At 50.5% G+C, this 57,532-nt stretch carries 56 protein-coding genes, 1 tRNA gene and 1 pseudogene (1 of these 58 cut by a window edge); 41 read left to right on the plus strand and 17 right to left on the minus strand.

The window, feature by feature from the left end; genetic code table 11:
• The 3 genes from Q3A88_RS07295 to Q3A88_RS07305 all read left to right on the plus strand — a co-directional run.
• The coding region (locus Q3A88_RS07295; RefSeq protein ID WP_317177712.1) for an IS1 family transposase at positions 1–109 on the plus strand (109 nt) is incomplete at its 5' end.
• Positions 110–390: 281 nt separating this feature from the next.
• Positions 391–1,158 carry a transcriptional regulator gene (locus tag Q3A88_RS07300; protein ID WP_317177661.1) on the plus strand — a complete coding sequence of 256 codons (768 nt, stop codon included), beginning with the start codon at positions 391–393 and terminating at the stop codon, positions 1,156–1,158.
• Positions 1,145–1,615 carry a FidL gene (locus Q3A88_RS07305; protein ID WP_110163519.1) on the plus strand — a complete coding sequence of 157 codons (471 nt, stop codon included), beginning with the start codon at positions 1,145–1,147 and terminating at the stop codon, positions 1,613–1,615. The genes Q3A88_RS07300 and Q3A88_RS07305 overlap by 14 nt, the downstream gene beginning before the upstream one ends.
• 122 nt (positions 1,616–1,737) lie before the next feature.
• Here the strand turns inward: Q3A88_RS07305 and cueP are convergent, their stop codons facing one another.
• The 3 genes from cueP to Q3A88_RS07320 form a co-directional block, all read right to left on the minus strand.
• Positions 1,738–2,289, minus strand: a complete 552-nt coding sequence (gene cueP, locus Q3A88_RS07310) for a copper-binding periplasmic metallochaperone CueP (RefSeq protein ID WP_317177713.1) — start codon at positions 2,287–2,289, stop codon at positions 1,738–1,740.
• 214 nt (positions 2,290–2,503) lie between these two features.
• Entirely contained in the window at positions 2,504–2,905 is a 402-nt protein-coding gene (locus tag Q3A88_RS07315; protein WP_317177662.1) for a VOC family protein, read from the minus strand.
• Positions 2,906–3,094: 189 nt separating this feature from the next.
• The gene (locus Q3A88_RS07320) at positions 3,095–3,661 is read right to left on the minus strand and encodes a TetR/AcrR family transcriptional regulator (RefSeq protein ID WP_080163952.1); all 567 of its coding nucleotides are present in this window, start codon (positions 3,659–3,661) and stop codon (positions 3,095–3,097) included.
• 132 nt (positions 3,662–3,793) lie between these two features.
• On the opposite strand from Q3A88_RS07320, the gene Q3A88_RS07325 reads away from it, so the two are divergent.
• Both Q3A88_RS07325 and Q3A88_RS07330 read left to right on the plus strand, forming a co-directional pair.
• Positions 3,794–4,327, plus strand: a complete 534-nt coding sequence (locus tag Q3A88_RS07325; protein ID WP_039283836.1) for an HPP family protein — start codon at positions 3,794–3,796, stop codon at positions 4,325–4,327.
• 144 nt (positions 4,328–4,471) lie between these two features.
• Positions 4,472–5,461 carry a Gfo/Idh/MocA family oxidoreductase gene (locus tag Q3A88_RS07330; protein ID WP_317177663.1) on the plus strand — a complete coding sequence of 330 codons (990 nt, stop codon included), beginning with the start codon at positions 4,472–4,474 and terminating at the stop codon, positions 5,459–5,461.
• A gap of 138 nt (positions 5,462–5,599) precedes the next feature.
• On the opposite strand, the gene Q3A88_RS07335 is transcribed toward Q3A88_RS07330, so the two are convergent.
• The gene (locus Q3A88_RS07335) at positions 5,600–6,172 is read right to left on the minus strand and encodes a hypothetical protein (protein ID WP_317177664.1); all 573 of its coding nucleotides are present in this window, start codon (positions 6,170–6,172) and stop codon (positions 5,600–5,602) included.
• A 336-nt stretch (positions 6,173–6,508) separates the two neighbouring features.
• Between Q3A88_RS07335 and Q3A88_RS07340 the strand changes: the two genes are divergently transcribed.
• Positions 6,509–7,546, plus strand: coding sequence for a methyltransferase (locus Q3A88_RS07340; RefSeq protein WP_110163607.1), 1,038 nt, complete (start codon positions 6,509–6,511; stop codon positions 7,544–7,546).
• 698 nt (positions 7,547–8,244) lie between these two features.
• Here the strand turns inward: Q3A88_RS07340 and Q3A88_RS07345 are convergent.
• Positions 8,245–9,264: an alpha/beta hydrolase gene (locus tag Q3A88_RS07345; RefSeq protein WP_317177665.1), complete on the minus strand. Its 1,020-nt coding sequence runs from the start codon at positions 9,262–9,264 to the stop codon at positions 8,245–8,247.
• Positions 9,265–9,423: 159 nt separating this feature from the next.
• On the opposite strand from Q3A88_RS07345, the gene Q3A88_RS07350 reads away from it, so the two are divergent.
• Positions 9,424–9,846, plus strand: a complete 423-nt coding sequence (locus Q3A88_RS07350) for a MarR family winged helix-turn-helix transcriptional regulator (protein ID WP_039283843.1) — start codon at positions 9,424–9,426, stop codon at positions 9,844–9,846.
• Between the two features lie 126 nt (positions 9,847–9,972).
• Here Q3A88_RS07350 and Q3A88_RS07355 read toward each other — a convergent pair whose 3' ends face one another.
• A complete protein-coding gene (locus tag Q3A88_RS07355; RefSeq protein ID WP_317177666.1) occupies positions 9,973–11,160 on the minus strand; it encodes an MFS transporter in 1,188 nt (395 codons plus the stop codon).
• A gap of 115 nt (positions 11,161–11,275) precedes the next feature.
• Between Q3A88_RS07355 and Q3A88_RS07360 the strand changes: the two genes are divergently transcribed.
• On the plus strand, positions 11,276–12,232 hold the full coding sequence (locus tag Q3A88_RS07360; RefSeq protein ID WP_039283847.1) for an AraC family transcriptional regulator: 957 nt from the start codon (positions 11,276–11,278) through the stop codon (positions 12,230–12,232).
• A gap of 300 nt (positions 12,233–12,532) precedes the next feature.
• The gene (locus tag Q3A88_RS07365; protein WP_104213363.1) at positions 12,533–13,012 is read left to right on the plus strand and encodes a hypothetical protein; all 480 of its coding nucleotides are present in this window, start codon (positions 12,533–12,535) and stop codon (positions 13,010–13,012) included.
• A 304-nt stretch (positions 13,013–13,316) separates the two neighbouring features.
• On the opposite strand, the gene Q3A88_RS07370 is transcribed toward Q3A88_RS07365, so the two are convergent.
• Positions 13,317–14,060 (minus strand): hypothetical protein, encoded by a 744-nt coding sequence (locus tag Q3A88_RS07370; RefSeq protein ID WP_181393588.1) that lies wholly within the window; start codon positions 14,058–14,060, stop codon positions 13,317–13,319.
• 612 nt (positions 14,061–14,672) lie between these two features.
• Between Q3A88_RS07370 and Q3A88_RS07375 the strand changes: the two genes are divergently transcribed.
• Genes Q3A88_RS07375 through Q3A88_RS07430 form a run of 12 tightly spaced genes read left to right on the plus strand, consistent with a single transcriptional unit; the run spans position 14,673 to position 28,283 of the window.
• The gene (locus tag Q3A88_RS07375) at positions 14,673–16,022 is read left to right on the plus strand and encodes an undecaprenyl-phosphate glucose phosphotransferase (RefSeq protein ID WP_317177667.1); all 1,350 of its coding nucleotides are present in this window, start codon (positions 14,673–14,675) and stop codon (positions 16,020–16,022) included.
• Entirely contained in the window at positions 16,012–17,298 is a 1,287-nt protein-coding gene (locus Q3A88_RS07380; protein WP_110163526.1) for an outer membrane beta-barrel protein, read from the plus strand. The genes Q3A88_RS07375 and Q3A88_RS07380 overlap by 11 nt, the downstream gene beginning before the upstream one ends.
• A 1-nt stretch (position 17,299) precedes the next feature.
• Positions 17,300–17,857: a polysaccharide biosynthesis/export family protein gene (locus Q3A88_RS07385; protein WP_110163527.1), complete on the plus strand. Its 558-nt coding sequence runs from the start codon at positions 17,300–17,302 to the stop codon at positions 17,855–17,857.
• Positions 17,858–17,859: 2 nt separating this feature from the next.
• Entirely contained in the window at positions 17,860–19,992 is a 2,133-nt protein-coding gene (locus tag Q3A88_RS07390; RefSeq protein ID WP_110163528.1) for a GumC family protein, read from the plus strand.
• 13 nt (positions 19,993–20,005) lie between these two features.
• On the plus strand, positions 20,006–21,217 hold the full coding sequence (locus Q3A88_RS07395) for a capsular biosynthesis protein (RefSeq protein WP_317177668.1): 1,212 nt from the start codon (positions 20,006–20,008) through the stop codon (positions 21,215–21,217).
• Complete coding sequence (locus Q3A88_RS07400) at positions 21,214–22,596, plus strand: capsular biosynthesis protein (protein WP_110163530.1); 1,383 nt, start codon at positions 21,214–21,216, stop codon at positions 22,594–22,596. The genes Q3A88_RS07395 and Q3A88_RS07400 overlap by 4 nt, the downstream gene beginning before the upstream one ends.
• Positions 22,589–23,578 (plus strand): glycosyltransferase family 2 protein, encoded by a 990-nt coding sequence (locus Q3A88_RS07405; protein WP_110163531.1) that lies wholly within the window; start codon positions 22,589–22,591, stop codon positions 23,576–23,578. The genes Q3A88_RS07400 and Q3A88_RS07405 overlap by 8 nt, the downstream gene beginning before the upstream one ends.
• A gap of 9 nt (positions 23,579–23,587) precedes the next feature.
• Positions 23,588–24,799: a glycosyltransferase family 4 protein gene (locus tag Q3A88_RS07410; protein WP_317177714.1), complete on the plus strand. Its 1,212-nt coding sequence runs from the start codon at positions 23,588–23,590 to the stop codon at positions 24,797–24,799.
• Between the two features lies 1 nt (position 24,800).
• Positions 24,801–25,913 (plus strand): glycosyltransferase family 4 protein, encoded by a 1,113-nt coding sequence (locus Q3A88_RS07415; RefSeq protein ID WP_233989980.1) that lies wholly within the window; start codon positions 24,801–24,803, stop codon positions 25,911–25,913.
• Between the two features lie 2 nt (positions 25,914–25,915).
• On the plus strand, positions 25,916–26,323 hold the full coding sequence (locus tag Q3A88_RS07420) for a hypothetical protein (protein WP_039510884.1): 408 nt from the start codon (positions 25,916–25,918) through the stop codon (positions 26,321–26,323).
• A 38-nt stretch (positions 26,324–26,361) separates the two neighbouring features.
• Positions 26,362–27,756, plus strand: a complete 1,395-nt coding sequence (locus Q3A88_RS07425; protein WP_317177669.1) for a DUF4832 domain-containing protein — start codon at positions 26,362–26,364, stop codon at positions 27,754–27,756.
• Between the two features lie 26 nt (positions 27,757–27,782).
• On the plus strand, positions 27,783–28,283 hold the full coding sequence (locus Q3A88_RS07430) for a serine acetyltransferase (protein WP_014914371.1): 501 nt from the start codon (positions 27,783–27,785) through the stop codon (positions 28,281–28,283).
• Positions 28,284–28,576: 293 nt separating this feature from the next.
• On the opposite strand, the gene ccdA is transcribed toward Q3A88_RS07430, so the two are convergent.
• Both ccdA and Q3A88_RS07440 read right to left on the minus strand, forming a co-directional pair.
• Entirely contained in the window at positions 28,577–28,795 is a 219-nt protein-coding gene (gene ccdA / locus Q3A88_RS07435; RefSeq protein ID WP_317177670.1) for a type II toxin-antitoxin system antitoxin CcdA, read from the minus strand.
• Positions 28,796–28,809: 14 nt separating this feature from the next.
• On the minus strand, positions 28,810–29,058 hold the full coding sequence (locus Q3A88_RS07440) for a helix-turn-helix domain-containing protein (RefSeq protein WP_010299606.1): 249 nt from the start codon (positions 29,056–29,058) through the stop codon (positions 28,810–28,812).
• A 27-nt stretch (positions 29,059–29,085) separates the two neighbouring features.
• On the opposite strand from Q3A88_RS07440, the pseudogene Q3A88_RS07445 reads away from it, so the two are divergent.
• Positions 29,086–29,154 (plus strand): annotated as a pseudogene (locus Q3A88_RS07445) (transcriptional regulator); the annotation flags it as partial.
• Positions 29,155–29,293: 139 nt separating this feature from the next.
• Here Q3A88_RS07445 and Q3A88_RS07450 read toward each other — a convergent pair.
• Positions 29,294–29,369 (minus strand) — tRNA-Phe (locus Q3A88_RS07450).
• Between the two features lie 802 nt (positions 29,370–30,171).
• On the opposite strand from Q3A88_RS07450, the gene Q3A88_RS07455 reads away from it, so the two are divergent.
• Positions 30,172–32,325 carry an ornithine decarboxylase gene (locus Q3A88_RS07455; protein ID WP_094432193.1) on the plus strand — a complete coding sequence of 718 codons (2,154 nt, stop codon included), beginning with the start codon at positions 30,172–30,174 and terminating at the stop codon, positions 32,323–32,325.
• 60 nt (positions 32,326–32,385) lie between these two features.
• Here Q3A88_RS07455 and ansP read toward each other — a convergent pair whose 3' ends face one another.
• The 3 genes from ansP to Q3A88_RS07470 all read right to left on the minus strand — a co-directional run bounded on the left by ansP (position 32,386) and on the right by Q3A88_RS07470 (position 35,586).
• Entirely contained in the window at positions 32,386–33,837 is a 1,452-nt protein-coding gene (ansP, locus tag Q3A88_RS07460) for an L-asparagine permease (protein ID WP_110163538.1), read from the minus strand.
• Positions 33,838–34,136: 299 nt separating this feature from the next.
• Positions 34,137–34,877, minus strand: a complete 741-nt coding sequence (locus Q3A88_RS07465) for an SDR family oxidoreductase (protein WP_317177715.1) — start codon at positions 34,875–34,877, stop codon at positions 34,137–34,139.
• A 79-nt stretch (positions 34,878–34,956) separates the two neighbouring features.
• The gene (locus Q3A88_RS07470) at positions 34,957–35,586 is read right to left on the minus strand and encodes a TetR/AcrR family transcriptional regulator (RefSeq protein ID WP_317177671.1); all 630 of its coding nucleotides are present in this window, start codon (positions 35,584–35,586) and stop codon (positions 34,957–34,959) included.
• Positions 35,587–35,873: 287 nt separating this feature from the next.
• Between Q3A88_RS07470 and Q3A88_RS07475 the strand changes: the two genes are divergently transcribed.
• From Q3A88_RS07475 to Q3A88_RS07485, 3 genes are all read left to right on the plus strand, one after another.
• On the plus strand, positions 35,874–37,097 hold the full coding sequence (locus Q3A88_RS07475) for a Tm-1-like ATP-binding domain-containing protein (protein ID WP_317177672.1): 1,224 nt from the start codon (positions 35,874–35,876) through the stop codon (positions 37,095–37,097).
• Between the two features lie 13 nt (positions 37,098–37,110).
• Positions 37,111–37,944 carry a phosphoenolpyruvate hydrolase family protein gene (locus tag Q3A88_RS07480; protein WP_014914381.1) on the plus strand — a complete coding sequence of 278 codons (834 nt, stop codon included), beginning with the start codon at positions 37,111–37,113 and terminating at the stop codon, positions 37,942–37,944.
• Positions 37,945–38,167: 223 nt separating this feature from the next.
• On the plus strand, positions 38,168–39,211 hold the full coding sequence (locus tag Q3A88_RS07485; RefSeq protein WP_317177673.1) for an alpha/beta hydrolase family protein: 1,044 nt from the start codon (positions 38,168–38,170) through the stop codon (positions 39,209–39,211).
• On the opposite strand, the gene Q3A88_RS07490 is transcribed toward Q3A88_RS07485, so the two are convergent.
• From Q3A88_RS07490 to mutY, 4 genes are all read right to left on the minus strand, one after another.
• Entirely contained in the window at positions 39,174–40,265 is a 1,092-nt protein-coding gene (locus Q3A88_RS07490) for a helix-turn-helix domain-containing protein (RefSeq protein ID WP_317177674.1), read from the minus strand. The genes Q3A88_RS07485 and Q3A88_RS07490 overlap by 38 nt on opposite strands.
• Before the next feature lie 95 nt (positions 40,266–40,360).
• Positions 40,361–41,434, minus strand: a complete 1,074-nt coding sequence (gene mltC / locus Q3A88_RS07495; RefSeq protein WP_010282844.1) for a membrane-bound lytic murein transglycosylase MltC — start codon at positions 41,432–41,434, stop codon at positions 40,361–40,363.
• Between the two features lie 52 nt (positions 41,435–41,486).
• Positions 41,487–41,759, minus strand: coding sequence for an oxidative damage protection protein (locus Q3A88_RS07500; RefSeq protein ID WP_014700955.1), 273 nt, complete (start codon positions 41,757–41,759; stop codon positions 41,487–41,489).
• The gene (gene mutY / locus Q3A88_RS07505; RefSeq protein ID WP_317177675.1) at positions 41,756–42,862 is read right to left on the minus strand and encodes an A/G-specific adenine glycosylase; all 1,107 of its coding nucleotides are present in this window, start codon (positions 42,860–42,862) and stop codon (positions 41,756–41,758) included. Before mutY ends, Q3A88_RS07500 begins: the two co-directional genes overlap by 4 nt.
• 165 nt (positions 42,863–43,027) lie before the next feature.
• On the opposite strand from mutY, the gene trmB reads away from it, so the two are divergent.
• The 15 genes from trmB to phnE form a co-directional block, all read left to right on the plus strand.
• The gene (gene trmB, locus Q3A88_RS07510; RefSeq protein WP_014914388.1) at positions 43,028–43,747 is read left to right on the plus strand and encodes a tRNA (guanosine(46)-N7)-methyltransferase TrmB; all 720 of its coding nucleotides are present in this window, start codon (positions 43,028–43,030) and stop codon (positions 43,745–43,747) included.
• Position 43,748: 1 nt separating this feature from the next.
• Entirely contained in the window at positions 43,749–44,093 is a 345-nt protein-coding gene (locus tag Q3A88_RS07515; RefSeq protein ID WP_010282853.1) for a YggL family protein, read from the plus strand.
• Positions 44,094–44,207: 114 nt separating this feature from the next.
• Complete coding sequence (locus Q3A88_RS07520; protein WP_010282855.1) at positions 44,208–44,921, plus strand: DUF2884 domain-containing protein; 714 nt, start codon at positions 44,208–44,210, stop codon at positions 44,919–44,921.
• Between the two features lie 390 nt (positions 44,922–45,311).
• The gene (locus Q3A88_RS07525) at positions 45,312–48,287 is read left to right on the plus strand and encodes an autotransporter domain-containing protein (protein ID WP_317177676.1); all 2,976 of its coding nucleotides are present in this window, start codon (positions 45,312–45,314) and stop codon (positions 48,285–48,287) included.
• A 253-nt stretch (positions 48,288–48,540) separates the two neighbouring features.
• Positions 48,541–49,254, plus strand: coding sequence for a phosphonate metabolism transcriptional regulator PhnF (gene phnF, locus Q3A88_RS07530; protein WP_039497366.1), 714 nt, complete (start codon positions 48,541–48,543; stop codon positions 49,252–49,254).
• Positions 49,255–49,701 (plus strand): phosphonate C-P lyase system protein PhnG, encoded by a 447-nt coding sequence (gene phnG / locus Q3A88_RS07535; RefSeq protein WP_233989968.1) that lies wholly within the window; start codon positions 49,255–49,257, stop codon positions 49,699–49,701.
• On the plus strand, positions 49,701–50,276 hold the full coding sequence (gene phnH / locus Q3A88_RS07540) for a phosphonate C-P lyase system protein PhnH (RefSeq protein ID WP_233989965.1): 576 nt from the start codon (positions 49,701–49,703) through the stop codon (positions 50,274–50,276). The genes phnG and phnH overlap by 1 nt, the downstream gene beginning before the upstream one ends.
• Positions 50,276–51,352: a carbon-phosphorus lyase complex subunit PhnI gene (locus tag Q3A88_RS07545; RefSeq protein WP_317177677.1), complete on the plus strand. Its 1,077-nt coding sequence runs from the start codon at positions 50,276–50,278 to the stop codon at positions 51,350–51,352. Before phnH ends, Q3A88_RS07545 begins: the two co-directional genes overlap by 1 nt.
• Entirely contained in the window at positions 51,345–52,199 is an 855-nt protein-coding gene (locus Q3A88_RS07550; protein WP_014914396.1) for an alpha-D-ribose 1-methylphosphonate 5-phosphate C-P-lyase PhnJ, read from the plus strand. Before Q3A88_RS07545 ends, Q3A88_RS07550 begins: the two co-directional genes overlap by 8 nt.
• Entirely contained in the window at positions 52,186–52,950 is a 765-nt protein-coding gene (gene phnK / locus Q3A88_RS07555; RefSeq protein ID WP_039502728.1) for a phosphonate C-P lyase system protein PhnK, read from the plus strand. The genes Q3A88_RS07550 and phnK overlap by 14 nt, the downstream gene beginning before the upstream one ends.
• Positions 52,951–53,013: 63 nt before the next feature.
• Complete coding sequence (gene phnL / locus Q3A88_RS07560) at positions 53,014–53,727, plus strand: phosphonate C-P lyase system protein PhnL (RefSeq protein WP_110163547.1); 714 nt, start codon at positions 53,014–53,016, stop codon at positions 53,725–53,727.
• Complete coding sequence (gene phnM, locus Q3A88_RS07565) at positions 53,714–54,850, plus strand: alpha-D-ribose 1-methylphosphonate 5-triphosphate diphosphatase (RefSeq protein WP_110163548.1); 1,137 nt, start codon at positions 53,714–53,716, stop codon at positions 54,848–54,850. Before phnL ends, phnM begins: the two co-directional genes overlap by 14 nt.
• A gap of 152 nt (positions 54,851–55,002) precedes the next feature.
• On the plus strand, positions 55,003–55,830 hold the full coding sequence (gene phnC / locus Q3A88_RS07570) for a phosphonate ABC transporter ATP-binding protein (protein WP_039283926.1): 828 nt from the start codon (positions 55,003–55,005) through the stop codon (positions 55,828–55,830).
• An 83-nt stretch (positions 55,831–55,913) separates the two neighbouring features.
• Positions 55,914–56,846, plus strand: coding sequence for a phosphonate ABC transporter substrate-binding protein (phnD, locus tag Q3A88_RS07575; protein ID WP_039510928.1), 933 nt, complete (start codon positions 55,914–55,916; stop codon positions 56,844–56,846).
• A 125-nt stretch (positions 56,847–56,971) separates the two neighbouring features.
• Positions 56,972–57,532, plus strand: the 5' portion of a protein-coding gene (gene phnE / locus Q3A88_RS07580; protein WP_014914402.1) for a phosphonate ABC transporter, permease protein PhnE. 300 nt of this gene lie beyond the right edge of the window; only the first 561 of its 861 coding nucleotides appear in the window; the start codon lies at positions 56,972–56,974; the stop codon falls past the right edge of the window.

Raw genomic sequence — 57,532 nt, forward strand, 5'->3', positions numbered from 1 at the left:
CCGTACTCGAATCAAGAGGCTGGCTCGCAAAACGATTTGCTTCTCGCGCTCAATAGAAATCCACGAAAAAGTCATTGGAGCCTTCATCGAAAAATATATGTTCTACTAATTGGAGGCATTACCAAATAATGAAATGTCTTTTTATTTAGATAGAGGGTAAATGAAAGGTAGATAATCTTTGACAACAAATAGGTAAGTTTTTATCCTTGCCTGAGATAGAGCCTGCGAATTGAGATATATAATTGTTTCTGCTTTTATAGATAACGTATTTTTTGTTGTAGCATGGTGATTTTAAGACTATTCCATAAGTTTTATCACCATAAATGATGTATCTATCAGGCTGATTATAACAAACGAATAGCGCTTCTTAATCTTGATGGAAAAGCACGTATGGTTTATTTGATTAATGACTTAATCATTTTTAATGAAGGAGAAGGAACGCTTGCATGGATAGAACGTGAAAATGAAGCAATCTCTCTGAGCTTTCCTATTTCTCGATTGCTCTGTTTGCTCATTGAGAATCAGGGGGTAACGCTAAGCCGCGATTTTTTGTTAAAAGAGGCACTAGAAAAGCATGCACTTTGCCCTTCTCTTAATAATCTAAACAACTATTTATCTCTGTTAAGGAAGGTATTACGCGAATTTGACCTTTCGGATTCGATTGTGACTATTCCTAAGCTAGGTATTGTTTTTAACGTGGAAAGCATTGTTTCCTATCCAACGGCGGATGAAGGAGAGGAAGAAACGTTAAATCAAGGAGGTGAAAAGCACGTTGAAGAGGAGAGTGATGAAGAAAAAAAGCCCTTTTCTATAAAGCATCTCGCCATACCTGAGCCAGTAAAAAAACAACAATATATCCGGTTCCTTCTCATCTGGACAATGATAGCCGGGATTTTCCTGCTCGCGTTGGGAAACGTAAACCGTTTCCCGTATCGACACCTTGTCGACGTGAAGATGAGCGGGAAGTGCGATCTTTTCTATTTATATGACAGCGTGGGTTATCCTCTCCCAACCGACTATGAAAACCTGTGTTCAGATAACACGTTATTCTTCCTGTCGAAAAAAATTGTTATATCTGGAATGCCGGATAAGAAAAGTGAAATCGTTATTTCCTGCAAGAAGGATGGGAAGGGATGTGTGACTTATGTTAATAATTAAAGTCAGAAAGAAAATTTTTTGCACTATATTGGTGCTTTTTATTTCATTTTCTCTGGGAATCCTTTTTTATTTAAAAAGTAATTTATACAGAAAACCACTGGTGTGCCAGGGTGAAGTAAAGCTCTATGCGGAAGATCAGCAGATCAGAAAGGAATATGACGTCTATTTTTATCTCAATAGACAAAATAGAGCGCTGGTTTTAGTCAACGGTTTTTACATCAGCGAGAATGGTGTGCCCCTAACGATTCGGCGCACGTTCAGCTTTGATTCAGTGTGGGAGGGGAACCGTCTGGTGGTGAACAATATCGCGATGAGTAAGAATACCAACGATAATGCTCCCGATGAGGCGATCCCCATTCTGGCTGAAAATGATGTCATCCAGTTCGAAATGCTGACGAAGCATACCTATCTGATTAGTAACGTCCAATCAAAAATGGCCTGCAACATTCGCGATTAATGGGTGTTGGAACGGTGTGTACACATTAATCGCTATGCAAGATGCGTTTCATAACACGTGTTGTATGAAATCATCAATATCTTCAATTGCTTGCTGAATCCGTGTTCGCGACCGGCTTTCTGCTACGCCTCTTTCAATGGCAGTGTCGTCATGCAGGTCTGACTGTCGTCATAGGTCGCAAACGGTGAGCTTGCCACGCGTCCCTGATAGGTCACGTTAATCGTTCCTTCAATATTGCGCGGTAACCATACGCCGACAAAGCCGTTTTGATGACTGTTTAGGGTTTTTTGCACGATAACATTGCCCGCTTTATCGGTGATTTTTACGTCAAATGCGGTATTAGCGAGCTCCCCCTGACAGCCGGATAAACTGTGGTTAAAGCAAGGGTGGGTTTGCTGAATATAAGGTGCGAATGAAAGATAGAATTTATTTCCCAGCGGATAGCTATACTGCTGCTGCCCATCGGATAATTTCAGTGCTTTGCTGGTAATCGACGCGCTGTAGGGCAGCGGTCTTGCCTGCGGTGATTGATCGATAACATCGACGATCTGCTCGACCGTTTTCCCCGCCAGCCCTTGTTTAGCCAGAAACGCGTTAGCGTCAGCTGTTGCTGCAAAACCTGAACCGCTTAATGTCAGACCGAATAGCGCCGCCATCATCTTTAGCTTCATCATCATTTCCCCTCAATAGAGCCATCATCTGGAATCACAGGCTATGACGTTACACCTTCCCCCTACTGGAAGGTCAAAAGACGGGGAGTATAGAAAGGTAAATTAATGTATTTACTGATTTTTTATTGATTTTGGTCAATTTTAAATCAGGGTGAGTGGCGGCGATATCAGCGCTATTATTGATGTGGCGCATGAGTCAGGTGTTCTTAGGTCTCATTTACTGACCTGACCAGTAAAACTCGATGCGGATCCCGCTTGGCTCATAGCACATCATATGCATGGCCGGGCCACCGCTAGCCAGAGCGGGCGCGAATTCAATGTTGATGTTATGCGCTGATAATTTATCAGCGATTTCAAGCAGCGCCGCTTTGCTATCAACCTTAATGGCAAGATGATGCAAGCCGACATGACTTTTTCGATCAAACTGAACCGGCTCGCTGGTTTGTACCTGCCAAAGCGTGAGCATTATCGTTCCATCGCTGACAAAAATGGCGGGATAATCCTCTTTTCGTTTTACCTCTTTCCATCCCAGAAGCGAGGTAAAAAAGTGCGCGCTTTCTTCCAATGCTGATACCGTCAAACCAATATGGTGAACGCCTTGTGTAAGTGGTGAGTTCATGGTTACTTCCTCAATGAGAGATATACTCGTCATACTTCAAGTTGCATGTGCGTTGGCTACGTTCAGTCACCCGAATCACTTACCTGAGTAAGCTCATCGGGATGCCTTCTCTTGCCGCCTGCCTGAAACTCGAATTATTTAGAGTATAAAGTTAATAGTGGCTACCGATGTGTGATAGGCACCGAGTGATTACTGAGAAGGATGAGGGAAGGCTAACTGTCTCGCGTGTCGGCGATAAACATCCTCGCCGCGGGTTAGGCCAGTAAATTCCGCTCTCACGATCATCCCTTCGATAAACGTCATGATGGCTTCGATTTTGTCTTCTTTTTCTGGTTCTTCGGCAGTGAATATCGATAGCAAGAATGACTTGATCCAGGTTTTATGGCGCAGGGCCAGAGCTGTAATGGCTTCGTCTTGCCCTTTAAATTCAGCCAGCGCATGCATGAACATACACCCCTTAAAGTTGACGGTTCGGAACCAGGAAAAATGCCAGTCCATCACGGCATCCAGACGACTTTCCGCGTCGTTAGCGCCAGATATCACACTGGCTAACCCTTCCTCAAAGCGCGTATGTCGGCGAGCCAGCACGGCTTCAATCAACTTATTCTTTGAGCCGAAATGGCGATACATGGATGTTTTAGAGACTCCCGCCTTATCTCTAATTAAATCAACGCCAACGGCGGTATAGCCAAATTCATTAAACAGCGCTTCCGCGATATCTAAAATGTGCTCTCTCTTGCCCATGATCTCTTTCATCGTTTTTCTTCATCAATGATGGGTTGTTTTTACGTGTACAGATCTGTACTCTTTGCCTGGATGTGTACAGATCTGTACACTTAATCTAGCACAGCAATTTCATAACATCATGTTTTTTTATCGGGGATGGCCATGAAGAGACTCAGAGGGGGCGGTGCTTTGCCACCAAAGCCAACATTTATCCAGCTAATGAAAGGGTTAGTGGGTGGGAGCATAGGGATTCTGATCCTTAGCTATTTGGGGCAGTCCAGCGGTGTACCTTGGTTGATGGCCCCCTTCGGGGCAACCTGCGTCATTTTATTTGCTGCGTCAGCATCGCCATTCGCGCAGCCAAGGAACGTGATTGGAGGACATTTCATTACGTCAGCCGTGGGTCTGATTGCTTTGTATGGATTCGGCGACACTCTCGTTGTGCTGTCACTGTCTGTTGGCGTAGCGATAATGCTGATGCAGTATTTTCGCGCGGTTCACCCACCAGCAGGTGCCAACCCGCTGGTGATCATTCTGGCAGGGAAAAGCGCCGTGGGGTTTGAGTTCTTAGTCACGCCCGTTCTATTGGGGAGCATTGTGCTGGTGGCGATCGCCGCCGTGATCAATAACTATGCCGAGGAAAGTCACTGGCCTGCGTATTGGCACGGTATTGGACAGCGTAAGCGCCAGCCCTGAGATGGTCTGACTCAGGGATGAGGATACGTTGTTGAGAATGAATGGATAGCGGTTGTTATAAAAAATAATAACGGTCTTGATGTTTTTTTATCGTTTTTGGGGGAATATAAAAACTACCTCTCCGGATATTCTAAGAGTGAAAATATGAAAAAAATAAGATGGGCAATCATGGGAACCGGAACTATTGCGAAAAATTTTGCCAAAGGATTGCAAGGCTTAGAAGATGCGGAGCTTTATGCTGTCGCCTCGCGCTCCATAGAAAGTGCTATTCAGTTTGGTCAAAATTATGAAGCACAGAAGTACTACGGTAGCTATGAGGAAATGGTCAGAGATGACGAGGTGGATGTTGTCTATATTGCGACACCTAATAGCGCGCATAAAGATAATATTTTACTGTGTTTAAACCATAATAAACCGGTTCTGTGTGAAAAGCCTTTTACCCTAAATGTTAAGGAAACACAGGGGGTTATTCGCGTTGCCAGGGAGAAAAATGTTTTCCTGATGGAAGGAATGTGGAGCCGTTTTTTCCCCATTATGCAGAAGGTGCAAGGGTGGATTGAGGCAGACCTGATTGGCCCCATTAGAATGGTGACCGCTGATTTTGGTTTTAGAAGAGAGGGTGAACCAGAAGAGCGAAAAATCAGTTTGCACCGTGCCGGAGGCGCGCTAATGGATGTAGGAATTTACCCTATATCATTCGCATCCTGGGTATTAAAAAAAGAGCCTGTTTGTATTAAAGGGGTCGCCAGTTTATATGAAACCGGCGTGGATGAACTTTCTGCGATGACATTTCAATATGAAAGCGGCCAGCTCGCCGTATTATCCTGTTCGATAAATACGCCGACGTTGAAAGAAGCCAGAATTATCGGCAACAAAGGTTCAATCACTATCCCTGATTTCTCTAAAGCCACCTCCGCTACGCTATCCGTCATTGGTGAAGAACCGGTGACGATAACGATTCCGCTGGAAGGAAATGGATATAATTACGAAGCCGCAGAAGTTATGTCGTGCCTGAGAGAAAATAAAACAGAGAGTAATATTATGCCTCTGGATGAGACGCTATCCATTATGGCATCAATGGATGAGCTCCGACGCCAGTGGGGAATTGTGTTCCCTACAGAAAATCAAGATTGATGGACGTCCTCTCCATTGTATCTTCAAAACTTGCTCTAACCGTTGGGTTTTATTTTTTTTAGCTTATTAATTAAAATATTATCGCCAGTACGAGACTGGCGATAGTCGCTGTTATTATTAAAGTATGTGGATTTTTTGCTAGCTATAATTATTTACATTAGCGATTGCCGTATCTAAGGGAATTACCTTGTATTTCCAGTATGTTATTCTTTGGGCTTTAGGCTTGCCGGTTGGGCCAAAATATTCTTTCCATGCGGTATCGCTTGTCAATAGATCTGAAAACATCTTGCTTAGATCACTGGTGGTCCATATTTTTTTGTAGCCCTTAGCCCCTGAAGGCGCTGGCGCGGTATGTTTTACATATTCACCAACGGAATATTCATTTTCATACGCCATAAAAACGGTATAAACCCACCCTTGAGGTATTGTGTGCTGATACCAGGGAATGACCACAAAGTGGTGTACGGTCGGCCCAACCAGGAAGTGCCACACGGCAGTCTCTGAATTGGCTCCAGGGAACCCGATGGCGATATTGATGTTTTTCTGCATGTCTTTGTTATTTTCAATCACAGTTCCACTGCCTGAATCATCCTGCGTCTTGCCATAAACAGCACGACTCATTTGAGTGGGAACACCCGGACAATCCTTTATTTTCATAAGTTTATTATTAGCTAAAATCGCATTTATCAGGGCGTCATCAGTATTAGGCATACGAACATTCCTTATATCTTGAGGTATATAATAGTTGGTGTATAAAATCATATTCGTGCTGAGAAATTGAAAATTACAATGACCCGCTTAAAAAAACATAGAACTGGTACTCTGGTTTGTAAATTATTAAAAGGGACTAGGAGAAATAGCGGATCTTGCACAGGAAGGCTTTAATCTCTTATTTATTCTGGCCGGATGGTAGATGGCGGATTACCGTTCGGCCAAACGGATGATATGTTTTTAGCCTCATTTCCGCATACTTTGCGTACCGTCATCAATGACGAGCTAGATCGTAAACTCATCCTCGCTATGAAATCAGAGAATAAAGGGAGATATATGAATTCCGCTGAGCATATTAAAAGTATTTCAGAAATTATGATGATGCCTTTGGCCGCAAAAGCATTATGCGTTGCAGCGGAAATAGGGATAGCAGATAAAATAGGGGAGCAGGGGACAACCATCGCTGAATTGTCAAAGGAATGTCAGGCGAATGAAAAGAACATTTTTGATATCATCAAGGTGCTTGAGGTCTTTGGCTTTTTTGAAGTGAAAGATGAAAGTATTATTAAAAATAATGCACGTTCTGCGCTGCTGATGTCGGATAACATCAGTTCAATGAAGCATTTCTGTATGCTGTTCGGTAATGAATACTATCAGGGGTTTGATGGGCTATTGCATACGAGTCGTACGGGGGAATCGGGCTTTAAGCAGGTCTTTGGGCTGACATTATATGAGCATCTGGCGCACTCCGCGTCACGAGCAGATATTTACGATCTTGCCATGCGGGATTTATCTCGTCCGGTGGGATATGTGCTGGCTAAAGAATATGCGTCGCTTTTTAAAACGGCTGGCAGCGTTGTTGATATTGGCGGCGGTAGCGGCGTTATTTTGACTGAGCTTATAAAGCAGTATCATCATTTAACGGGGTGTCTTTTCGACATGACCGGTGTCTGTACCAGAAGCGAAAAGCGTGTCGCACAGCACTATCCTGAATTGAAAGAAAGAATGGTTTTCACTCCCGGCAGTTTCTTTGAGGCTATTCCTTTTGGTTATAATATTTATCTGCTTAAAAATATATTGCATAACTGGAACGACGAATTCTGCCTGAAAATATTAAAAGCCATCGCGCAATCAATTGGGCATTCAACGCTACTAATTATCGAACCTTTGCTAGAGCATGAGGAAACCTCACCAAGGTTATTGATGAATGCGCTTTTTCAATCCGTCATCTGCCAGGATGGCACGCGATACAGAACGTTGAAAGATATGGAAAATATTCTGACGTTAAGTGGATTAATCATCGTTGGTACAAAAAAAATAACCACTGGCCATACGGTCGTTGAGATTAAATTAAACGCGGCGCCGCAGAGATGAATATTGCAAGTGCTCTATTTTTCTGTGTTTTTCTCATAGCTTTCTAATGACTACTGTTATTAAAGCCATGTTATTAAAATCATGTTATTAAAAACAGTATTGACACTGCTTTTAAAATGCGTAGATTGGGATTACAGCAGTAAAGTTTCAGCCTGCTGTGATGTTAAAGACATCGAATATGCTCTTTAATAAATATTTTGCGATACAGGTCACGAAATATTTTTGTATGGGGAGTCGATGTTGAGAAGAATTCATACTCTCACATTGATGATGCTTTAAGGCCACGTAGTCAGTATCGACAATCGCAAAAATGGGGTAAAAGCGCGATGATGTAAGGCCATGATTTTGTTTATGTTGGTTGCGATTAGGTGTCGGTTTAGTGAGTGAAAGATATCGCAACGGGAGTAAGGCCACGCATCAAAGAGTCTATATCGCGATGGGGGATGTACTTGTTAACCTGCCATATCTTTGAATGGTGATAAGGTTGGCAGACTGTTTAAATCAGTAAATATAGGGAGGTTTAGCTCATTTTAGTACCCAATATTATCTGTTATAAACGTGTACATTTGAAGCAGTACCAATAGTAGTAAAATGTTATTAAGTCAATGAATGTTAAATATTAAATCCGCAGTACCTTAAAAGCCCTGGCTAATATAGTCAGGGCTTTTATCATTTAGAACCGTTGCTATATCAAGCCGTTATTTCAGGTGTTTTTGCAACTCTGCACCTGCCTGCTCCAGCGCGGTGATGACGGTCGGCTCTTCGCTCAGCGGATTCAGCAGGCCGTAATCATGGATCATGCCGTTGTAGCGAGTCACGGTCACGGGTACGCCTGCTGCATCCAGCTTACGTCCGAACGCTTCGCCTTCATCGCGCAGTACGTCCAGTTCTGCCGTCTGAATCAATGTTTGCGGGAAGCCCTTCAACTGTTCAGTACTGGCACGCAGTGGGGAGGCAAGAATGTTGTTACGGTCTGCCGCACGGGTCGTATAGTTATCCCAGAACCACTTCATCATATTTTTCGTCAGGAAATAGCCCTTTTCGTACTGGTTGTAGGACGCGTTATCGAAGTTCGCATCCGTTACAGGCCACAGCATGACGTTATAACGAATTTTCGGCCCGCCGAACTGTTTAGCCTGTAGGGCAACAGACGCGACCATATTGCCACCGACGCTGTTGCCGACCAGCGCCAGACGACTACCGTCCACACCAATCTCCTGACCGTGCTCGGCCACCCACTGCGTTGCTTCATAGGCCTGATTGATGGCTACAGGGAAGCGTGCTTCAGGAGACGGGGTGTAATCCACGTACACCGCTGCTGCACCAGACGCCCTGACCAGATCGCGGATTAAACGCTCGTGAGTGGGGAAATCACCTAACACCCAGCCGCCACCATGGAAAAACATGAACACCGGCAGCGTACCGGATGCATTTTCCGGCTTCACAATTTTCAGCTTAATAGCCTGACCGTTCACCTGGATGGTTTCTTCAGACACCTGTGCGGCTGGCAGTTTCACGCCCTGTTGCGCACCGATCAGAACCTGACGCGCTTCCTGCGGAGTCATCTGTTCTATCGGTTTGCCCTTACCGGAATTCAGGACATCAAGAAATGCCTGTACACCAGCAGTCGGTGCAGGGGCATTGATCGGCTGCGCAGAGGCGATGGATGTCATAGATGCGAACACGGCAGAAGTCAGGATGGTGGAGACAGTTTTCATGATGTTGGCCCTTTTTAAAATCGTGAGGTTGATAGGTTCAATCGGGGTGTTTTTATAACAATGCGATTAAATCGTGTAAACAATACTTGCGCACAAGTTGTTTTTGGTCAAACGTTATTTATAATTTTTTTTAAGCTTGTGAGTAACGGAGTATTTAAAATGAAAGAAAACAGTACCTTGGGTGAATTGCTGTGCTTCTCTCTGTATTCGGTCGCCAATGCACTGATCCGTCAGTATCGGCCGCTGCTGAAAGAATTCGATCTGACCTACCCGCAGTTTGTCGTCCTTCTGTCCCTGTACGATCAGGACAATATCCTGCTCAAAGAACTGAGTGAGAAAACGCTGTTTGATTCAGGCACGCTGACGCCGCTTGTCCAGAAGCTGGAAGCCAAGGAATTTTTAAACCGGGTTGCGGTTGCGGGTGATGAGCGGATGAAAAAGGTGGTGCTGACGGACAAGGCGCTTGCGTTGAAAGAACGGATCGTCGACCTGCCAAATCAGATGCGTTGCTCTATGCGTATGAACGATGAAGATCTGAATATGCTGCGACAGCTTTCCAAAAATCTGCTGGAAGATTTATAGCTGGGTTGGGAAAAGGTCGATTTCCTATTGAGGATTTTCGAATCGTCTGGTCGATTGGGGGCGCTAATAGTTCAAAAGAAGGGTCAGTGACAAATGCCACACCCGCGCTGGGTGTGGCATAGCGTGTTATTGTGCGCGAACTCGCACGCCCGCAAAAACAATCACCATTGCTGATACCAGCAATAATCCGCTGCCAGCAAACACACCGCTGGCTCCGTTGAGGTCAAATATCACCCCGCCACCCGCTGCGCCAGCCCCAATCGCAAACTGGATCGATGCCACCAGTAAACCGCCCGCGCTTTCGGCTTCGTCCGGTACGGTGGTTGCAAGCCAGGTTGACCAGCCCACGGGAACCAGGCCAAACGCAAATCCCCACATTGCCACCAGCAGACCATCCAGTATCGCCAGATGTCCAAAGGCCGCCATGGTCAATGCCAGAACGCCCATCACAAAGGGCACAAGTGCCAGCGTCAGGCGTAAGTTTCGCGCCAGTAGATAACCGGCAATCGAAGTACCGACAAAATTGGCGAGGCCAAAGCCGAGTAAAATCAGGGAAATATTTTCGACGCTTGCCTGCCCGACGGTTTCCAGAAACGGGCGCAGGTAGGTAAAGAACGCGAAATGTCCGCTGAAGATCAGCACAGTTGCCAGCAGTCCGCCGATCATGCCCGGACGGCGCAGCACGCGAAGCATTGTTCCCAGGCTGCCGCTGCTTTCCGGCTTCATCGATGGCAACACCCACAGCTGCCAAAACAGCGCCACAACGCTCGGCAGAATGCAGAGAATAAAGACGTTTCGCCAGCCAATCAAACTCCCCAGATAGCTGCCAAGCGGCGCGGCAACGACGGTGGCAATCGAGACGCTGGAGAAGATCACCGCCAGCGCTTTAGGCACTTTATCCTTGGGCACAAGACGCATCGCCGTGGCGGTGGACATAGCCCAGAACCCACCAATGGCAATCCCCAGCAGTAAGCGCCCGAATAGCAGCACATGCAGATTGGGAGCAAACGCCACCAGCAGGCTGGAGATGATTTGCAGCACCGAGAAAAACATCAACACCCAACGGCGGTCGATGCTTTTGGTTGCCGATGTGATGAGCAATCCGGTCACCAGCGCGACCAGCGCCGTTGCGGTCACCGCCTGGCCTGCCATTCCCTCTGTAACGCCTAGACTTGCCGCCATCGGCGTTAATAAACTGGCTGGTAGAAACTCAGCCGTAATCAGGCCAAATACCCCCAGTCCCAGTGAATAAACGGCTCGCCAGGCGGGTTTGGTGGGCGCGATGGCCTCACTTGCCGCTATACATGAATTCATCTGTTGCTCTCTCGTTAGAAAAATGTGACAACCGTCACGAAGCATAGAGCGTTCCACATGGACGATCTATGACATATACTCTTCACTTATTGATTATTCGTCCGGAGTTGTCGTCATGACCGTTCAGTCACCCGATTTGATCAGCGAGCTTCTGCGTGGGATGCGTCTTTCCGGGGTGACCTATCGCCGAATTGAAACCCACGCTCCCTTTGGTGTGGCGTTCCACTACGTGCCCGGCAAGGCGCAGTTTCATTTTGTCAGCCAGGGTACGGCGCTGCTGCGCATGGAGAGTGGCGCGACGTTTGTGCTAAAAAGCGGGGACGCGCTGTTTATCCCCAACGGGAATTCGCATGCGTTACTCTCTGATGAAAAGGCTGACGTCACGCCGGTGTCGGCATTTCCCAGCGAACCGATTTGCAATTCGGTGTGTGCGATTGACTGCGAACCCTGCCCAGATACCGAAAACACGGTGATCTTCAGTGGATGCATGGATTTTGAGCTGGGTGGAATGCAGCCGCTGATCAAAGCGATGCCGGAAGTCATGATGGTCAGCCGCCTGATGTCGACCTGGCCAGAAATCCATCCGATTCTTGCGGCCATGGAACGTGAGTCGATGACACGCCAGGTAGGATTTGCCGGCATTCTGGCGCGACTGGCCGATGTGGTCGCGGCGCTCATCGTGCGTGGATGGGTTGAAGCCGGCTGCGGTAAAGCGACGGGCTGGGTGCAGGTATTGCGTGACCCGAGGCTGAGCCGGGCGATTTACGCGATGCATCAGAATCCGGGCGTCAACTGGAGCGTCGCGGAACTGGCAAAAGAAGCGGGCACCTCCCGTTCCGTTTTTGCCGAACGCTTTCTCTCCGCAACCGGAACTACGCCCGTAAAATATCTCAGCGAGCTGCGCATGCGCTTAGCTGTTCAGTACATCCGTCATGAACATCAGCCGATTGAAACGGTGGCGCTACGTCTGGGTTACGGATCGCTGGCGGCGTTCAGCCGCGCATTTAAACGCATCGTGGGCCATGCACCGGGAACGCTGCGGGAAACCAGCCAGGTTTCTGAGGAGGTTTGATGGGGAACAGAGTTAGAGATCGTATTGGAAGAGAACGTGCCATCGTAGCGATCGTTGTTGCTGGGGGGATTGTAAGTATCCCAGTAAAGCGAACCATTCATTTTTAGAGATCTTCCGACATAATACAGAATGAAGAACATAACGGCTGATGGCATTGTTATGTTTTTGCCGCTTAAACCATCACGATAAATAGCCTGTGCCAAAAGACGGATTTCTTTTTTTATCTCTGCTGTTATTTTTAAAATGTTTATAGCGACAGTGTATGTCTGATGAATATCATTTTAATGAGGAGATAAAGATATGCCATCTATTTATTATCGTGGGGATAATCGGGCCATTGGGGACATTCAGAAAACCGGATTCCAGCCACAAATAGAGTCGTGCCGAGGGAGAACACCAGTTCAGGCAATCGCGTATATTCAGAAAATTATTAAAGATAACAATTTCAAAAGCCTTGCGGATATTGGCGGTTATATTATCAGTAACTCAAAAGGTGACTCTGTTTCCACTTCTTGTGTCCTGGATGGCGCATCCTACGGGAAGTATAAGTATCAAATCACTGCACCGCAGAATGCCCTGTATTTTGAATTCAACCTCGATGGTAGCGTGGGCGCACAGCAGCCAAATCAAGGGAATATGTTCGGGCGCAAGCCGTACTACATTTTAACCAACGTTAACCCGGCGCTCAGTCTGTACGTCATTGTTGGCACACGGACTGCCACACAGGAAGCCACGTTTTTTACTGATATCCCCAGTGGTTGGATAACGTTACTGAGTTAATTGCATTTCATCATTGCCATTATTGTAACGTAACGATGCGTCATTTTTTATCGGGGTTCAAAACCTGAATATTTTTTGCGATGTTATTAATATTATAGCTATATATACTCTAAATAATTCGAGTGGCGTGAAGGCGGCAACCGCATGAATCCCCAGGAGCTTACTTAGGTAAGTGACTGGGGTGAATAAGGGTAGCCAACGCACAAGCCGCTTGAAGTATGACGAGTATAGCTGTAATGCCGTTGGTTTAATCAACAACGGCATATTTTCCACATAACCAAACTTCAACAGCGAACCATCCAGACTATTGTTGCAATATATTCAGGCTTTCTTGCAGCGAGAGAATATCGTCCGGCGATCCTTTACCTTCTACGGTATTGGTAAAGTAGTTGTAATCGAGATCAATCCATTTCTGCAATTTCGCTTCATAGTTCTCTGGATATTGTGCCTGCTCGATAGCCGGTAGTGTTTTATAGTGGTCCAGCACCTCGCTAAAGAAACCGGTCAGTTTCCCGCTGCTGTTGTATTCCGCCATCGCTTTGGCGACCACCTCTTTGCGCCATGCATATTCCTGATCGTATGACTCTTCCCATGCCGCTCTTCTTTCGTTGGTGGTATAGAGTCCACTGTCGTCATAGGTAATTAAAGCAAGCTGATCGCGTGAAAGGCCGGCAAACGGATTCTTTCCGGAACCATTAACAAATTTTGTGGCGTCAGCTGCCCTGCCCAAACGTTCAGGATCGGAAGAATCGGGCACTTCAGCGTTATTGATCGCCCGGTTAGCGTCATAATCTGGCCCGGTGATTTTTTTGAGCAGCGTGGTGGCTTTTGCGCCGAGTTCTTTTCTGCTGATACCCGCATACTCGGCATCTGCACGGCTTGCGCTGTCGCTTAATTGCTGCGCCAGAGAGGAAAACACCACCTCTTGTTTGGTCTGGCTGTCGGCGTTTACGGTCACGCTATCCGCAGTAGCAGACTGGGTTGCCGCGCGCGGAGTATCTGTGGCCTGCGTGCTGGTGTTATAGGGGGTTCCAACCTGGTTGATCATACCTGAATTTCCTTCTGGCACTATTTTTTAAAGCGTTGGATGAATACGGTGGATCCGTATCGGGCATCGCTTCTCATCAAAACAATAAAGATATCGGTCACTGAAGGCTAATCTTTATACGTTCTGGTGCGAACGGATCACTCCCGTTTGCCGAACTGGATGACTCGCAATATGACCTACACATTCCCCGATACGAAGGGATAAATCAAAACGCATCGGAAAAGATCTTTACGTCAACTTATTGAATCAAAAAACAGAGGATCAGACTTGCCTGAACGGCGAAATTTTACGCTTTATCCACCACATTGAAATGATTATCGAATGCAAATATTTAAAATTAAATAATGAATAAATAAATATTTAGAGAAATTACTGATGTGAAAAATTATATTTTATACATTAATTATTGTGGTTGTGTGTACTAGCAGTTTGTGTGTTTTGCAAAAATTTTCTTTAAGATTTCTCTGGTTGTTATTCTAAAATTTTTTTATGTGATGTATTATCCGTCACGGAGAAATGCCAATAATAAAAAACTTAATGGATTAAGATAAAAAAGTGTCTACTAACCGGATAAATATTTCCTATGGAAATGATTTTTTTGTTATTAAATTGATGGACTTTTTATCAATCAATTTAACATTAATAATCAGCGCTAGTCTATTTATGATGGGCGCTTTCGATGATGTCATTATGATTAGCCTGCTATTCTCAACCTCTTTTTTACTTATTGGGGAATATACTGGTCTATATCATCATGGCCTTAAAAATATGCAGACCGGTGGGCAGCGAAGACTGTGGGGTTCCGCATTATTTTCGGTCATCTTTGTGGAGTTAGTCAGGAATTATGCCGGTACGCTGTACTCGCTGGGTCTATTGCATCAATTCGATAATATCTATTTTTCCGCAACGCTGTACTGGTATATTCTTTCGCTATGTAGCCTCTACATTACGCGTTTAATTACGTTTAAATTTACGACTAAAAAACGAATCCGAATTGCTATTGTGGGATTAACGCCCGGTGGGTTAGCGGCGGAAAAAGCATTGCTTAAAGAGTATGCCAACATGCAGTTAGAATTGGCTTTTTACGACGATCGTAGCCCATCCCGTTGTGGCTATCTGTTTAAGAGCCAATTTAAAGGCAAAGTTAGCAAACTGGTTGAAGAAGCTAAAGCGGGCAGAGTGGATGAGATTTATATTGCGCTGCCGATGGTTGCGCTACAGCGTATTCGTTATTTTCTGTCGATGATGTCCGATACGACGGTAGATACCTATATCATTCCCGATCTTTATTCCTACAGCTCATACGTATCGCAGTTTCGCTCCATCAATAACATTCAGACCATCAGTATTTTCAGATCGCCGTTTGATGGTATTGGCTCGGTGATTAAGCGCGTTGAGGATTTAGTGATTGGTGGCGTTATTACGCTGATGATTTCGCCATTGCTGCTGGTGATTGCTATTGGTATCAAACTGACGTCACGGGGGCCGGTGTTATTCAAGCAAGATCGTTACGGCCTGAGCGGCAATAAAATCAAAGTGTGGAAATTCCGCTCGATGCACGTGATGGAAAACGCCGGCGTCGTGACGCAGGCGACTAAAAACGATCCGCGTGTTACGCGTTTTGGCGCATTTTTACGCCGGACTTCGCTGGATGAACTGCCGCAATTTTTCAATGTATTGCAAGGGACGATGTCGATTATTGGCCCGCGTCCTCATGCCGTCGTGCATAACGAGCAGTATCGCCAGTTAGTCGAGAATTACATGATTCGCCATAAAGTGAAGCCTGGAATTTCAGGCTTGGCGCAGGTTAATGGTTATCGCGGCGAAGTGGATACCCTCGATAAAATGGAAAAACGGGTTCACTACGATATTGCCTATATTCAGAGTTGGTCCCTTTGGTTGGATATCAAAATTATCTTTAGGACCATTTTCAAAGGCTTTATCGGTGAAAATGCGTACTAAATTGATCATCGCCGCTGGAATGATAATCTCCCACCCATCCTGGGCCGACCTGATGCCGAAATCGCATATCGGTGTCGCCGGTATTGATTTTCAAAGCCAGGTGGGGCTGGACTATGGGCATGAGAATAACGTGACCTATCAGGCTGATGACCGGGACGCGGTGAGTTCTCATTTTCAGAGCGTCAGGCCAATGATTAAGGCCATTGGCGCGCGCTATCAGGATCAATATCTGTTGATGTATTCCGGTGATTATCGTCGTTACGACAGCGATCCGGCGGATAATTACACCGACCATTTCTTTCGCTTTAATGGCGCATGGCGCTACGGGTTGAGGCATGGATTAACGCTCAGTCTTGAGGAGGCGCTTGGGCACGAAATGCGTGGGCGCGGTATGACCGAAGGTTTTCGACCACAACAGTTCAGCGATTTCGGTATTCATTCGCCGTTGAGTACCGCGCTTTTCAACAGTGAATTGCGTTATAGCTATGGCGCGCTGAAAGGGCGCGGTAAAGCCGACGTTGCGCTGCTGTTTAGAAAACTGCGGTTAGGCCGCACGGAGGATATTAAAAATACCGATATTGATTTTTATAACTATGTTCTTGGGCAGGAATGGCACGAGAACGGTTTGATCGTCGAATTATCTGACCAATACTCGTCGGCAACGCGCTTTCGCTACCGTTTTATTGGTAATCAGCGGCGTTATGAAATCGATTCGCAAAAAGATAGTGATGAATATTATCTGGAATACGGCATTAAATCGCAGCTTACGGGAAAAACCGGTATTGATGCCAATGTGTCCTGGCTATACAAGACATTCAATAATAACTCGAACGCCAGGGATTTTAGCGGGATAAACTGGGATGTTCAGACGGAGTGGAAACCACTTAAACAATCCATTTTTACCGTATATACGTCGCAGCATATCAAAGACCCGTCAGAAATCGGCGGCTATATCCTGGTTTCTAAATACGGCATCTCTTATCAGCACTTTTGGCTCGTCGATCGTTTCTCCACCACGTTTGACTATTCATACCTGACGGACGTTTACAAGAATTACCCGCGAGATCGTAAAGACAGAAACAGGGCGTTCACCTTCGCCATGAGCTATAACTTCAGGCCCTCTATTAACGTTGAATTAACGTATCAACGGAACACGCTACGTTCCAATCAAGATAGCGATTCTTTCTTTATTGGCCCTAACGACGATCGCCAGGTCGTCAGAATGCTGGGCCGTGATAACTCTCTGATTATGTTTACGGCTAAGGTACAGATCTAACGTGAAAATAATAAAACTGTGCATTTTCCTGTGCCTCAGCGTCTGGCTAGCGGGGTGCTCCCCGCCGAGCCAGCGGCAAATGGACAAACCTGAAAGTGAAACCATCGGTTATCCGTTAGATGAAGGCGATGCTGTCAATATTCTGGTGTACGGCGAGCCGGAGATGACGATGAAGTTCATGCTGGATAAAAGCGGCGCGATTACCTTCCCCTACATTGGTCAACTGGTGTTGAAAGGGAAAACGCCAGAGCAGGTGGGCGAGGAGTTGGCTAATCGCCTGCGCGGCGATTATCTGCAAAATCCGATGGTGACGGTCAGCATCGCCGAGTTCCGGAAATTCTATATCACTGGTGAAGTGGAGAAACCGAACGGATATGCCTACGAGCCGGGCTTAACCGTTGAAAAAGCGCTGGCGCTGGCCGGCGGATTTACCGATCGCGCAGACCGCAAGGATGTGGGTATTCGTCTATCGAATAGCAATCAACTGATTGAAAATGTTGATGTAAGACGTGTCGTTCATCCTGGCGATACCGTGATTGTCGGTATGAGCTTTTTCTGACCATGAGTCTATCTCTCGTGGAAAATGGCAGCAAACTGGAAAGCATCATCGATTTCTCCAGATTTGCCCAAGAGATCAAACAGAACGGCTGGAAGATCGTGCTGGCCGGCCTGATTGTGGCGGTAGTGGCTTACCCGCTGATTAGCATGATCACGCCCAAATATGTGTCGACCGCAACGGTACTGCTTAAAGCACAGCAGGATAACGTTTCGCCTTTGCCGCAGGTCGATGGTTATGATTCCACCCGTAGCGGCTATTACGAAACCCAGTATGCGTTGATGCAGTCGCGTATTGTGCTGGAACAAGCCGTGCGGGACATCAAGCTGGATCAAAACCCAGCGTTTAATGGCGGTACAGACAAAAACGCGGATAACCGTGGCGATGCGCAACAGCGGGTCGATCACGCACTGGATTCGATAGTGGCAAACCTCACTATCACTGGCGTTCGCACCACGCACCTCGCCACTATCTCATACGAATCGGCGTCGCCTGAGCTGGCGGCCGACATCGCTAACGGCGCGGCGCAGGCATTTATTGACTATACGGCCAGGCAAAAGCACCTCAAGACACTGAAAGCCAAAACATTGAACCAAAAACAGATGGAAGAGGTGTGGCAGCAAGTCGTTGAGCAACAGGCCGTCATCGACCAATTTCTGAAGAAAGAAGGGCTGCTGACTTTCCGCGGCGTGGATGGCTTCGAAACTGAACAACTGGGGATCGTCACCACCAAGTTAGCGGATGCCACCCAACGTCGCATCAGGGCTGAAACGAACTACAACAGCGTGCGTTTGAATGTGGGTACGTCGCTGGAAAACATCATTTCTCTGCCTGATATTTCTAATCATGCCCAAATTCAGGATTTGCGCATTGCGCTGATTCAGGCTCGGCGTTCTTTATACGAGTTACGGAAACGCTACGGGCTGAAGCATACCAAAATTTTAGAAGCCGAAGCCCAGGTTCAGGCGATTGAAGAGCAGACCCACACCGTGTTACTCGAACTGGAAGCGGGGCTAAATAAGCAGTATCAGGCGGCGTTGAGGGATGAAAAATATTATCAGCAACTGCTGGAGAAACAGAAAGCGGATTTCCAAACGCTGGCGTCTAAACGTGATGAATACAATAACCTGATCACCACGTTGGATAAAACAAAAGAGCTGTATAAGGCGCTCTATCAGCGCACCAAAGAGCAGACGCTGGCTGGTAACTATTTAGAGCCGGACGCGGTACTTTATGACCCTGCCGTGCCGGCGGACCACCCGTCGAAACCTAATAAAGCGATGCTGCTGGTGATGGTGGTCATGCTAACCCTGATTTTCTCGGTGGTTTACTTCATCGTGAGAGCTGCGCTGGATAATTCAATCAACAGTATCAGCCAGATGAAAAAGCGCCTGAATGTGGCGCCGGTGGGGGAAATTCGCATCTTCGCCAGTGGCGTGAAGCGCGCACAGGTTGTGCGTTTGATCACCAAAGCACCGCTGTACGTTGATATTGTCCACAGCATGCGAACCCACATTTTGTTATCGCATCCATCCTGCCAGGCCATTGCCATCAACTCGGCAGAGCATGGCGAAGGGCGATCGTTGCTGGCGCATTTGCTGGCGACATCTTTCAGCGCTGACCAAAAAACGCTGCTTATCGACCTGGATTTTTTTAACGACGACGGGCTGACGCAAGACATGGCGCCCCCTTCCGCTATCGGTGTGGCAGAACTGCTGCAAGGGCAATCATCGTTGGATGCCGCACTGGTGACAATCAGTGAAAATTTGAGCTTCCTGCCGCGTGGCAATGCCTTGATGTCTTCTTTACTGATGCTGTCGTCCGAACATGTCGTGACGTTGATGGCAGAGCTGAGAACTCGCTATCAGCGAATAATCGTTGATGTTGCTGCAGTGAATCAAACGCAGGATAGTCAACTCATTAGCCGGGTAATAGACGGGGTGGTTTTTGTGCTGAAAGCCGGCGAGTGGCGTACGGGTGATGTGCTTAATGCCATTGAGAAAGTTAAACAGCACCGCGCGGTGCTGATTGGCGCGGTAATGAATCGGGTTGCGGATAAAAACCTCGAAACCAAAGAGGGGATACGTTCCCTGAACCATCGTATGAATGCGCTAATCGACAGTACCGGTCACCTGTGAGTTTATTAAAAAGATGAGTTTACTAAAAAGCGTTTCTACCATTGCGGGTTCATCGGTGGTTTCACAGCTAATTGGCGCGCTGTCTATCTGGCTGATTTCGCATAAATACAACATGGCCGAGGTGGGGATCTACGCGCTGAGTTACAGCATCGTGTTGGTGGGGGCGCAGGTCTGTACCTTTGCATCGCAACTGCTGATTCCGAAACAGCAAGACGGTGAACTGGCGCAGAGTGTGGTATTCAGCACACTGCAAAGCCTGCTTACCGCGGTGCCCTATGCGATGTTGACCGCATGGCTGTTTCAGCGAAATGTGTTCTTTCTCTATCTGCTTACGCTGTCCTATGCGCTGGTGCTGATCTCGGAGAATTTGTCGCTGCGCGAGGGTAACTACCGTTTTCTGGCCTTTCAGCGACTCGCCGTCTCGGTGGTGGTCGTGCTTTCGCTGTTGTTCACTTCACATACCACCGCGTTTTATTGGTCCTGGGCCTGCGCCATGATGGTACTGATTAGCGGCTGTATTTTGTTCTCGTTCAATATTCGCACCGTTACGTTTGGACATTTTAGTCCGCAACGTAATAGGGCTTTCTTTCATCAACATGCTCATCATCTCACCCGCGTTGGCAGCGCCGAAGTGTTGGCGATGGTTAATAGCAATTTACCGATTATGCTGATTAACTTTTGGTTTTCCGCGTTGACGGCGGGGTATTTCTCGGTGGTGAGCCGTTTTTGTTTGTCTCCGGTGGTGATCATCGGTAATGCGGTGCGTCATTCTATTTTTTCAACCTGGTCTGCCGATTTCAGAAACAAACGTTTTAACTATGATGAGTTCAAAAAAATTCGTCTGGTATTATTGATGTCGGGAGTGGTCTGCACGCTAGGCGTATTTATTTTCTATCCGTTGGTGATGCATCTATTTTTTAGCGAGGAGTGGATTAACTCCATTCCAACCTCTCGCTATATGTTGCCTTATTTATTTCCGGCATTGGCTGTGTGTCCGCTGACGGTGATTGAACTAATATTTGGATCTCATCGCTATTTTTTACGTATTCAATTAGAACAATTGAGTGTGGTATTAATCGCATTTGTAATTTTACCTTATTTTTATAATCACTATGCCGCATCAATAATTCTTTTTTCTGTGCTGACGTTTGTACGCTACGCGTTTATTTATCTCAAAGTAAACAAACGTGCTAATGGACTGAAAAATATGATGAAAGAACCATGATCTTGAATACCGGGCTTTACCTACAGGTTTATGTTGTTATCACGCTGGTATTCTGCGGACTGACGCAGTATTTCACCGGTTTGCTGGCGGTGCTGTGGTTACCCTTTATTTTGGCGCTGAACATGGTGGGGTTGCTGATTATGCAGACTCGCTACGATAGATTGCAGTTGGATACGCAGGAATTGATGGTTCTCACGCTTTACCTCTCTTTTCTGGCGATGGCGGGATTATCTACCCTGTTACAGGGCGGAATAACCGTCACTATCGTTGGGTTTAAAAACGAGGTTGCATTGTCGCTGATGATGTTTTGCCTGCTGCTGGGATTTTGCCGCGAATCACAGATTTATCGCGTGACCCGCAGTTTGTATTGGGTGTTCTACGCGCAGTTCCCGGTGGTGATTTATCAGGTGTTGTTTGTTTTGCCGCGGCGGGTAGCATTGCGGGGAGAAGACGAAAAATGGGACTCGGTAGTCGGCACTTTCGGAGGCGACCCGATGGGCGGTGGAAATACTGCGGCGATGGGGTTGTTCTGCCTGTTGATTATGCTGCTGAAAGTCTCGGAGTTTAAACATGGTTTGACGTCGTTTAAATCCACGGCGCTGCATATCGTTTTGGGATTTAGCTTGTGTATCCTGGGGGAAGTGAAATTTGTGATCCTGATTTCACCGTTATTACTGGCCTGGGTTTGGTTAATGCCGAGCTACATCAAAGGCATGAATAGCGTAAACCTGAAAGCGATTTTGCTGATTTTCACCGGCATGGCGTTGCTGATTACCGTGGCGATTACCATTTTGGCCTCGGGTTACTCCTCGGCGTTTGGTGGCGACCCGACGAAAAGCGCGATGAGCGTATTTCTGGATTCATTGAATTATATTTTTGATACCAGCTACATTATGGAATCCGGTGAACTTGGGCGTCTTACTACGCTATTTTTCTGGCTAAAAAATCACGATATGTGGGGGATCTCCGGCACGTTGTTTGGCTATGGATTAAATGCGACAAATAGCGGCAGCGCTGTCTCTCCCGGATTTTTGAATATCATCTATAACCTGATCATTGATTCAACTTCATTAAGTGTGCTGCTATGGGAAGTCGGCGTGGTTGGAACGCTATTTTTCATCGGGTTAATTATTTATATCTTAATCATTACGCAGCCAAAGCCGGGGTTAGATCGTAATAAATTAGACCAACAGGATCTGCAACTGCTGAGTTTTTCTCCGGCCTTTAACGTTTTTGCGGTTGGGTGCCTGTTGAGTCTGCCTTATAGCCAGATCCTGATGATTATTCCCATGCTGCAATTCCTATTTTATTTATCCCTGGGCTCAAGTCTGGTGATTCGCCATTCTGTCCGCCGTTATATCGGAAAACTGTATGAGTGATAAACCTTTTATTTCAGTGAGTATTAAGACATTCAATGAGGCGGAATGCATCGAAAAAACCATCGACAGTATTCGTCGCCATATTGTGGATTACCCCCATAAAATCATTGTTGCCGATAGCTTATCAACCGACAACACGCAGCAGCTTGCCAGCGCCAAAGGCGTTACCGTGGTGTCGCTGACTGAACCGTCCGAACGCTGCTGCGGTGTGGGGCATCAGCTTGGTTACCTGTACAGTCAGGGGGATTATTTACTGCTCATGGACGGCGATATGGAGCTGGAAGATGGCTTTATTGAGCAGGGCATCGCATTTTTAACCGCACACCCTGCTTACGCCGGCGTGGCTGGAACAGTAGAGATGGATGGCGCGGCGAACTATGAGTTTACATCACGTAAACAGCGCCTTCATAAAATATATCCGTTGGGCGACTGCGGTCATTTAGGCGGTGGGGGGTTATACCGCCGCTCGGCAATTGAAAAAATAGGTTATCTCACCAACCGCAGCTTGCATGGTTATGAAGAAGCTGAATTAGGCATTCGTCTGCGCTATGCCCACTATAAATTACATCGACTTAATGTGCCTTATTTCCGTCACACGTCGTACACCATGCCAACATATAAAATGCTGCAATATCGTTGGCGGAACGGTTTTCTCTGGGCACCGGGCGAGCTTTTACGCAGCGCATGGGGGATGCCTTATTTCCGTGAGGCATTGCATATCGTTAAAAACGAAGCAGTTTTTGCGGTTTATTTGTTGGTGCTGTTGATGAGTTTATTGACGTTTAACGCCGCTGTTATTGGCATCGCGTTGCTGCCGTTACTCGCTTTTGTGGTATTAAAAACGATTAAGAACCGTTCACTGCTGAACGGGGGACAGAGTGTGATGAACCTGGCTGTATTCTCTGCGGGATTGATAAAAGGGTTAACCAGACCCGTGCGCGACCCTATGACACCACCAAGCAGCAAGGTTATTCATGAATAGGCAGGTATGATGAAAGTTTTATTGGTCAATAAATTTTTCTATATCAAGGGCGGCGCTGAAACGGTTTATTTTCAAGAGATTGATATGCTGAAAAAGGCTGGTGTTGACGTTATCGCTTTCTCTATGCAGCATGAAAATAACTTCCCGTCAGACTACACGCCCTATTTTGTCGGTAATGTGGATTATCATCAAAACAGCAGTGCGATTGGGGCAATTAAAACCGCGGTTAACTTTATTCATAATGCTGAGGCATGTAAGAAATTGCTGGTGTTATTGCGTAAAGAAAAGCCGGATATTGTTCATTTTCACAATATCTACCACCAGCTCACGCCGTCGTTGATTAAAATTGCCCGTCAATTTGGGTGTAAAACCGTGTTAACGGCTCATGACTACAAGATTATCTGCCCTTCGTACACCATGCTGCGCGATGGCAAAGTCTGTGACGCGTGTTTAACCGGTTCGGTATTTAACGCTTTTAAATATCGGTGCCAGCAAGGTTCTGCACCGAAAAGTTTACTGCTTTCGTTAGAAGGCGCCTGGCAGAATATTGCCAAAAACTATCAGGCGCTGGATGTGATCGTTTCACCCAGCGAATTTCTGCGTAACCAATTAATGCGCAAGATGCCGAATGTTCGTATTGACGTGATTGTTAACGGTATTAATGACAGCCTGCCGGTGGAGGATGTTAAAGACGACGGTTATTTGCTGTTTATTGGTCGCCTGAGTCGGGAGAAAGGCGTTGCTACGCTTGCCAGGGCGCATCAGCAAATGCTGAATAAAATTCCGTTAAAAATTGCGGGCAGCGGGCCGTTGTATAACGATTTGGTCGCGCAATTTCCGCATGCGGAATTCCTGGGTTACAAACAGCAGGGCGAAGAACTTAACCGGCTGATTAAATACGCACGCGCGGTGGTGGTTCCTTCCGAATACTATGAAAACTGTTCAATGTCGGTACTGGAATCGATGGCATTCGCTAAAACGGTGGTAGGCGGGCGTATTGGCGGTATACCTGAACAAATTCGCGATAAGATAGACGGTATTTTATTCGAACCCGGCAATGTGCAGGCATTAGCCGATGTGCTGGATGACCTGGCGTTGAATCCGCAAAAAGCCAGAGAAATGGGATTAAATGCGCGCCAACGTCTTCGCGAAAAATATTCATTACGTAAACACACAGAATCTCTATTGGCGCTTTATCGGGAAATAGTAATCGAAAAATAATATGACTACGAAAATTACCGTTCTGGGAACACGTGGTATTCCAAACGTGTTGGGTGGTGTGGAAACACATTGCCAAAATTTATATCCGACGATTAAACAGCAATTCGATGTAGATATTTGCGTTCTCGCACGTTCACCTTATGTGAATTATAAAAAATCACAATATCGAGGCGTGATGACTCGTGCTTTACTGTCGCCGAAAAAGCGTTCATTAGAGGCTATCGTTCATTCGGTGCTGGCGGCATTTATCACCTGCTTTGATCAGTCCACGGTGGTGCATGTTCACGCTATTGGTCCGGGCCTGGTGGTGCCGCTTTTACGTTTGCTGGGTAAAAAAGTGGTTTTTACTCATCATGGTCCAGACTATGACCGCCATAAATGGGGATTCCTGGCAAAGAAAGTTTTATTGCTGGGTGAAAAGGTTGCCGTGAAATATGCCAATGAAGTGATTGTGATCTCTGAAGTGATTAATAATATGATCAAGCAGAAATATGGTCGCAATGATGCCCATCTTATCTATAACGGTGTGAATCTACCCCAGCGACTTACTGCGGACGTTATCCATCAAACATTGGCGCATTTTTCTCTTCAGCCACAACACTATTTGGTTGCGGTTGGCCGTTTCGTGGAAGAAAAAGGCCTGCATGATCTTATCGCGGCCTATCGGCAATCGGGCGTCACGATGCCACTGGTTTTGGTTGGCGATGCCGATCACCCCACTGCGTATAGCATGCGATTAAAACAGTTAGCCCATGAAACCCCGAATGTGATCCTGACCGGATTTTTAACCGGCCAGGAACTACAAACTGTTTTCTCACAGGCTAAACTCTTTGTGATGTCGTCATATCATGAAGGGTTACCCATTGCGTTGCTGGAGGCCATGTCATTCTCATTGCCTGTCGTGGTCAGCAATATTCCAGCCAATCTGGAGGTGAAATTAGCGCCAGAAACGTATTTTAATGTAGGAAATGTGGCTGATTTATCCGAAAAAATCACGTTGTGCTCTAAATCGTTATCTGTTGATTACTCTGAATATTTACAAAGGTATAATTGGCAACACATCGCGGAAAAAACGATGACCGTTTACACCGCAGTAAATAAATCAATAGGTTAATAGTGAATGAATCGAATAAACGCCCGTTAGTCATTGAGCGCTTCTATGAAGCCCTTGATGGAAAAACCGATACAGAACTGACCTCGGAACAGCGGCTGGCCGTTGAGCAGGCGGTGATGTCGATTACAGCATCTTCAATGCATTGGGTCGACGTGCGTAAGAGTTTCCCTTTTTTGAACAGGCGCTATTACTTCGTTTTTTTGTTCGGTCTGGATCACCGCAAGCGTCCACGCAAAGAGTCAACGTTATTTCGCATACTGCTGACTGCGTTGATCCTGTTTACTGGCTTGTCCTGCATGCTTGCGGCGCTATTGATGCTTTACATGATTAAGTCTGCCTTGGGTATTGATATTTTCCCACATTTCCACTTAGGAATTTGGGATTGGTGGCTCAGCCTGAAGGATCACTGACCTCCGGTTTCTGCTGATGTGGAAATAAGGAGTCATAAGTGCATTGTAAAATTATCGCTGTAGGAGGTTTGCTATTTTCTGTATTGGGTGTGGCCGATGGCGTGATGACGACCGTCACCCCCAGAGGGCTAACTGGTCCGCTAACGAACCCAGGTACTGGCGTCGCCAGCTTTAACAAGGGTAATGGTACAACGTTGTCGCTGGCTGATTATCCCAACACCGGCATTGAATACGATCGCTTGTACTGGAATGAACTCGAACCGGCAGAAGGCCAATATAATTTTCAAGCCGTGGACGCTATTTTCGAACTGGCTAGCCAGCATCAACCGCCGATGAACGTGGGGTTGCGCTTTATGGCGCTTGATGAGCCTGCCAGTGGTTCAAAGATTCCTGACTGGCTGCTCCAAAAAGGCATCAAGGGCGAATGGACGCCGGACAAAAAAACCTTTGTGCCGGATCTGGACGACCCGGTGTTTATCGAATACAGCCAGCGTTTGCTTAATGCTTTTGGGCAGCGCTATGACGGTAATTCGAATTTGGCTTATATCGATATTGGGTTGGTGGGGTCATGGGGCGAGTGGCACAACACCAATTTCCCGACCATTACGCCGCTGATTGAACGCTACACATCAGCTCAGTTGGATAAGTACGTGGAAATGTATTTTGCCGCGTTTCCCAACAGCCCAAAAATTATGCTCATTAACGGCGGCGACACGTTGGCCAACGCAGTGAAGCAAGGTGCTGGATGGCGCGCGGACTGCTGGGGAGACTGGCATAATTTTTCGACTACATGGAGCCACATGCAAGATGATTACCCGCAGCGGCTGCAAAACGCGGAGGCGCTTTATCCCAATTTTAGCGCTGCGTGGCAACGTGCGCCGGTGAGTCTGGAAATCTGTGGTCATATGTCGGAGTGGCAGAGCGTGCAGCACTATACTCGTGCGCAAGTGCAGGTGGCCTTTGACTGGGCGCTGGCACAGCACGCCAGCACCATTAATCTGAAATCGCGCAGCGTGCCGACGGAATATCGGGACATTGTGGATAACGTACTGACCAAACTCGGCTATCGTTTTCGCCTAGCCTCGTTAACTCATGAGTCTGAACTGGCACAAGGGCAGAGCCTGACGTTAGACCAGCAGTGGTTTAACGACGGCGTAGCGCCCATTTATCTGAAATATGATGTGGCCTATCGTGTGGTGAATGATGCCAACACCGTAATGAGTATGGGAAAAATGGCTGATGACATTCGCACTTGGTTGCCAGGGCAGCATACCTTCGTCTACCAATTGGCGATGCCGGAAGCGCTGCCAGCCGGGCAGTATAATATTGAAATGGCGATGCTGGACGCAAAGGGAGTATCGCGAATTAATCTCGCCAACGAGGGCAAGCAAGCTGACGGTTGGTATCGAATTTCCACGGTAACGGTGCGCTGAGCACGGAATTAAGAATAGATATTCATATGCTGAAAAATATCGGCCATGTATGGTGTGAAATAAAAGCGGCGGGCAGTATTAAAGCTAAACTGGTCATACTGCTGTTTCGCCTTTCAACCATTTACCAGTCATCAAACGCGCTGCTGAAAATTATCAGCGTTCCTTTTGTTGTCCTGAATAAAGTGATTAATGAGTGGCTGTTCTGTGTGGAAATTCCGCACAGAACTCAAATCGGTTTTGGGCTGAAAATATATCATCCGCACTGTATTGTGGTGAATTCCGATGTAATCATCGGGGCGAACTGTACATTACGGCAGGGGGTCACCATTGGTAGCGTGATAAACCGTGAAGGTCATGTCACCAAAAGCCCGGTGCTGGGCAATCAGGTGGAGCTTGGTGCCAATGCCATTCTGCTAGGCGACATTACAGTCGGTGATAACGTAAAAGTCGGCGCGGGAACCGTGGTAACAAAAAGCCTTGCTGCCGGAAAGGTGGTCGTAGGGTATGGAACCAGGGAATTGAATTGAGTGTGTATGCTCATTTCTATGCGAATGTCATGTGACAGCGGGTCGCCATTCTTGCTGTCTACTAAAATAATGGGCCACATGCGATAAAGAAATGTCTGGCTCGTTCCTTCGGTTCAATTTCCTGCGACATCGATAAGTCGTAATGACATTGGCGTTATGTTATCTGTATGATTAATATCAAAATCGTGTGCCAGAGGATAACATCATGTCAGCGACGAACTGCTGTGGAGTGGAGTCTAACTGCTATGATGTCAATGTGCTGGCGTATTACAGATCAACAATGAATTACACGATCACCAGTTCCTGTTTTCATTAGCAAAGGAACCATGCTGTGCGATAAATTGGGCGACGTCTCCCATCCCTTCGCGGTTTTCCTTCTTCCACTCTTCAGTTTTAATACGGCGGACTTCTTTGCCTATGACGTCATTCACCAGACCAGAAATATTGACTCCGGCAGCACTCAGAATCTGATAGTCATCTTTGTCCACGGCAATACTAATCCGGCGTTTCATTGCCATGATCCTCTTTAACCAAGCGCTTTATATTTTGCAGGGATCTTAGCAATAATGCTGGCGGGGTCTAGAGAAAGTAAACGGGCGATATGGATGAATTCTACAATGTCTAACCTTCTTTCCCCGTTCTCAACTTTGGCGATAAACGATTGAGGACGATCCAGCGCTAGCGCCAGGTTTCCCTGCGTGATCCCTTTGGCAATGCGTGCTTCACGTAATGCCTTGATAACGATTTGATATTCATCAGAGTAAACAGAAGCCATCGATTCAACCCCATAGATAATTTCTGAACAAGACATTGGCTCAAAGGCGAGAGGTTAATTGCCTGCGCATTGGGAAAGCAACCGGAGGAGATCTAGCCGTCACGTTATCGGAGTGTGAGACCGAATCATGGGAAAGGGGAGGCGGGATAACGCGCTCGTAGAGAACGAGACCCAGTTCAGAACCCCGTTCCTCAAAAGCAAAAAACCAGCCGTTAGGCTGGTTTCTTTAAATTAGTGGTGCCCGGACTCGGAATCGAACCAAGGACACGAGGATTTTCAATCCTCTGCTCTACCGACTGAGCTATCCGGGCAACGGGGCGCATTAAACCGTATTGGCCACGTGGCGTCAATGGGTTTCTGTCACAAAGCGGAGCGCCTGCGCTATTTTCAGGCAATTGTATTATTTGCTAGCCGATTCCTGGCGATCCTTTCAGCACGCTTATACCCGTCATACTTCAAGTTGCATGTGCGTTGGCTTCGCTCAGTCACCCGAATCACTTACCTGAGTAAGCTCATCTGGACTCCTTTCCTTGCCGCCTTCCTGAAACTCGAATTATTTAGGGTATGGCGTGGTAACGTTTATTCCTGATTCGTGCGGCATGTTTCGTTGCACTTTTTACCACCTTGAGTGCGGGCTGGATTGTTGAATTTGATGAAAAATAATGCCACTATTGCGCGGTTTTTAACGTCTCGTTCACCTGAACGCCCCTTTAAGCGTAGTTAGCGTATAGCTAAAAGAGGATCGCCGATATGTCAGATTCATTGCTCATGGTGTCGCATGCTCGCGCCAGTTCGTTGATGATGCCATTGCGCTTTTCTTCTTATCATCACTGCGCGGTTTGCTTTTCTCCCCGTCGATTATCCTCCTTCACCATGCGGTGAGGCGTTCGTTCGCTCGCTGTTAGGCATGAGTAAAAATAGAGTACGGCTCTGCTTTTACTGATGTCTATCGGATGGTGCTGGCTCCAGTTTTTCCATTCTTAGCCTACAGTTTACCTGTAGGGATCATACGCTTGTCGTTATTGATTGGCATTGTGATTGGTCGGGATTGTTATCCCTGAACGGTGTCTTCCAGGCACGTACACTTACCTTTAACCGTTTGGGTTTGGTTACATGAAACAGTTAAAAATTGCGGCGAATGCAGCGGTTGGCACCCGTTTAACCACAACGCGCGAGATTGTCGCGTTGAGTCAGACTGACTTCACGGATGTGGCGGCGGTCGTGGTTTCTATTGAGGAAGCCCGTAGCGGCATTCTGTCGATATTGCAGCACACCGGTTTTAGCATTCCGGCGTTTGTCGAAGAGCCTGATGAAGATAAAGAGTTAGATGTTCTGCCAGCGGGTAGCGAATGGCTGATTCTCGATGATGAAGGCGAGCACGCAAGCGTGCTGGAGCGCGCGGCGAAGGCCTATCAGGACGCGCTGTTGCCACCGTTTTTCGATACGCTGACCAAATACGTCAACATGAAAAACACGACGTTTGCTTGCCCGGGGCATCAGGGCGGCCAGTTCTTCCGCAAGCACCCGGCGGGGCGTCAGTTTTTTGAGTTTTACGGTGAGAACGTGTTTCGTTCGGACATCTGTAACGCGGACGTCAAACTGGGCGATTTGCTGATCCACGAAGGGGCGGCGAAGAAGGCACAGAAGCACGCTGCGCGCGTGTTTAATGCCGATAAAACCTATTTTGTGTTGAACGGCACCTCTTCGGCGAACAAAGTGGTGACGAACGCGCTGCTGGCGCGCGGCGATCTGGTGCTGTTTGATCGCAACAACCATAAATCCAACCATCACGGTGCGCTGATTCAGGCGGGCGCGACGCCAGTTTATCTGGAAACCGTGCGCAACCCGTTTGGCTTTATCGGCGGCGTGGATGCGCATTGTTTTGATGAAGCCTATCTGCGCAAGCTGATCGCGGAAGTCGCGCCGGAACGCGCCAACGAGCCGCGCCCGTTCCGTCTGGCCGTTATCCAGCTTGGCACCTATGACGGCACGATTTATAACGCGCGTCAGGTGGTCGATAGCATCGGGCACCTGTGCGACTACATTCTGTTTGACTCCGCCTGGGTCGGCTACGAGCAGTTTATCCCGATGATGGAGCAGTGTTCGCCGCTGTTGCTGGATCTGAATGAGAACGATCCGGGGATTTTCGTGACGCAGTCGGTGCATAAGCAGCAGGCCGGCTTCTCCCAGACTTCGCAGATCCATAAAAAAGATACGCATATCAAAGGCCAGCGCCGTTTCTGCAACCATAAACAGCTGAATAACGCTTTTATGCTGCACGCCTCAACGAGCCCGTTTTACCCGCTGTTCGCCGCGCTAGACGTCAATGCCAAAATGCACGAAGGGGCAAGTGGGCGTCGTATGTGGATGGACTGCGTGAAGCTGGGCATTGAGGCGCGTAAGCAGCTGCTGACGCGTTGTTCGCTCATCAAACCGTTCGTGCCTGTGACGGTGGGCGGCGCGCTTTGGCAGGATCACGACACGGAGACCATCGCGCAGGACGTGCGCTTCTTCAACTTTGAGCCGGGCGAGAAATGGCATGCGTTCGAAGGGTACGCTGAGGATCAGTATTTTATCGATCCTTGCAAGTTACTGCTGACGACGCCGGGTATTGATGCGATCAGCGGCGATTATACCGAATTTGGTATTCCGGCGACGATCCTGGCCAACTACCTGCGCGAGCACGGCATCATCCCTGAAAAATGCGACATGAACTCGATCCTGTTCCTGCTAACGCCAGCGGAAGACGCTGCAAAAATGCAGGAGCTGGTGAATGCGCTGGTGCATTTCGAAACGCTGATCGCCCGCGATGCACCGCTGAGCGAAGTGCTGCCTAGCCTGTATCAAAAATACAAAGAGCGTTATCGCGGTTACCGGCTGCGTCGGCTGTGTCAGGAAATGCATGATTTTTACGCTCAGCACAACGTGAAAGATCTGCAAAAAGCGATGTTCCGCAAAACCGAGTTTCCATCCGTGGTGATGTTGCCGCAGGATGCCAACAGAGAATTTGTGCGCGGGAATATCGAGCTGATTCCTATCGACGAAGCAGAAGGACGTATCGCAGCGGAAGGCGCATTACCGTATCCGCCGGGCGTACTGTGCGTCGTGCCGGGGGAAACCTGGGGCGGGGCGGTACAGCGCTATTTTCTGGCGCTGGAAGCGGGCATTAACCTGCTGCCGGGCTTCTCTCCGGAATTGCAGGGCGTTTACAGCGTCGCGGAAGAAGATGGCAGCAAGCGCCTGTACGGTTACGTAGTAGAACAGTAATTACGGATAGCGGTAAGCTAAGACACTCAGGCTCGGAAACGAGCCTGAGTTTTTTCTGTCTTAACGCAGGCTGGATTCCTGCGGGTCGGCGAGCTTCACGGCTTCACGCTGCTTTTTCAGCCCGCGCCAGCCGATAATCAGCATGATCGCCAGTACCGGAATTGTCGCAACCGTCCAGGTACCGTTCGGGTAATCAAACGCCATCAATCCCAGCACACTGACCAGAAAAGCCAGCGTCAGCCATGATGTCACAGGCGCACCGGGCATTTTGAACGCCACCGGCTTGGCTTTCCCCTGACGAATCGCTTTACGCAACTGCATCTGGCACAGAATGATGAATGCCCAGGAACAGATAATGCCGAGCGAAGCGATATTCAGGACAATCTCGAACACCTGCGACGGCACCACGTAGTTCAGCACCACGCCGATAATGTGGATGCCGACCGTGACTAAAATACCGGTATAGGGAACGGACTGGTTGCTCATTTTCGACAGGAAAGCGGGAGCCGAACCACCCAGCGATAGCGAGCGCAGGATGCGTCCCGTCGAGTACAGACCGGAATTCAGGCTGGACAGCGCGGCGGACAGCACCACGATATTCATGATCGTCCCGATATAGGGCACGCCCAGCTTGCTGAAGAAGGTCACAAACGGGCTTTGTCCTGCCTGATAGGCGTTCCACGGCAGCAGGCAGACCAACAGCGCGACGGAGCCGACGTAGAACAGGCCGATACGCCAGATGACGCTGTTGACTGCTTTCGGCAGCACCTGCTCCGGGTTCTTACATTCGCCTGCGGTTGTCCCGATGATCTCGATACCGGCAAAGGCAAATATCACCCCTTGAACCAGCACCAGAGCGGGCAGAATGCCGTGCGGGAACAGGCCGCCGTTATCGGTAATCAGGTGCAGGCCGGGCGTGTTGCCATCCAACGGGCTGCCAGTACCGAGATAAACCGTGCCGACCACTAGAAAAATGGCGATAGCCGCGACCTTAATTAGTGCGAACCAGAACTCCATTTCGGCAAACCACTTCACACCAATCAGGTTCATCAGCGTGACGATGGACAGCGCACCCAGCGCGAACAGCCACTGTGGGACATCGGCAAACGTGCCCCAGTAGTGCATGTAGAGCGCGACGGCGGTGATGTCGACGATCCCGGTCATCGCCCAATTGAGGAAGTACATCCAGCCTGCCACGTAGGAGGCCTTTTCACCCAGAAACTCACGTGAGTACGACACGAAGCTGCCGCTGGTGGGGCGATGCACGATCAGTTCACCCAGCGCGCGCAGGATGAAAAAAGAGAAAATGCCACAAACCAGATAGACCAGCGCCAGCGCTGGCCCCGCCATTTGCAGACGCGCACCTGCGCCAAGGAACAGCCCGGTGCCGATGGAGCCGCCAATGGCGATCATCTGCACATGGCGATTGCCGAGACTTTGGTGATAACCCTTTTCGTGGAGACGTTGCTCGGCGGCATGACGCTCGCCATGAGGGAAGGAATGTTGTGTCATTGGTGTCCGTGCTTTCCTGTCTGTCACGCATCTCTTGGCGACGCGTTCGCTATTATTATTTCTAATTCAAATGGTTATGTTTTTGCCTGTGACATTTTTTATAGTGCACTGAGCGCGGCCAGTCGCATGGCAGAAAACAACGGCAGCGATGCTACCTTTTCCTGTGTGCTGTGGCAAAAAATGGAGAGAAGGAAAGTGTGTCAGAGCGTGATGGTGTGGGGCGCGGGGTATCAGACGGGAAATACACCGCCCCAGTTAGGCGATCAAAACCGGGACGGGAAAAGCAAAAAAGCGACAGTTTATGCGCCTACATCTGCGCGCGTCGGCCCCTGAAAATGGATGGCGTTGATATGGCAACTGCGCGGTTGGATGAGCACGAAACGCATAGTTTCCCATATCGAGCGGGCGTTCAGCAGATGCTCGCCCATTTTTTCCCCGCTAGCGGGATTGTCATCAAAGCCGGTGACCTCAAAATCTGGCGGATAAAATCCTGTCACGCGGATATTTTCCTGCGCGACATGATGCGCCAGATTCTGGCTAAAACCGCTCATGCCGTGCTTGGCGGCGAAGAAGGCAGGGTGGGCGATAGAGTCGTGGAACTGCGGGATGCCGCAGACGGAAACCATCGCCAGAATGTCGGCACTCTGTGAACGGCGTAAGCTTGGCAATAGCGCTTTGGTGAGTAGGATAGAACCGGTCAGGCCAGAGTTGATGGTACTGACGATATCCGTATCGGTGTCTTCTTCCCCCAATGCGCCTTCCAGCCATTGGGCGGCGCTGAGTACCAGAATATCGATGGGCGTGCTGTCTTCCAGCAGCTGTGCGGAAAAATCTCTGACCGAATCAGGGTTGGCAATATCGCACTGATACGCGCGTGCCGTTCCGCCTTCCTGATGAATGATGCCGACGCTGGCTTGTGCATCGGCCAGTTTGCGGGCGCAAAGATCGACCTTCACCCCTTCGCGAGCCAGCCAGACGGATACCGCTTGTCCAAAATCGCGGCCACCGCCAGTGACAATCGCGCGTTTACCTTTCAGCATCATGTGTTCCCTTGGCAATGTGTGTTCTTCCGTTGCTGCGTATCCGGTGACAGGACGGGACGCAGCATAAATGTGTTCGTTAGGTTTTCTGTGAAGTTGCCTGTGCGGCGTCTTCTTCCGCCTGCCGTAAAATGGCTTTGGCGACCCACTGCGTGACATCCTGAATGCCGTCTTCTTCCAGATGCCAGATATCTTTCAGCACCAGGAAAACCTCAGAACCATAAATAAGCGATAAGGCATAAATCACCCGCTGTTGTGCTTCCGGCGTGATTTTTCCTTCCAGCGGTTCAGTGGCAATCTTGAGCAGGCGTTTACGATTACCACGCGTCAGCGTATCCGTATGCAGGCGATTAGAACGGCGATCGGCCCATTGTTGTAGTGACAGATGCAGTGCGGCACGCAGCGCACCTTCATGTTCCAGCATCCTTGGATAGGCAAAGCGCAGCAGTTCGGCAACGCGTTCGCTGGCATCCGGCTGTGTCGGGTGCCACGCCAGAATCGGGCCGAGGCTTTCACCGACAACGGCGGAGACTAACGCACTTTGCGTCGGAAAATAGCGGTAGGCCGTCGCGCGTGAAAGCTGAGCCGCAGCGGCAACATCCGTAATGGAAGGGAATATGCCTTGATCGAACATATTCATGGCAGTATCAATTAGTAAACGACGGGTTTTCGCCCGTGTTGATGTCAGTTTTTCATCCCGTTCAATCACATAGACCTCATTGAATTTTCGGGCCGGACGCTATCGGGCAGCACGGCGTGTCGCCTGAACTATAGCAAATTGAGTGATTCTTGTGCCACGTCAAGCTTTCTTACTGTTAATGTAATGCCATACATAACATTTTGAGACTTTTGTCTCATTTGGGTATTTAATGATTTGTCTTTCTGATACTCAAGTCTCAATATGGCGACAAATTAATCTTACCTGTTTTTGGTTTCTTGTAATTGTTATTTATATCAATCTGTTAATTGTTTCGCTAACGGTGGGAGGGATACCAAGTGGGAAGTGAAGTTGGCAGCGTTTATATTGCAAGTACCGCTGATACTAAAGGAAAAGAACAGATTTACGTCCGCGATCTGATTGCCGCTACGGGCTTAAAAACCGTCACGGTCGACCTGTCGACGACACCGTCGTCAGCAGAGACACGGGTGTCAGAGGCGACAGATATCAGCGCCGCAACGGTGGCCTCTTACCATCCGCAGGGCGCATCGGCGGTGTTTTGCCATGACAGAGGTCAGGCGATTAGCGCCATGGCCGTTGCGTTTGAGCACTTCATGCTGTCTCGCAATGATATTGCCGGGGTGCTGGGTCTCGGTGGCTCCGGCGGAACCGCGCTGATTACGCCCGCGATGCAGGCGTTACCGATTGGTATGCCGAAGCTGATGGTCTCGACGATGGCCTCCGGCGATATCTCCGGTTATATCGGTGCCAGCGATATCAGCATGATGTATTCCGTTACCGATGTGGCGGGTCTGAACCGCATTTCTCGTCAGGTTCTCGGCAACGCCGCGCACCAGATCGCCGGCGCCGTGAAGTTTCATATTCAGGAACATCATGACGATAAGCCCGCGATTGGCCTGACCATGTTTGGTGTCACGACGCCGTGCATTCAGGAAGCCAGTGCATTGCTGGAAGCGGAGTTTGACTGTCTGGTCTTTCACGCGACGGGCAGCGGTGGGAAAGCAATGGAAAAGCTGGTGGACAGCCATTTGCTCACTGGCGTGCTCGATCTCACCACGACTGAGGTGTGCGATTTACTGTTTGATGGTGTGCTGGCCTGCGGGCCGGAACGGTTTGATGCGATAGCCAAGACGCAGGTGCCTTACGTGGCGTCCTGCGGCGCGCTGGATATGGTGAATTTTGGTTCCCCCGCCAGCGTGCCGGAGAAATACGCACATCGCCTGTTCTACAACCACAACGCGCAGGTCACCCTGATGCGGACGACGATAGATGAAAATATCGCGATGGCACGCTGGATTGGGGAGAAGCTGAACCGCTGTGAAGGCGAGGTGCGCTTCCTGATTCCGGAAGGCGGCTTCTCCGCGCTGGATGCACCGGAGCAGGCATTCTGGCACCCGGAAGCACGCGACGCGTTTATCAGCACGCTGGAGAGCGTCGTGCAGCAAACGGCAAGACGACAGATTATTCGTCTGCCTTTCCATATTAACGATCCTTTATTTGCCCATGCCGCTGTTGATGCGTTTCGGGAATTAGTGAAATAAGAAGGGAAAAAGTATGAAGTCAGGCATGAATCGTCAGGAACTGCTGGCAAAATTCCGCGAAATGATCGCGCGCCGCGAACCGATTATCGGCGGTGGTGCAGGAACAGGCCTTTCCGCGAAATGTGAAGAAGCGGGCGGTATCGATCTGATCGTGATCTACAACTCCGGGCGCTATCGCATGGCGGGACGAGGTTCGCTGGCTGGCCTGTTGGCTTACGGCAATGCGAATGAGATTGTTGTGGATATGGCGAAAGAGGTGCTGCCCGTTGTGAAGCACACGCCAGTGCTGGCGGGCGTAAACGGGACCGATCCTTTCTGCCAGTTTGATAAGTTTCTGGATGACCTGAAAGCGCTGGGTTTTTCTGGTGTGCAGAACTTCCCAACCGTTGGGCTGATTGACGGTAATTTCCGCGCCAATCTGGAAGAAACCGGCATGGGATATGCGCTGGAAGTGGACATGATTCGTCTGGCGCATGAAAAAGACATGCTGACCACGCCTTACGTGTTCAGTGCGGCAGATGCCGTCGCGATGACGAAAGCGGGGGCGGATATTATTGTGCCGCACATGGGGTTAACCACCGGCGGTAACATTGGCGCGGAAACTGCACTTAATCTGGCGGATTGCGTGCCGTTGATTAATCACTGGGCGGATGAAGCGAAATCCATCCGTAAGGATGTGATTGTGCTGTGCCACGGCGGGCCGATTTCAACACCGCAGGACGCACAGTTCATTATGGATCACTGTCCGCAGTGCGATGGTTTTTACGGTGCCAGCTCTATGGAACGGCTGCCGACAGAAACTGCGTTAACGGCTACTACACAGCAATTCAAAAAAATTAAGCGTTAACAGACTTTTTTGGTTCTATACCCAACGGACTTCCTAAAGCAGGAAAGAAGGAAGAAAGGCGGGTAAATTTTGCGTCAATATCAGGGAATGCGGCCAGCACATGCTGGCCGTAGTTTTTTGTGTATTAAACAGAGGTACTAAATAGCGTTTTAGGTCGCATCGGCAAGAAAGTCATTGTTATAAATGCTATTTTTCACAGTGCAGAAACTTCGGAGAAATAGGTATGACATGGCGTATCACGATAGGGTTGATAACGAATTTACTACTCAGCTTTGGCGTTATGGCAAACGCGGGCATTGGGTTTCAACAAATAAGGTTAGCGGATGAGGCCACTAACAGGCCGTTGGACGTCGCCGTATTTTATCCGGCTTCGTCATCATCGCAGACGACGACCATTGGTGAAAATATTGTTTTTCTCGGCATCGCTGTGAGTAAAAATGCCGTACCTGAATCCGGTGAGCATCCCTTGATTGTCGTTTCACACGGCTACGGCGGGAGTTGGTTTAATCAATTTTGGTTGGCACAGGCGTTGGTTAAACAAGGCTATATTGTCGCCGCGCCCAACCACCCCGGAACCACCTTTAAAGATATGCGGACCGAGAAGGCTCAGGCATTGTGGCAACGGCCTCATGACCTCAGTCGCGTGATTACGGCATTACTCGCCACGCCAGAAAAAACGGGGCAGGTTGATGCGAAGCGCATTGCCGCAGTGGGGCACTCACTCGGGGGATGGACGGTACTTGAGCTGGCTGGTGGGCGCTTTAGTACGGAGCAATTTGAGAAGGATTGCTTGACGCACGCTGGGCTGGCGTCCTGCAAGGTGTATGAAAAGATGCAGGTTGCAAAAAATGCCGCATCGCCTGCGCAGCTTGATAAATCACTCGCGGATCCACGTATTAGCGCCGTGATTTCGCTGGATATGGGGCTGGCGCGAGGGTTTACCGCAGAGAGTCTGGCGGCGATAAACATTCCTATCTTGATTATGGCGGCGGGGTATCCCAATGAGGAATTACCCGCCAGGCTGGAATCCCACGATCTGGCGCAGAAGCTGTCGCCAGCGCATTCAGCGTATAAAGAAATTGCCGACGCAACGCATTTTAGTTTTATGCAGCTTTGTAAACCGGGCGCCGTTGAGATTATCAACGCCGAGAACCCGGGCGATGGCATGATTTGTCTCGACGGCGGTGAGCGTTCGCGTGAGCAGATCCATCAGGAAGTTGGGAAGGATGTCAGCGATTTTCTTCAGGCGGCGTGGCGGAAGCCGTAGTCTGTTCCTGAAGTGGGTACTGACTACGCCAGACGCTCGGACTTACCCCCGTTAGCCGCAAAAATTCGCGGTTGAAGTTTGATTTAGTCTGAAACCCGCTGGCCAGCATGATATCTGTGATTCGGTCATCCGTTTGGCTGAGGAGGCGCTTAGCCTCCTCGATGCGGTATTCGTTCATCACCTGCGAGAAATTACGACCGTGAACGCGGTTGATGGTTTCGGACAGGCGTCTGAGCGGTATGCCCATACGCCTGCTCAGACGTTGAAGCGTCATGCCCGGATCTGTGTACAGCGCGTGAGTGCGGATGAAATCATCTAACGCTTTCGCGAGCTGGTGTTCGTCTTCGGTGGCGGGTACGGCTTCAGGCTTCTGGTCAGGCGGAACGACAAGCCCTGCCTGCGCAGACGTGCGGTATGTGACGATCAGCAGGGTCAATATCGCCAGCATGACGATGTGGAATGCGGTGATGATGGTTGCTGCGCTATTGCCGCTGTAGAACGCGATATCCAGAGCAATGACGGTGTCGATAGCACCGGAGATAAGCACATACAGCCCGGCGATAAACGGCGCGCTTTTCCATCTGGGTGATGACGTTTGCAGGCGGCGAGCGCGGTAAATCAGCACTGCCCCATAACCGAAGTAAATACTCACCAGCATCAGATCGATAAGCGGAACGGGTGTTCTGCTCTGGATGGTGCCTGCGCCAAGGATGAGTAAAGGCGGTAACAGGTGCCAGAGAGAGCGTCGGCGTCTGCGGGTTATGTCCTCAGATGCTTTGTCGCCGTGGGTGAAAAGGCACAGCCATAGCAGCGGCGGAATCAATGCGGCAATCGCGGGTTGAATAAACGCGGGTAAGGCAACATGACTGCCCCAACGTAACGCCACCAGCGTCAGGGCAAGACAGCTTACGCCGATGAGTACCGCTTCTGCCGTTGCTCTGCGTTTTTTGGTGTTCTTGTTATGAGAAGGGTTGTGAATAGCCAGAAACTGGATGCGAAAAAACAAAATAACCAGCAGAAGTGCGGTAATAAATGGTAACGGAATCGCGGTCATCGTGTTTATCAACAACGTTATTGTAGATATCTGGTCTGATGAAACCGCGCTACCGGAGTAAACCCGGTAGCGCGGCGTTCTGTGGTGCGCGTGAATTAGCGGCGGTAATTTTTCTGTGCCGTGTTCACTTTGTACAGATAGCGACGTGATTCGCCAGACGGGTGCTTCGTCGTCAGCGTTTGGTAGACATCGCTCGGTGACATGTTGTTGATAATGCCCACGGCGCGATCGCGATCGCTGGAGAATACGCGCAATACGCTGCCTGCGCCACCGTTATACGCGGTGATGACGGCGTAGCGTTTCGACGTCGGGTTCTCAATGCCGGCCAGATAGCTGTTCTTCAGAATCGACAGATAGGCGGTACCCGCGTCGATGTTTTGTTCTGGATCGAACAGATAGCTGCGGCTTGGCTGTCCCCATTTCCCTTTCATCTTGAAGACGTCGCGTCCTGCGCTGTGTTGCACCACCTGCATTAGACCCAGCGCATCGGAACGGCTGACGGCATAAGGGTTGAAGCTCGATTCTGTCTGCATAATCGCCAGAATCAGCGACTCTTCAATACCGTAACGCTCGGAGGCTTTACGCACCAGCGGCAGGTATTTGTGCGCACGTTTGTCCAGATGGTTAGGGACGAGCTGCATCGTGACCGACCAGATAACGTGCATGCCGGAGGTGCGTTTTTGCAGACGGTTCTGGAGCAGATAATCTGCAAAGCTGGCGGCACGGCCTTCCCAGCGGATCGGCTGTCCGGTGTTATCCAGCACCTGTCCGTACAGCAGCGGTTCGCGGCTGATTTGAATATCGTTAGCGTCGGAATACAGATCGGTGTTACTGGCGTCATCGCCCATCAGCAGGGTCGTGATAATCGCCTGGCGCAGGCTGGCAACGGAATTGGTTGCCGAAATGGTTTCGATCGTGATTGACCCGGCATCAAAGTTGATGTGGCTACGCGTCTTATATTGATCGGTGTATTTGACGTAGTCTTTCGGGCCGGCGATCAGTACTTCATTCATCCCCCAGATATTTTCGATGTTGTTGGCGAACTGGCCCATCAAAATATCGAAGGCGTTGGTATCCTTGAGAAACTCTTCGTCGTTGGCATTCCCTTTGTTTCCTGAACAGGAAACCAGCAGTGGTGCAATCACCAGCAGAGCTAACATTTTCTTCATATAACAAGCCGTGTCGGAATGGGGACGTAAGCGGGCCCGAAAGCCCGCAATCTCAGTGGCTCGGAGGCGTATAGCCTTCGATGTGTACGTCCTTCCCTTCAAACAGGAATTTGATCATTTCCTGTTCCAGCAGCTTACGGTCGTCAACATTCATCATGCTGAGTTTTTTCTCGTTGATCAGCATGGTTTGTTTGGTTTGCCACTGCGCCCAGGCTTCTTTGGAAATGTCGTTATAGATGCGCTTGCCCAGATCGCCGGGATAGAGCTGGAAATCCTGCCCTTCGGCGTCGCGTTGTAAAAAAGTACAAAAAATCGTTCTGCTCATGCTTCTTCCTCATCAATTTCGCAGGCTTTCAAATGTGTTGACTGCGGGTGAGCCAACTCCCTCAGCAAGCGTTCTACCGGGGCGGCCAGTCCGACAGACGGCGGCTGCGCTAAGTTATACCAGAGACCTGCACCGTCATCCATGCAGGACCGGTTTTGTGAGCGGTCGGTCTGCGATACGTCCAGCCAGAGCGGAACGATATCCAGATGAAAATGGCTAAATGTATGGCGAAACGCGACAAGCTGTTGCAATCCATCAGGATTCAGACCGCGTTGTTGCAGCCAGAGTTCCAATTCCCGACGTTCGCTGAACTGTGGGAAGCAAAATAGCCCGCCCCACAGGCCGACGGCAGGGCGCTGTTGCAGCCAGACCTGAGAACCCTGTTGCATCAGCAGGAACCAGCCGGTTTTCTCCGGCAGCGTCTGCTTCGGTTTCTTGCCGGGGTATTGCGCCCAGCTGTGGTTGGCATAGGCAATGCAGCCGGTGTTCAGCGGGCACAGCTCGCACTTGGGGCGACTGCGGGTGCAGACCATCGCACCGAGATCCATCATCGCCTGATTAAACTGGCTGACGCCCTCGGCTGGCGTGACGTCTTCACTCCGTGCCCACAGTTTCTTTTCGACCTCTTTCTTGCTCGGCCAGCCGTCAATGGCGTAGCAGCGTGCCAGCACGCGCTTCACGTTACCGTCGAGAATGGGATAATGCTGGCCGAGAGCGAGCGACAGCACCGCGCCGGCGGTGGAACGTCCGACGCCTGGTAATGCCGCGACTTCATCAAAGGTGGTGGGGAATTCGCCGCCGTGACGTGACACGATGGTCTGTGCCGCTTTGTGCAGGTTGCGCGCGCGGGCGTAGTAGCCCAGCCCGGTCCACAAGTGGAGCACTTCGTCCAGCGGCGCTGCCGCCAGTGCGTTTACGTTCGGAAAGCGTTCCATAAAGCGTTGGAAATAGGGAATAACCGTGGTGACCTGCGTTTGTTGCAACATCACTTCGGATAGCCATACTTTATAGGGAGTTTTCTCAAGCTGCCACGGCAGGGTTTTGCGGCCATAGCGTTGGTACCAGTCCAGCACCTGATGGGCGAACTGTTGCGCTTGCATCATAAAATGGGGTCACTATCCGGCAGGTAAAAAGTTTGATAGCGATTCCAGCACAGAGTGAATGTGCTGTAAACCGGAACTTTCCGAGGTAGCGGGCTTGCTAAACCACGGTATCCTTGCATAATGCGCGTTTCCTTAATGAAATCGGACAGCAAGTAAGCACTCTTTATGATTAACAACGTCATTTCACCGGAATTTGATGAAAATGGGCGCCCGATGCGTCGTATCCGCAGTTTTGTCCGCCGTCAGGGGCGTTTGACGAACGGACAACAGCTGGCGCTGGATAACTACTGGCCGGTGATGGGCGTGGAATATCAGACCGAGCTGGTCGATTTTAACGCGCTATTTGGTCGTGACGCGCCGGTAGTGCTGGAAATTGGGTTTGGGATGGGCGCCTCGCTGGTGACGATGGCGGCACAGCATCCTGAGCAGAATTTCCTCGGCATCGAAGTTCACCTGCCGGGCGTGGGGGCCTGTCTCGCTGCCGCACAGGAGGCGGGAATCAGCAATCTGCGCGTGATGTGTCACGATGCGGTCGACGTGCTGATGAATATGATCCCGGATGGCTCGCTGTCCATGGTTCAACTTTTCTTCCCAGACCCGTGGCATAAAGCCCGCCATAATAAACGCCGTATCGTCCAGGTACCTTTTGTCCAACTGGTACAGAGTAAGCTGAAAGTCGGCGGCGTGTTCCATATGGCAACAGACTGGGAACCTTATGCGCAACATATGCTCGAAGTGATGACCTCTGTCACCGAGTACCGTAATCTTTCCAATAATAATGAGTACGTTGAGCGGCCGGAGTCCCGTCCGCTGACGAAATTTGAAGCACGTGGCCAGCGTTTGGGGCATGGCGTGTGGGATCTGATGTTTGAGAGGATAAAATAAAATGGCACAAGCTCGTAGCCGTCGTTTACGTAAAAAGCTTCATATCGATGAGTTTCAGGAATTAGGTTTTTCTGTCAGCTTCCGCTTTCCAGAAGGCACTAGCGTAGAAGATATCGATCAACTGATGGATAAGTTCGTTGACGACGTCATTGAACCACAAGGACTGGCATTTGAAGGCAGCGGTTATTTGCTCTGGGAAGGCCTGATCTGTCTGCAAAAAGTTGGTCACTGCACCGAAGAGCATCGCCAACTGGTTAGCCGCTGGTTGGAAGAGCAGAAACTGACGGACGTGAAAGTCAGCAACCTGTTCGATATCTGGTGGGATCTGCCAGAACACCTGCTGTAATCCTTGGTCTTATCAAGGCATGCCTGAGCTGATTCTGGCTCAGGCGTTATCCGCCTCTTCAACGGGCGGATTACCGCTCTCCCGCTACTGCCGTTGTTTTCTTCAGGAGAAAATATGTCGCGTAAAATAACCCTGGGTTTATTGATGTTGCTGTCCTGGCAAGCGCAGGCAGCCTACCAGTGCAACGTGAACCCGCAGGACGACATCATTATCAGTCCGCAACACGTACAGGTCGTGGGTGCCAGCGGCAATTTACAACTCTCCCCGCAGGGCGATATCGTCCGTAACGGTACGCCGCTGACTCTGAATGCCGAACAGCGCCAGAAGGCCAAAGCCTATCAGGCAGATTTACGCCAGCAGCTGCCGTGGATCGATCAGGGCGCGCAGCAGCATCTTGAAAAAGCGCGAGTCGCGCTGGATAACGTCATCGTGCAGGAGCTTGGCAGCGACAGCAATGTGCGCAATCGTCTGACTACGCTGGATAAACAGCTCAAGCAGCAGATGAACCGAATTATCGAACACCGCACCGATGGCCTGACGTTTCACCATCAGGCGATTAAGCAAGTTGAGCAAGATGGCAAGCAGCTCGTGCAGCAAAGCATGGGCGGCGTCTTGCAGGACAGCCTGAACGAAATGGGCGTGAAACAGATGTCCAGCGGCGGCAACCCGCTACAGGCGATGATGGGCAACCTCGGTGGTTTGCAGAAAGCGATTCAGGCCGAATGGAACAATCAGGAACTGGAGTTCCAGCGCTTCGGCAATGACGTATGTAGCCGCGTCACATCGCTGGAAAACCAGCGCAAGAGTCTGTTGCAGACGCTGAAGTAAACTGGCGTCGCTTAAGGAAACGGGCTGAGGCCCGTTTTTTGATCGTCCTTTTCCTCTCATCCCTTCTCCGTATTTTCCCTTTCGGTCTGACCGCTTTACCTGTAACTGAGTGCCTCATGAAATTCATTGATTGTTACCTTCATGCGTTATGATTATTTGTACTAGTAACATAGAGTGACAATCACATTTGTGTTCGAACAGGGTGTCGTCAATGCTCTCGATGTGGAAAATCCATCCTTTCAAAAATAATCCTTTTAACAACCATTTCTTTAAAAGTAATTCATGTAAAAACAATGAAATATGTATCGCGGCGACGTCGCGGCATGCCGATATGAACGGTGGTCGTGATGGTGCTCGTTGTCGTGTGCTTGCGATGGGGTTACTGCTGTTTTGTCCTGTAACATATGGGGAGCGGATAATTTTCGCACGGCGGAGTATGAGCGAAACGGTGCCGCACTGGATTCGATCAACGCGGCAGAAGCCTACAGTCTCGGTTTCTCGGGGAAAGGCGTTGGCGTTGCGGTCATTGATGCGACCGGCGAACTGAGCGGTGATGAATTTGCCGGACGGGTGGATTCGGGCGCGGGGTGGATCTCATCGCCATGGAATGGGGCATTTCATGGCTACGCGGTTGCAGGCGTCATTGGTGCGGCGAAAAACGATAGCGGCATTCACGGCATCGCCTATCAGGCGACGCTGCTGCCGTTAGGAACCACTTTTTCATCGGATACATTGGTTAACGCCCAGCTTAACGTGCTCGACCGTCCAGATATCAAGATCGTCAATAATAGCTGGGGATACCGAATATTTAACGACACGGTGCAGACATTCAGCGCCGATCGTCAGGTTGAACTGCTGGACGGCATCATCAATAACAATATGGTGATTGGTACGGAGATGGCAAAACAGGGTCAGTTAACGGTGTTTGCTGCCGGGAACGAAGGGCATCTGACGCCGTCGATTATTGCTGGGCTGCCAACGCTATTAGATGCCTACGGCATTGACAATACGATTGCCAATAACTGGTTAAATGTCGTGGCTTACGATCCTTCTCAACGTCCTTCCAGCGCCGCGTTTATTGCCTCATTCAGCAATCTGGGGTTTGGGTCATCGGCTTATACGTTGCTTGCGCCGGGCGTGAATATTGTTTCTACCAGAGATGCGAACACCACCGACACATTCAGCGGCACATCGTTTGCGACACCTTACGTTTCGGGTGTTGCCGCGCTGGCATCTGAGGCGTTTCCCTATCTGAACGGTAAGCAACTCGCTGATATTCTTTTGTCTACGGCGACGCCGCTCACGGGGAGTAACACCCCGCGTGCGGTGTTGCTCATCCACAAGAACTACGATGACCATCAAAACTATCTCAGTAGTGACCTCAATGTTTACGCGACGGGCAATGCCGTTACGTTTAGCGATGAGGAAATGACCGTCTTTCTGGCGCGGGTCAGAGAGGATGCGTTCTTCGATAATCTTACGGATGAACAGGTGCGCAGCGCGATTCGTGCCTGCGCCAGCGCGCAAAATATCAATGTGCTTACGACGGAGGATTACCAGTCGCTGTTTGGTCAGGGGATGGTTAATGCGTACAAAGCGGTGCAGGGGCCGGGCGCATTGAATGCCCAGAGGCTAAGCAATAGCGATCTCAGTAGTGGAACGTTTAACGGTAACTACGCGATCTACGGGGTTGATACGCAAGGATATTCCAGCACCTGGAGCAATGACATCGCACAGGTGAAAAATACGACCAGCAGCAGTCCTCTGTATCAGTTGGATGTCGGCCTGCGTAAGCAGGGCGCAGGGGCGCTTTATCTGACGGGCAATAACACCTATCTCGGGCCGACCATTGTCGAAGGCGGCAGCGTCGTGGTGGGCAGAGTGGCGCAGGGAAGCGGCAGCCTAGCGGGGGATGTCTGGGTGCAATCTGCGGCGACGCTGGGCGGGCACGGCAACATCGCCGGTACCGTCACGCTTGAGAACGGCTCCACGCTTTCGCCCGGCGCATCCGTTGGCACATTAACGGTCGGCAATGTGGTGTTTCAGCCCGGCAGTCTTTATCACTATGAGATTGATGAGCAGGGGAACGCCGATGGCCTGAATGTTACACGGGATGCGACACTGGCGGGCACCGTGGTGCTGGATGCGCCTTCGCAGTCATTGGGCGATCGATTTACCCTGTTGAATGTCGGTGGCACCCTGAGCGGCAGCTTTGATGGTTTAACGTCCAACTCAACCCAGCCTTTCCTGCAAGATACGCTGAGCTATGGCAACAAGCAGGCTTATCTGGACGTGGTACGCAATAATCGCGCCTTTAATGACGTTGCTACCAGTCTTAATCAACGCGCCGTTGCGCAGACGATCGAGAGCCAGAATAGTGGGCCGGTTTTCTCTGCTATCGCGAACAGCCGCAGTGAAGCGACCGCACGGGCTGCCTTTGATAACCTCGATGGCGAGATCTACGCCGCCTCGCGTGCCGCATTGCTCCAGCGTAGCCGGTACGTGCGAGACGGGATCAACAGCGCGCTGCACGATGAAAATGCACAATCGCTTTGGCTGAGTACGTGGGCGAACAAGGGGCAGTTCGATGAGACCGCGGAATCCTCACGCGTTAACCACAGCGGCTATGGCTTCTTAATCGGTAACGGTAGCCCTGTCGGCGAAAGCAGCACGCTGGGTGTCGTTGTCGGTGCAGAGAAAAGCAAGATCAAAACCGATGCGCGTGCCGCCAGTAATGATGTGACGGCTTATCACGTTGGCAGCTATTGGGGAACGAGCTATAGCGGCATCGCATGGCGCTCTGGTCTAGTCTACAGCTATCTGGATATGGGCAGCGAGCGAGACATTCAGGTGCCCGGACTCACGAGCCGCGCGCAGGCAGATTATCATGCGCACCTTTTTCAGGGGTTTGCAGAAGGAAGCCATCGGTTTGCGTTCAATGACAGCTTAAGCGTCGAGCCTTATGGCAACCTCTCGTATGCCTGGCTCGATCTCGCGGGCGGTCAGGAACACGGTAGCGCCGCTGCGCTGCGCTGGGAACGTCAGGACAGCGGGGCGGGATACTCAACGCTGGGCTTACGCGGTGAGGCGCGTTGGTCTTCACTCTCACCTGTTCGGCTTTATGCCGATGCGGGCTATCAGCGACGCCTGACGCCGGATCGTAATCAAACGCGGCTGAGTTTTGTGCAAGGCGGCGATGCTTATACCGTCCACTCTGCCACTGACGATCGAGATGCGCTGCTAGTGCGGGCGGGCGTCACGTTGGCGATTAAGCAAAATGCGACGCTGTTGCTGGGCTACCAGGGCCTGGTGAGCGATAAAATGAGCGAAAACAGTGCCAACATGCAGTTTGGCTTCACATTCTGATACTCGAAAATCATCCCCCACGCGCGGGTAAAGCCGTGTGTGGGGCGTTTGGTACAGGGCTGTCGTCCAGTGAGATAATGCGCTGCCGATAGTCATATATCGTTAGCAGCCTATCGAAAAAAGTTCATTTTTGTGCCATGTCTGATTAACGAACCAGACATATTCTCTCCTCATAATCGTACGATATTTATACATCTCAGCGTTCTCCTTCCGAATCGTATTAATGCCCCGTGTTTATGGGAGATTTTTTATGATGCAGTTGTCCAGACATCCGACCACGCTCTATCAGGCGATTGCCGCCCGGTTAGAAGAAGCGTTACGTGAGCGCTACAAATGTGGCGACTACCTTCCCTCTGAAAAGCAACTGGCGACGCACTACGCCGTTAATCGCCATACGTTACGCCGCGCTGTGGATGATTTGGTGAAAAAAGGGCTGGTTCAACGTCGTCACGGTGTGGGGATTTTGGTGCTGATGCGACCTTATGACTACCCGCTGCATGCGCAGGCCCACTTTAGCCAGAACCTGTTGGATCAAGGCAGTAATCCCTCCAGCGAACGACTCTTTGCCATGCTGAGTCCGGCCAGCCAAGAGATTGCCACCACGCTGGGCTGTGGTGAAGGCGATAACATCATCCACTTGCGCACGCTGCGCCGGGTGAACGGCATTCCCGTCTGCGTCATTAACCATTTCCTGCCCAATCTTTCCTGGTGGCCGCACCTACAGCAGTTCAATAGCGGCTCGCTGCACGACTTTATTACCGAGCGACTGAATCAGGTGCTGGTTCGCACACAGACGCGCATCAGTACGCGTCTGGCTCAGGCTAAAGAGAGTCGGCTGTTGGAAATCGACGCGCAGGCACCGCTGCTGTGTTTGCGCACGCTGAATAAAACCGCAAACGGTGAGATCGCCGAGTACTCCGTCAGCCTGACGCGCGGCGATATGATCGAACTGACGCTGGAGCACTAGATGGATACGCTAACACACCGTCAACGCTGGCTCTCGGTGCTGGCATTCAGCCCGGTTGTCGAGCTGGAAAAGCGCTGGCACGCGCTCAATTTACACCCGCAGTACGCCCTGCTGCGCGCCGCTGAAATTGGCCTGACTCGCCTACAGGCGAGAATGGGGGGAACGGGCAAGCGCTTTGTGCTGGGGGATATGACTATCACTCGTGCTGTGGTGCGTTTGGCAGACGGTACATGCGGGTACAGCTATGTGGCCGGTCGCGATAAAGCCCATGCCGAGCGCTGTGCCGTTATTGATGCGCTGTTGCAACAGCCGGAAAACCACGATCGGTTGCAAGAGTATCTCATCACCCCTCTGGCGGCGCAGCGTGCCGCGCTGTGTGAACAGCGCGCGCGTGAAATTGCCAGCAGCAAGGTCGATTTCTTCACGTTGGTTCGCGGAGATAACTGATGTCTATACAGGCGAGCTTTGCGCAGCCGGTGGCTGACGCGCAGTGTGCTTTTCGGCGCATCCTCAAAGCCGTAAGCGAGCCGGGCGTAACGGTGACTTTGCCGTTACAGCAAGGCTGGGGGCGACTCTCTCCCGCTTCGACGGCGGTGATGCTGACGCTGGTCGATCGTGACACGCCGCTCTGGCTGGATGACGCATTGGATGATGAATCCCTCCGCAGCAATCTACGTTTTCATACCGGTGCGATATTGACCCGCGATGAGTCAGCAGCCTTCGCCTTGCTTCACGCCTCGTCAGCCATCGCGCTGTCGCAGTTTTCTGCGGGTGACGTCATGTCGCCGGAAAAGAGTACCACGGTCATCATCGAGGTCAGTGGCCTGACCGGCGGTACGCCACTGCGACTGAGCGGGCCGGGACTGGAAACCTCACGGGTCGTTGAGCCGCAATTGCCGCCGGACATGCTGCACTATCTCTGTCACCGTCCCGATCCCTTTCCGCAAGGTATCGATCTGATGTTCACCTGTGCCGATGCCTTGATGGCATTACCGCGCACCACCCATGTGGAGGTCTGCTGATGTATGTCGCCGTGAAAGGGGGAGAGAAAGCGATCGAGAATGCCCATCGCTTACAGGAGGATCTGCGCCGTGGGGATCGTAATATCCCGGAAATTGACTGCCAGCAGGTTGAACAACAGCTCGGGCTGGCAGTCGATCGCGTGATGACCGAAGGCGGGATTTACGATCGTGAACTGGCGGCGCTGGCAATCAAGCAGGCCAGTGGCGATATAGTGGAAGCTATTTTTCTGCTGCGCGCGTATCGCACGACGCTGCCGCGTCTGGCGGACAGCCTGCCGCTAATGACGGCGAACATGCGGATTGAGCGACGCATTTCTGCGGTCTACAAAGATGTGCCGGGCGGTCAGGTTCTCGGCCCTACCTACGATTACACTCACCGTTTACTGGATTTCACGCTGCTTGCCAACGGTGATACCCCCGCGCCGTCCGTGGCAGAGATACCGCTGGAAGCAACGTGCCCGCTGATATTTGATCTGATGACCCGCGAAGGCTTTGCCGTCAGGGAAGAGGATGACGGCAGCGAACCGTGCGGTATCACCCGCGATCCGCCGAGCTATCCCGCTCCGCGTTCGGCACGTCTGCAACAGCTGGTGCGGGGCGATGAAGGCTTTCTACTGGCGTTGAGCTACTCAACACAGCGCGGCTATGGCCGCACTCATCCCTTTGCCGGAGAGATCCGCACCGGCTTTGTCACGGTAGAGATTGTGCCGGAGGAGCTGGGGTTTCTGCTGGAAATCGGCGAAATCCTGCTGACCGAATGTGAAATGGTTAACGGGTTTACCGACAGGGATGAGGAAGCACCGCACTTTACCCGAGGCTACGGGTTGGTGTTTGGTCGGGCGGAGCGTAAAGCCATGTCGATGGCTCTGGTGGATCGTGCGCTGCAAACCGCAGAGCATCACGAACGGGTAACCAGCCCGGCGCAGGATGAGGAGTTTGTGCTGTCGCACGCAGATAACGTCGAGGCGGCGGGATTTGTCTCCCACCTCAAATTACCCCATTACGTCGATTTTCAGGCCGAGCTGGAATTATTGAAACGTCTGCGTCAGGAATATCAGGAGGGCAAAGATGCATGAGCTAAGCGGCTATAACCCCGGCTATCTTGATGAGCAAACCAAACGTACCATCCGGCGCGCTATTTTGAAGGCGGTAGCGATTCCCGGCTATCAGGTGCCGTTTGGCGGACGGGAAATGCCGATGCCCTACGGCTGGGGAACCGGCGGTATTCAGCTCACCGCGAGTCTGATTGGTGAAAACGATGTGCTGAAAGTGATCGATCAGGGCGCGGACGACACGACCAATGCCGTCTCTATCCGACGTTTCTTCCAGCGCGTGAGCGGGGCGGTGACCACCGAGCGCACCGTTGAGGCCACGCTGATTCAGACACGCCACCGCATTCCTGAAACGCCTCTGAAAGAAGATCAAATCCTGATCTATCAGGTGCCTATTCCCGATCCGCTGCGCTTTATTGAGCCGCGTGAGGTCGAAACGCGCAAAATGCATGCGCTGGAAGAGTACGGCATCATGCAGGTGAAGCTGTATGAAGATATCGCTCGCTATGGTCATATTGCGACAACCTATGCGTATCCGGTGAAGGTGAACGACCGCTATGTGATGGATCCTTCGCCCATTCCCAAGTTTGATAACCCAAAAATGCACCGAATGCCTGCGCTGCAACTGTTTGGCGCAGGTAGAGAAAAACGCATTTACGCCTTGCCTCCTTACTGTGACGTGAAAAGTCTGGATTTTGACGATCACCCGTTCTGCGTACAACGCTGGGATCAGCCCTGTGCGCTGTGCGGGTCGCATGACAGCTACCTTGATGAAATCGTGATAGATGATGAAGGATCGCGTCTGTTTGTCTGCTCCGATACCGATTATTGCCGTCAGCAGCAGGAGAAACAAAACCATGAATCGCAGTGAGCAGCCGCTGCTGGCGGTCAATAACCTGACGCACCTTTATGCGCCGGAAAAGGGTTTTGAAGACGTCTCGTTCGAGCTTTTTCCCGGAGAAGTGCTGGGGATCGTCGGCGAATCGGGGTCGGGAAAAACCACGCTATTACAGGCTATCTCGGCACGTTTAACGCCACAGCAGGGAACGATTAACTATCAGGGACGCGATTTATATCGCCTGAGCGAAAGTGAGAGGCGACGTCTGCTGCGCACCGAATGGGGCGTGGTGCATCAGTATCCGCTTGATGGTCTGCGCCCGCAGGTTTCGGCCGGCGGCAATATTGGTGAACGGCTGATGGCCGCCGGGCAGCGCCACTACGGTGAGATTCGCCAGCAGGCAAGCCGGTGGTTACAGGACGTTGAGATCCCCGTCGAGCGCATTGACGATCTGCCCACCACCTTTTCTGGCGGTATGCAGCAGCGTCTGCAAATTGCCCGTAGTCTGGTGACGCGCCCTAAATTGGTCTTCATGGACGAACCGACCGGCGGCCTTGATGTTTCCGTACAGGCTCGCCTGCTGGATCTCTTACGGACGCTGGTGCGAGAGCTGAATCTGGCGGTGGTGATCGTGACGCATGATTTGGGCGTCGCAAGGATGCTGGCTCACCACCTGATCGTGATGAAACAAGGGCGGGTTGTCGAAAGCGGCCTGATTGACCGCGTACTGGACGACCCCAGACACCCTTATACGCAACTGCTGGTTTCGTCAGTCCTGAGCTGATGGAAGCCGCGCGAATCCCGCGCCAGCGCGGGTGAATCAGGTTGTAATCAATCGGAACACGCCATGAACACACAGCTTCGCGTTGAGCATCTTTATAAAGTCTTCGTGTTACACAATCAGCACGGTGCCGCTTTGCCCGTGTTGCATGACGCCAATTTTGAGGTCAAGGCAGGGGAATGCGTGGTGCTGGATGGTCATTCCGGCAGTGGCAAATCGACGCTGCTCCGCTCGCTGTATGCCAACTACCAGCCTAACAGCGGCCATATCTGGGTCAAGCATCACCATCACTGGGTCGATCTGGTGAACGCTCCGTCACGGCAAATTCTTGCCATTCGCCGCGATACCATTGGCTGGGTCAGCCAGTTTTTACGGGTGATTCCCCGCGTCTCCACGCTGGATGTCGTCATTCAGCCCCTGCTGGAGCGCGGTATGGCGCGTGCTGAGTGTGAGGATCGCGCCAGACAGTTGCTCGCCCGGCTCAACGTACCAGAACGACTCTGGTTGCTACCGCCATCCACCTTCTCCGGGGGAGAACAGCAGCGGGTGAATATCGCCCGAGGGTTTATTGCCGATTACCCCATTCTCCTGTTGGATGAACCTACCGCGTCGCTGGACAGCGGCAATAGCAATGTGGTGGTTCAATTGATTGAAGAAGCCCGTGAGGGCGGGGCGGCGATTGTCGGTATTTTCCATGACGGCGCGGTGCGTAACCGGCTCGCCACGCATTTACACGCTATGCAACCTTATCCCGGGGTGCAGCAACATGATTATCAATAATGTCCGTTTGGTATTGGAAAATGAGGTGGTTTACGGATCGCTGGACGTGCAAAACGGCGTCATTGTTCACGTCAGCAACGCATGTAGCCAGCAGCCTGGGGCTTTTGATGGCGAAGGGGGATTCCTGCTGCCGGGGCTGGTGGAGCTGCATACCGATAATCTCGATAAATTTTTTACCCCGCGGCCAAAAGTGGATTGGCCAGCCTACTCGGCTATGAGCAGCCACGATGCGCTGATGGTGGCGAACGGCATTACCACCGTGCTGGATGCGATTGCCGTGGGGGACGTGCGGGACGGTGGTCATCGTTTCGATAATCTCAACAAAATGGTTGAGGCGATCCGTCAGGGACAGGAAAAAGGGCTAAACCGCGCCGAGCACTGGCTGCATCTGCGCTGCGAACTGCCGTATGACGCCACGGTGCCGCTGTTTGAAAAACTGATGAATACCCCCGACCTATTGCTGGTGTCATTGATGGATCACTCGCCCGGCCAGCGTCAGTACACATCGTTGCAGAAATACCGCGAGTATTTTCAGGGAAAATATCACCTCAGTAACCTACAGATGGACGCGTTTGAAGAAGAACAGAGGGGATTGGCCGCTTGCTGGTCTCAGCCCAATCGGCTGGCGATCGCGGCACTCTGCCGCAAAAAAGGGATCGCATTAGCCAGCCATGACGATGCCACGGTAGAACACGTTAACGAATCCCTTCAGGTGGGCTGTGCGATTGCTGAATTTCCCACCACTGAGGCTGCGGCGAGATACTCACACGACCGAGGGTTACTGGTGTTGATGGGCGCACCCAACGTGGTACGCGGCGGTTCGCATTCGGGCAACGTATCCGCCAGCCAACTGGCGCAGCAGGGCTTATTGGATATTCTCTCTTCCGATTATTACCCCGCCAGCCTGCTTGATGCTGCCTTTCGTCTGGCACAGGATGAGAGCAATCCTTATGATCTGCCGCGCGCTATCACCTTGCTGACGTGCAATCCTGCCCGCGCGATTGGGCTACACGATCGCGGTGTGATTGCTGAAGGAGGGCGTGCCGATCTGGTTCTGGCCCATACGCTTCACGGCCATGTGCATATTCGTCATGTGTGGGCAAAAGGTCAGAAGGTGTATTAATCGATTGATTTGCTTATTAGCGGATGTTGGCGCGGCTAAGGATAGCCTCACAAATCGTTTCAATTGGTCATTATTTAATCATTTAGTGTTCATTAAACCATCACGCCATCTGTTCTTAATGAGGGGGCTACCTCACCACAGTGGATATCAAGATGGCACAGGCACAATTGAAATCTGGCCTCGAATTCAAAACGCAGTTGCAACCCGTTCGGCCGCAAAAGGTTCTGTCCGTTCGTGGCGTGGGGAAAGTGTGGTCTCCACAACATCGGGTGCTAGACGACGTTAACTTCGATCTGCACACGGGAGAGTTCGTTGCCGTCATTGGTCGTTCCGGGGCGGGGAAATCGACGCTGCTGCATCTGTTAAACGGCACAATTTCAGCCTCTGGCGGTGAAATCATCAATTACAGCGGTGAGCAGCCACAGGATATTATCAAGCTACGCTCGCGCCAGATACGCCAATGGCGCGCCCATTGCGGCATGATTTTTCAGGATTTCTGCCTGGTGCCGCGGCTGGATGTTCTCACTAATGTCTTGCTGGGTCGCCTTAGCCAAACCTCCACGCTCAAGTCACTCTTTCGTGTGTTTTCTGACGAGGACCGCGCGCGCGCCATCGAGTTGTTGCAATGGTTAAATATGCTGCCGCAGGCGTTACAACGCGCGGAAAACCTCTCTGGCGGCCAGATGCAGCGTGTCGCTATCTGTCGGGCCCTCATGCAGCAGCCCAGAATTTTGCTGGCCGATGAACCCGTCGCGTCGCTCGATCCCAAAAATACCCGCCGCATCATGGATGTCTTACGGGAAGTGAGTCAGCAGGGGATTAGCGTGATGGTTAATCTGCACTCGGTGGATCTGGTGAAACAGTACTGCACGCGGGTTATCGGGATCGCCCAAGGGCGCATTGTTTTTGACGGGCATCCAACGCAATTGGATGAGCCGCTGCTTCATACGCTGTATGGCGATGAACTGAACGCACATTAATGCGATATGCATTGAACACGATGTGTATTTAAGACTGTGTGCGTTTAACACGATGGCCTTTGACACGAGAACAGGTGATAACAATGAGAAAGATCTTTGGTTTGGCGATGATGTTAACCAGCTCACTGACCGTCTTCAGCGCGACGGCGGCGGGGACGCCCAAAGAGCTGAATTTGGGTATTTTGGGCGGGCAAAATGCGACACAGCAGATCGGTGATAACCAGTGCGTCAAACAGTTCCTTGATAAAGAGCTGGGGGTTGAGACCCGATTGCGTAACGCTTCGGATTACTCCGGCGTCATTCAGGGATTGCTGGGGGGAAAAGTCGATCTGGTTTTGAGTATGTCGCCGTCGGCTTTCGCCTCTGTCTATCTGAAAGATCCTAACGCAGTGGATATCGTCGGTATCGCCGTTGACGATAAAGATCTGTCACGCGGCTACCACTCCGTGGTGGTGGTCAAAGCCGATAGCCCGTACAAAAAGCTGGAAGACCTGAAAGGGAAATCCTTTGGTTTTGCCGATCCCGATTCCACCTCGGGCTTTCTGGTGCCCAACCAGATTTTCAAACAGAAATTTGGCGGGAATAACGATAACAAATACAACAATTTCTTTTCCAGCGTGACGTTTTCTGGCGGCCATGAGCAGGACATTCTGGGCGTACTGAATGGTCAATTTGACGGTGCCGTCGCCTGGACATCGATGGTGGGCGATTACAACACGGGCTATACCGCCGGCGCTTTTACCCGCCTGATCCGAATGGATCATCCGAACCTGATGCAGCAGATTCGGATTATCTGGCAGTCCCCGCTGATCCCGAACGGCCCGATTCTGGTCAGCAACAAGCTGCCTGCGGATTTCAAACAGAAGGTCATTACTGCGGTGATGAAGCTGGATAAAGATCAGCATGAATGCTTTACCAAGGCGATGGGCGGGACTCAGCATATCGGCCCGGCAAGCCTGAATGATTACCAGCACATCATCGACATGAAGCGCGAACTGACGCAGGGCAATCGCTGATCGAGTACAGGCGCTTCGCCGTTCCCTAAACGCCCGTTCGGATGTGACATCGAACGGGCGGCAATATTTCGGTCCGCTCATCAAAGCCAGGGCATGACATATCGCCCGATAAACAGGACACTGTTTTGAAGAATGACTTTGAACAATATTATCAACAGATTAAAGGGCGACAGAAGCGCGAGGCGCTACTGTGGTCTTTGCTGCTGGCCTGCCTGTTTCTGGGGGCGGGCAAGGTCGCCGAATTCAGCCCCGCAACCATCTGGTCTTCTCTGCCGAGTTTTTTCAGCTACTTGCGCGATACGCTACCTGTATTGCACTGGCAGCAGCTTCTGGCGAACGCTCACACCGAAGGCTCTCTGGCTTATTGGGGATATCGGCTGCCGATACAGCTGCCGCTGATCTGGGAAACGCTGCAAATGGCGCTGGCTTCCACGATCGTTGCGGTGGCGGTTGCCACGATGCTGGCATTCTGTGCCGCTGCGAATACGCAAAGCTCGATGTTGTTGCGTGTGGCTATTCGCGCACTGGTGGCGTTTTTACGCACCATGCCGGAGCTGGGGTGGGCGGTCATGTTTGTCATGGCTTTTGGGATTGGAGCCATGCCCGGCTTTATTGCGCTGGCGCTGCACACCGTCGGTAGCTTAACCAAACTGTTTTATGAGTCTCTGGAAAGCGCTTCGGATCGG

Source organism: Pectobacterium sp. HCp5_1 (assembly GCF_032905925.1).
GTDB lineage: Bacteria > Pseudomonadota > Gammaproteobacteria > Enterobacterales > Enterobacteriaceae > Pectobacterium > Pectobacterium brasiliense_A.

Excerpts from the sequence above, each read along its gene's own strand:
- Q3A88_RS07410 (WP_317177714.1), top strand. The coding sequence starts at position 23,588 with ATGAAAGTTTTATTGGTCAATAAATTTTTCTATATCAAGGGCGGCGCT.
- cueP (WP_317177713.1), bottom strand. The coding sequence starts at position 2,289 with ATGATGAAGCTAAAGATGATGGCGGCGCTATTCGGTCTGACATTAAGC.
- trmB (WP_014914388.1), top strand. The coding sequence starts at position 43,028 with ATGATTAACAACGTCATTTCACCGGAATTTGATGAAAATGGGCGCCCG.
- phnH (WP_233989965.1), top strand. The coding sequence starts at position 49,701 with ATGTCTATACAGGCGAGCTTTGCGCAGCCGGTGGCTGACGCGCAGTGT.
- Q3A88_RS07335 (WP_317177664.1), bottom strand. The coding sequence starts at position 6,172 with ATGCCTAATACTGATGACGCCCTGATAAATGCGATTTTAGCTAATAAT.
- Q3A88_RS07485 (WP_317177673.1), top strand. The coding sequence starts at position 38,168 with ATGACATGGCGTATCACGATAGGGTTGATAACGAATTTACTACTCAGC.
- phnL (WP_110163547.1), top strand. The coding sequence starts at position 53,014 with ATGAACACACAGCTTCGCGTTGAGCATCTTTATAAAGTCTTCGTGTTA.
- mltC (WP_010282844.1), bottom strand. The coding sequence starts at position 41,434 with ATGAAGAAAATGTTAGCTCTGCTGGTGATTGCACCACTGCTGGTTTCC.
- Q3A88_RS07300 (WP_317177661.1), top strand. The coding sequence starts at position 391 with ATGGTTTATTTGATTAATGACTTAATCATTTTTAATGAAGGAGAAGGA.
- Q3A88_RS07520 (WP_010282855.1), top strand. The coding sequence starts at position 44,208 with ATGTCGCGTAAAATAACCCTGGGTTTATTGATGTTGCTGTCCTGGCAA.
- Q3A88_RS07355 (WP_317177666.1), bottom strand. The coding sequence starts at position 11,160 with ATGAATTCATGTATAGCGGCAAGTGAGGCCATCGCGCCCACCAAACCC.
- Q3A88_RS07345 (WP_317177665.1), bottom strand. The coding sequence starts at position 9,264 with ATGAAAACTGTCTCCACCATCCTGACTTCTGCCGTGTTCGCATCTATG.
- Q3A88_RS07490 (WP_317177674.1), bottom strand. The coding sequence starts at position 40,265 with ATGACCGCGATTCCGTTACCATTTATTACCGCACTTCTGCTGGTTATT.
- Q3A88_RS07550 (WP_014914396.1), top strand. The coding sequence starts at position 51,345 with ATGCATGAGCTAAGCGGCTATAACCCCGGCTATCTTGATGAGCAAACC.
- Q3A88_RS07545 (WP_317177677.1), top strand. The coding sequence starts at position 50,276 with ATGTATGTCGCCGTGAAAGGGGGAGAGAAAGCGATCGAGAATGCCCAT.
- Q3A88_RS07365 (WP_104213363.1), top strand. The coding sequence starts at position 12,533 with ATGCCATCTATTTATTATCGTGGGGATAATCGGGCCATTGGGGACATT.
- Q3A88_RS07325 (WP_039283836.1), top strand. The coding sequence starts at position 3,794 with ATGAAGAGACTCAGAGGGGGCGGTGCTTTGCCACCAAAGCCAACATTT.
- Q3A88_RS07440 (WP_010299606.1), bottom strand. The coding sequence starts at position 29,058 with ATGGCTTCTGTTTACTCTGATGAATATCAAATCGTTATCAAGGCATTA.
- Q3A88_RS07315 (WP_317177662.1), bottom strand. The coding sequence starts at position 2,905 with ATGAACTCACCACTTACACAAGGCGTTCACCATATTGGTTTGACGGTA.
- phnM (WP_110163548.1), top strand. The coding sequence starts at position 53,714 with ATGATTATCAATAATGTCCGTTTGGTATTGGAAAATGAGGTGGTTTAC.
- Q3A88_RS07500 (WP_014700955.1), bottom strand. The coding sequence starts at position 41,759 with ATGAGCAGAACGATTTTTTGTACTTTTTTACAACGCGACGCCGAAGGG.
- Q3A88_RS07350 (WP_039283843.1), top strand. The coding sequence starts at position 9,424 with ATGAAAGAAAACAGTACCTTGGGTGAATTGCTGTGCTTCTCTCTGTAT.
- ansP (WP_110163538.1), bottom strand. The coding sequence starts at position 33,837 with ATGACACAACATTCCTTCCCTCATGGCGAGCGTCATGCCGCCGAGCAA.
- mutY (WP_317177675.1), bottom strand. The coding sequence starts at position 42,862 with ATGATGCAAGCGCAACAGTTCGCCCATCAGGTGCTGGACTGGTACCAA.
- Q3A88_RS07465 (WP_317177715.1), bottom strand. The coding sequence starts at position 34,877 with ATGCTGAAAGGTAAACGCGCGATTGTCACTGGCGGTGGCCGCGATTTT.
- Q3A88_RS07480 (WP_014914381.1), top strand. The coding sequence starts at position 37,111 with ATGAAGTCAGGCATGAATCGTCAGGAACTGCTGGCAAAATTCCGCGAA.
- phnC (WP_039283926.1), top strand. The coding sequence starts at position 55,003 with ATGGCACAGGCACAATTGAAATCTGGCCTCGAATTCAAAACGCAGTTG.
- Q3A88_RS07305 (WP_110163519.1), top strand. The coding sequence starts at position 1,145 with ATGTTAATAATTAAAGTCAGAAAGAAAATTTTTTGCACTATATTGGTG.
- Q3A88_RS07430 (WP_014914371.1), top strand. The coding sequence starts at position 27,783 with ATGCTGAAAAATATCGGCCATGTATGGTGTGAAATAAAAGCGGCGGGC.
- ccdA (WP_317177670.1), bottom strand. The coding sequence starts at position 28,795 with ATGAAACGCCGGATTAGTATTGCCGTGGACAAAGATGACTATCAGATT.
- Q3A88_RS07405 (WP_110163531.1), top strand. The coding sequence starts at position 22,589 with ATGAGTGATAAACCTTTTATTTCAGTGAGTATTAAGACATTCAATGAG.
- Q3A88_RS07390 (WP_110163528.1), top strand. The coding sequence starts at position 17,860 with ATGAGTCTATCTCTCGTGGAAAATGGCAGCAAACTGGAAAGCATCATC.
- Q3A88_RS07320 (WP_080163952.1), bottom strand. The coding sequence starts at position 3,661 with ATGAAAGAGATCATGGGCAAGAGAGAGCACATTTTAGATATCGCGGAA.
- phnF (WP_039497366.1), top strand. The coding sequence starts at position 48,541 with ATGCAGTTGTCCAGACATCCGACCACGCTCTATCAGGCGATTGCCGCC.
- Q3A88_RS07415 (WP_233989980.1), top strand. The coding sequence starts at position 24,801 with ATGACTACGAAAATTACCGTTCTGGGAACACGTGGTATTCCAAACGTG.
- Q3A88_RS07360 (WP_039283847.1), top strand. The coding sequence starts at position 11,276 with ATGACCGTTCAGTCACCCGATTTGATCAGCGAGCTTCTGCGTGGGATG.
- phnG (WP_233989968.1), top strand. The coding sequence starts at position 49,255 with ATGGATACGCTAACACACCGTCAACGCTGGCTCTCGGTGCTGGCATTC.
- Q3A88_RS07455 (WP_094432193.1), top strand. The coding sequence starts at position 30,172 with ATGAAACAGTTAAAAATTGCGGCGAATGCAGCGGTTGGCACCCGTTTA.
- Q3A88_RS07400 (WP_110163530.1), top strand. The coding sequence starts at position 21,214 with ATGATCTTGAATACCGGGCTTTACCTACAGGTTTATGTTGTTATCACG.
- Q3A88_RS07330 (WP_317177663.1), top strand. The coding sequence starts at position 4,472 with ATGAAAAAAATAAGATGGGCAATCATGGGAACCGGAACTATTGCGAAA.
- Q3A88_RS07380 (WP_110163526.1), top strand. The coding sequence starts at position 16,012 with ATGCGTACTAAATTGATCATCGCCGCTGGAATGATAATCTCCCACCCA.
- phnD (WP_039510928.1), top strand. The coding sequence starts at position 55,914 with ATGAGAAAGATCTTTGGTTTGGCGATGATGTTAACCAGCTCACTGACC.
- Q3A88_RS07370 (WP_181393588.1), bottom strand. The coding sequence starts at position 14,060 with ATGATCAACCAGGTTGGAACCCCCTATAACACCAGCACGCAGGCCACA.
- phnK (WP_039502728.1), top strand. The coding sequence starts at position 52,186 with ATGAATCGCAGTGAGCAGCCGCTGCTGGCGGTCAATAACCTGACGCAC.
- Q3A88_RS07375 (WP_317177667.1), top strand. The coding sequence starts at position 14,673 with ATGGACTTTTTATCAATCAATTTAACATTAATAATCAGCGCTAGTCTA.
- Q3A88_RS07515 (WP_010282853.1), top strand. The coding sequence starts at position 43,749 with ATGGCACAAGCTCGTAGCCGTCGTTTACGTAAAAAGCTTCATATCGAT.
- Q3A88_RS07340 (WP_110163607.1), top strand. The coding sequence starts at position 6,509 with ATGAATTCCGCTGAGCATATTAAAAGTATTTCAGAAATTATGATGATG.
- Q3A88_RS07395 (WP_317177668.1), top strand. The coding sequence starts at position 20,006 with ATGAGTTTACTAAAAAGCGTTTCTACCATTGCGGGTTCATCGGTGGTT.